This window comes from Tautonia sociabilis, assembly GCF_003977685.1.
GTDB classification, from domain to species: Bacteria; Planctomycetota; Planctomycetia; order Isosphaerales; family Isosphaeraceae; genus Tautonia; species Tautonia sociabilis.
The window spans coordinates 113,956-160,209 of sequence record NZ_RYZH01000008.1; the positions used below are offsets into that span (position 1 = coordinate 113,956).

Genomic DNA, 46,254 nt, shown 5'->3' on the forward strand with positions numbered 1-46,254 from the left:
CTCGGCGCTCGCCTCCCCGGGATGCCGGGCTCCGGATCACCCCGCGAGATCCCTCCTGGATGCGGGAGGGTCCTCGCTACCGAGATCTTAGCGATGATCGCACGATTATTGGCCAGGAAACACGAAAATTTGGCGACATGACTCCGGGTCCGTCCGATCGGGCCCGGGAACGGCCTCCTCCCCGGAACGCACTCGGGGGTTTGGAGGACGGATGAGGGGCCCAGCCTCGGCGTCCCGGGACGGGGGCGCCGAGGGACGCATCGGCCGAGGGGGGGGAGGCGGCTCAGCGGCCGGCGGGAGGCTCGGGCAGGATGGCGACGATCCGGGTCGGGCCGCCGCTGCCGCCGCCGATCTTCATGGGGAAGGCGAGGACGACGGCGCCGGCCTCGGGGAGCCGGTCGAGGTTGGCGACGTTCTCCAGACCGAACAGGCCGGCGCCGTTGAGGATCCGGTGCGTGGCGAAGTCCTTCGAGGGGCCGTGGTCGAGGCTCGCCGTGTCCAGCCCGACTCCCGAAACGGCCCGCTCGGTCGCCAGCCAGCGGGCGGCGTCGGGGCCGATGCCGGGGAAGTGGAGGTTGGCGACGTCGCCGGGGGCATCGGTTCCCAGATAGCGCTTCTTGTCGGGCCAAAAGGTTCCGAATCCGGTGCGGACAAGGACGATTGCCCCGTCGGGGATGCGGCCGTGCTCGGCCTCCCAGGCGGTCAGATCCTCGACGCGGAGCTGATAATCGGGGTCGGCGGCGCAGGCCTCGGTCACGTCGACCACGGCGGCGGGGCCGATCAAGCGTCGGATCGGGATCTGATCGGCCGTCTCCTGCCCTTCGGCGAAGTGGATCGGGGCGTCGAGGTGGGTCCCGCCGTGCTCGCTGCCGGCGTAGGTGGCGGAGGCGTACCAGCCTCCCTCGAGCACTCCCCAGCGGGTCCGCTCGTGGTGGAAGGGCTCGTCGAGCGGCCAGGAGATGGTCTGTTCGTCGAAGGTGTGGGTCAGGTCGATCGCCCGGCCCTGGAGCAGGGCCGCGAGCGCCTCGGCTTGCTCCAGATCACCCCCCTCCCCCCTCATCCCCAACGAGGCGATCAGGCCGGCCGCGAGGATCGTGGCGGCCAGCGTCGAGACGGTGCCGATCCGGTGTCGCATGGGACGGTCTCCCGGGGTTCGAGGCCCCGAGCCACCGGGAGCCGCCGCGACTCCCGGCACGGACTCGGCCGGTCGGCGTCCCCGATTCCAGGGGCCTCGCGGTTCGTCAGCCGGTCGAGCGCGGCAGCCGCGAACGGCTTCATCTTACTCGCCGTCGCGTTGTCCGCCAGGTCCCGGAGCCGCCCGATCGCGTCCGGGGTGCCTGGAATTCCTGATCCGGTGGGGAGGACCTGTCCTCTCCGAAACCTCGGCGTCGGCGACGAGTTCGGCGACGATGCCCCTCAGACCGGACCCCGCCGGGATCAACCCGGATGAGACCGGGCCCCTTCGGGGAAACCTCGGGGATCGGGCGGTCCGGGGCCTGGCCGCGGGATCGCCGGGGGCGGACGGCGGCTCCCGGCGATGGCGAGCGGAGCGGTCAATTGCCGTCGTCGGAGTCGTCGTCCCGCTGGCCGGGCTCCTCCGACTCGGCCTCCTGCTTCTTCTCCTCCTCGGCCTTCTGGGCCCGGCGCATGGGGTTGTCGCCGCCTCGGCGAGCGGACTTGAACAGCTCGAAGCGGGTGGGGACGGCGCGGGGGGGCCAGTGGTTGTTGTCGAGGTCGACGTCGGCGGTCTCCAGGTGCGGGTCGAGGGTGATCGAGGCGATCTCCTTCTCGGTCAGCAGCAGCTTGGAGACCTTCTCGGAGTTCCGGCGCCAGATCTCGGCGGGGATGCGGACCTCCTCGGTGGTGCCGTCCTCGAACTGGAGCTCGAGGATCACGGGCATGACCAAGCCGCCGAGGTTGGCCAGGTCAACGACGTAGAAGTTGGCCTCGGTCCGCAGGAGCTCCTTCTCCTCGTCGGAGAGGCCGGCGAGGAACTTCTCGAAGGCTTGCGTCTCGTCCTCGGTGACGGCGAGCTCGTCGTACTCGTTGTAGAAGTCCCTCAGGCCGGGCTTCTCGTCGACGAGCTTGGGCAGGTCCTTGTTGCGCTGCTGGGAGAGGGTGGTGGGCTCCTCGTCGCGCTTCTTGCGTTCGAGGGCCTTCCTCACCTCGGGGTCGCCGGTGTCGATGGCAAAGAGCTTCACGTCATCGATGGCGATATCCACATGATCGGTGGTGTAGAACCAGCCGCGCCAGAACCAGTCGAGGTCGGTGCCGGAGGCGTCTTCCAGGGAGCGGAAGAGGTCGGCCGGCTGGGGGCGCTTGAACTTCCAGCGGCGGGCGTATTCGCGGAAGGCGTAGTCGAACAGCTCCCGGCCGAGGATGCTCTCGCGGAGGATGTTCAGCGCCGTGGCGGGCTTGGCATAGGCGTTGTTGCCGAACTGGAGGATCGTCTCGCTGTTGGTCATGATCGGCACCTGGTCGGTGCTGCGCATGTAGGAGACGATATCCTTGGGCTCGCCGCGCCAGGAGGGGTAATTCTCCTCCCACTCCTGCTCGGCGAGGTACTGGAGGAAGGTGTTGATTCCCTCATCCATCCAGGTCCACTGGCGCTCGTCGCTGTTGACGATCATCGGGAAGTAGTTGTGGCCGACCTCGTGGATGATGACGGAGATCAGCCCGTACTTCGTCCGCTCGGAGTAGGTGCCGTCTTCCTCCGGCCGGGGGCCGTTGAAGCAGATCATCGGGTACTCCATCCCGCCGACCGGCCCGTTGACCGACTGGGCCACCGGATACGGGTACTCGAACGTATAGCGCGAGTAGACGTTCAGGGTGTGGATGATCGCGGCGGTCGAGTACTTGCTCCAGAGCGGCTCCCCCTCGTTCGGGTAGAAGGACATGGCCATCACCTGGTTGCCGCCGACGTCGTGTCCCTGGGCGTCCCAGATGAACTTGCGGGACGAGGCGAAGGCGAAGTCGCGGACGTTCTCGGCGCGGAAGATCCAGGTCTTCTTGCCGGAGGGCTTGGACTTCTCGTTCTCCTTCGCCTCCTCGGGGGTGACGATGAAGACGGGAGCGTCGGCGGTCCTTGCCTGCTCCAGGCGCTCGATCCATTCGGGCTTGAGCACATCTTCCGGATTGACCAAGACGCCGGTGGCCGAGACGACGTGGTCGTCGGGGACGGTGATGCGGACGAGGTAGTCGCCGAATTCCAGGGTGAACTCGCCGGAGCCGAGGAACTGCTTGTGCTGCCAGCCGTTGACGTCGGTGTAGGCGGCCATGCGGGGGAACCACTGGGCGATCTCGTAGATGCAGTTGCCGTCCTGCTCGAAGTACTCGAAGCCGGTCCGGCCGCCGATGACGTCGGAGTCGTTGATCGCGTAGTCCCAGGAGACGGAGAAGACGAACTGCTCGCCGGTCTGCAACGGGGCGGGCAGGTCGATGCGCATCATGGTCTTGTTGATGGTGTACGCCAGCGGGTCGCCGGAGGAGGCCTCGACGCTGCGGATGTTCACGCCGCCGTCGAAGCCGCGGCGGGCGAGCAGGCGACGGAGGGCATCGAACGGGACTCGGCCGTCCAGATTGGGGGCGGTGGCGGTGGTGACGGCGTCGGCGTCGGGGCGGAAGTGGTTCGGGTCGAGCTGGAGCCAGAGGTAGCCGAGGGGGTCGGGAGAGCTGTTGGTGTAGGTGATCGTCTCTCGGCCGATGATGCGGCGGGCCTCGTCGTCGAGTTCCACGTCGATGACGTGGTCGGCCCGCTGCTGCCAGTAGCCTCGGCCGGGGGCGCCGGAGGCGGTGCGGGCCTCGTTGGGGGTGGGGAGGATCTCCTCCAGTTGGCGGAACTTGTCTTCCTGCCGGTACTTCTCGTTCTTGATCTGGCCCGAGGCCGCCGGGGACAGCAGCAGGAGGGCGAGCATCGGGGCCATCGCCGCCGGGACTCGGCGGGTCCGGGTCGTGGTGCGCATCGTCGTTCGACTCGAAGGTGCGGGTTCGTTGCGGCGGCTGGGCGCCGGGGCGCCCGCGATCGGATGAGCCCGGTCGGGAGAGGGCTTTCGATCTTGGGGGCCGCGACCCCCGGTGTCAAGCAAGCCGGGGAGGATCCGGGCGGAGGGTCAGCGGAAGCGGTAGCGGGGGTTGGTCGGGTCGAAGTCGAGGTCGACGGGGGAGGCGTCGGGGTCGAACGACTCGACGATGTAGCAGCCTCCCAGGGGGGGAGGGGTGCCGGGGGAGTCGGGCCAGTCGTGGTAGCGGTAAGAGCGGGGCAGGAGGGTCTCGGGGTCGAAGCGGACCTCGACGCGGGCGAAGGGGCGGCCGTCGGCGGGGGCGTCGTAGCGCTGGACGGAGCGGAGCTCGGTCCGGCCGTCCTCCCCCTCGACCCGGTCGAGCACGACCGAGGCGCCGGGGTCCTCCCGGTCGCGGTCGGCGGCGTCGAGGAGGCGGCGGGCGACCGGCAGCAGGCCGGCCTCGGTGATCGGGAAGCGACTCTGCGACATCGCCAGCGGAGACTCCGGGTGCAGCTCGATCGGCGGCACGAGCAGGCCGAGCAGCCCTCCGCCGGGATGCGAGAGCAGCTTACCGCCCCGGAGGCCCTCCACGTAGATGATCTCGCAGCCCTCGTCCACGCCGATGTCCTTCAGGTAGACCGACGCGGGCCGATGCCGCACCTTCATCTGCAGCCTCTGCTCCCGGAGCCAGGAGCCGCCGACCCGCTCTCGGCGGCGGATGATCGCCTCGTAGCCGTCGAGCCGCTCCAGGCGGCCGACCAGGGCGAGCATCGCTCGGTGGAGCCTCCGCTTCGCCTCGGGACCGGTCAGGGGGCCGTCGGGCCAGCCGACGGGAGAGAGGGGGTCGGGGGCCGGCCCGGCCTCCGAGACGGGAAGCTCGGGGGCCGGGGCCCAGGACGACGAGGGTGCCCCCGCCGCGTCAATCGGCGCCGAGACCATCCAGCGCACGCCGGCCGCCAGCACGACCGGGGAGATCGCCAGCAGGACGATCCCTCGCCATCTCCTCGCCGAAGCCCTGAGCCGATCGCTGCCCTGCCCCATCTCGCCTCGGTCCTCGGTGCGGCCGACGATCGGGGCCGACCACCCGCCGCCCGGCTCCTGCCCGCGTCGTCCTGCCGGGACGCCCCCGCGCCGATCGCTCCGGTCGCGGAGCCCGGCCCCGATCCCGAGGGAATCCGGCCCGGGAGGTCGGCCCTCGCCGCCGGGGTCGGGGGTGTGCATGGAATCCCATTCTAGAGCAACGGGCAGGCCGAGACGACCATCGAACGCCCACCCCTGCCGATTTCCCCCCGGCTCTCCCGCTTGCCCCGGCACTCGCCTCGCATGCCGGCCTCCTCGCCCGGCACGGCCCGGATCCGGGAGCGGCGCGCGCCGGAACGATTCCTCAACCATTAACCCCCAAAGAAGTTACGCAAGCACAATGGCTTCGTTCCGTCTCGGTTCGACCGGGGTGTCCCCGCCGCTCCGGGGGCCGATCGGCGGGGAGGAGAGGACCGAGCGGTGCGCCGCCAATCCCCGGCGGGTGCGCGCGGGCCCCATTCCGGATCTTGTTTTTCAACATGAAGTTGCGGCAACACAATGGCTTCGTTCCGTCGCGAGGTGCGCCGGATGATGCCTCGAGTCGTCGTCAGGCTGGGGAGGGAGGCGGGGCGCCCCGGCGGTCGGGGGGGATCCAGGTGCACGGTCGTCGAGCTTGCCAAAGAGCGGGGCGGACGGAGGGCGCCCCGGGGAAGGCGACTCCCCTGTCCAGATGATCGGAAGCCGGGCGGTTGGCGGTGACCCGGCCTCCGATCGGGCCGTCCCGGGGTCGACCCGGCCCGGGCTTCCCCGGGCCGGAGGAGCAACCGCCGAGGACTCCGGGATCAGCGTTCCAGGAACGGGCCCTCGGATCGGGCGCGCTGGTAGCGGGAGCGCCAGAGGTCGGAGCCGTCGTCGGGCACCAGGCGGGAGTCGACTCCCCGCTCGAAGTAGGGGATGACGCCGGCGTTGGCGGCGGTGAGCATGAAGTTGACTCGGCCGGTGTTGGCGGTGTACATGCGTCGGCCATCGGGCCAGGAGGTTTCGATCAGGCGGGGGGGATCGGGGCGCTCGGCGGGCTTCTCGACGCGGTAGCGGTCCAGCGCGTCTCGGTCGAGCTCGAAGCCGAGGCCGGGGCCGGTGGGGATGGCGGAGCGGCCTTCCTTGACGACGATGGGTTCCTTCAGCAGCCGGCTGGCGAAGAGCTGGTGGCAGTTGACGGCCGGCCAGGTGGCGTGGCTGAGCACGGCGCCGCAGTGCAGCGACCAGGCGGCGGTGATGTCGGAGCCGACCAACTGGAGCCAGAACGGCAGATCCGCCGTGGCGGCCACGGCGCCGGTGTCGATCAGTCGGCTGGCTCCTCCGCCGACGACGAAGCCGTCGCAGACGTCCCGCTTGATGACGACGGCCGGCCGGGGAGTGCCGTAGTGCAGCGCCAGCGGGGTTTCGACCTCCTGGCGGATGCGGACGTTCCCCTCGACGTCCGACTGGGGAATGGGAGTCTCGAAGATGGCGACCTGGGGGGTCTGCTCCAGCTCCTTGAGGATGGGGAGGCCGCGATCGGCGGTGAGCAGGGTGTCGTTGAAGTCGACGCCGATCTTGAAGTCCTTGGGGAGGGTGTCCCGGACGGCGTCGGCGCAGGCCCAGATGTCGAACCAGGGGCGGCCCTTGGTCTTCATGGCGAGGTAGCCCTGCGCGAGGGCCTCCTTGCACTCGGAGACCCAGTCGGCCGGCGGGATGTCGATGTTCCACCACGACAGGGGAGTGGTGTCGTGGACCTGCTCGCCGAGCAGGCGGTGCAGCGGCACGTCGAGGGCGCGGGCAACGGCGTCGAAGAGGGCCTGCTGGAGCCCCGAGCCGAGGGAGTCGTCCCACATCAGGGCGGCGGCGTTCTGGCCCTGGGCTCGGGCGACGTCCTCGTCGCTGGTGACGCCCCAGGTGTAGTAGAGCATCGTCTCGCCGAAGCCGACGTGGCCGGAGCCGAGGGTGACCTCGCAGATTTCGAACAGATCCCAGTGCGGGATCTCCCGGGCCATCGCCCGGCCGGGCGTCTCTCGGAAGGGGAGGCGGACGGTGGTGCGCTCGATCTTCTCGACGCGGAAGTCGGCCCCCCGGGCCTTTCGGGCGGCCCAGGCGCGGGGGCCGGAGCCAGCGAGGGTGGCCGCCAGCGCAAGGCCCGAGGCGCCGAGGAAGCGGCGACGGTCGATCAGGGCGGCGGAACGTCGGCGGTCGGTCGGCATGGGAGGCCCTCGCTCGGCTCGGGTTCCGGTCGGTCGGGGGACGGGTCGGGTCGGCCCGGGATCTCCAACCTTTGTGCAACAGGCGTAGTCTACGGCCGTCGCCGCGACGGCTCAACGAGGGACCGCGGGGGGAAGGAAGCGCGCGCGACCGGGCCGGATCGCGGGGGAGGGGCGTGCCCCCGGATCCGGCCCGGTCGCCTCGGACGACGGCCCCAGAGGGGCGGTCGGTCAGCGGATGGTGAAGTTGACCGCGACCGGCTCGGTGAGGTGAATGCCGTACCGGCTTCGGATCGCGGTGCCGATGGACACCGAGTAGTCCCCCGAGGCCGACTGGCTGGGCAGCCGGATGTCGAACTGGGTGTCGTTGGTCCCGTCCACCGGCCGGACCCGCTCGACGGTGATCAAGCCGCTGGGGCCGGTCGCCGTGATGAACTGGGGCAGGAACCAGTAGGGGGCCATCGGGCGGTCGAACGTCACTCGGACGATGCGGACCGGGCCGTTGATTGTCCCTCCCGGCAGGGCGGAGGCGAGCTGGGGGGCCGCCGAGGTGTCGAGGATGGTGAAGGAGGCCTCATGCGGGGCCTCCATCATCGCGCCGGCCAGGTCGGCGATGTTCGGGCCGATCTGGAGGGTGTAGGTCCCCTCCTGGGACTGCGACGGGATGATGATGGAGAACTCCGACGGGCCGGCCTGGTGGATGCGGCTCGGGGTGATCGACCCGCCGGGCCCGGAGAGGCTCACGTCGTCGACGGTGAAGCTGCTGGCGTCGATGGCCTCGGAGAAGGTCACCCGGAGGACCCGCACCGGGCCGGAGACCGTCGAGCCGGGGCTCACCGAGGAAACCGAGGGCGCCGAGACGGCGCCGAGGGTGAAGTGGAAGGAGGCGGCCGAGGCCAGCGCGTTGCCGGCCAGGTCGGTGATCTGCCGGCCGATCCTCACGAGGTAGTCGCCGTCGGCCGACTGCTCGTCGATCGCGAGGTCGAAGAGCGTGCCGCCGCCGGCCGGGTCGATCGACGAGACGTTCACCGCGCCGTTCGGGCCGAGGATCTGGAAGTCCTGGGCGGACATGCTGGTGATGTCCATCGGCTCGGAGAAGGACAGCTGGAGGACCGAGACCGGGCCGGTCGTGGCTCCCGAGGGGGTGGCCGAGACGAACGTCGGCGGTGAGGAGTCTCGGATGGTGACGCTGCCGACGTAGGCCGAGGTCATCGTCTGGCTGGTCAACGGGTTGAGGATGTCGGGGCCGATCGTCACGCCGTAGGAGCCGACGGCCGACTGGGCCGAGGCGAGGACGATGTCGAACAGTTGGTCGTTGCTGTCGGGCACGGCCCGGACCTGCTGGACCGAAACCGAGTTGCTGGACGGGTCGGTGACGGCGACATCGGAGGCGTCGAAGCTCGTCGGGTCGATCGGGAAGGTGAAGGAGGTGCGGATGACCCGGATCGGCCCGCTGACGGCGACGCCCGGCAGCAGACCGGAAACCCGGGGGCCGAGCTCGGTCAGGGCCCGGCCGACGTCGATCCGGCCGCCGGTGGCGACGTATTCCTCGAACCCCTCGATCGGATCGACCGTCGCGAGCAACTGGGCCTTGATCTGCGCCCCCGTCCAGCTCGGGAACTCCGCCTTCAGCAGGGCGGCGGCCCCGGAAACCTGCGCCGCGGCCTGGGAGGTGCCGCTGAGGAAGCTGTAGGTGTTGCCTGGCGTGAGACTCAGGATGCTGACGCCCGGGGCGACGACGTCGACGCTGGTCGCACCGGAGTTGGAGGTGCTCGACAGGTTGTCGTTGCGGTCGGTCGCGGCCACCGAGATGATGCCGTTGGAGGCGTAGGAGGCCGGGTACCGCGGCGTCGTGTCGTTGTCCTGGGCGTCGTTGCCGGCCGAGGCGACGATGAGCACGCCGGCCGAGACGGCGGCGTCGATGGCGTCGGAGACGGCCTGGCTGAAGTTGGGGGACTCGAAGCTCATGTTGATGATGTCGGCACCGTTGGCCACGGCGTACTCGATGGCCGAGACGATGTCGCTGCTGCTGGTGCCGCTCGGGCCGATCACCCGCAGCGGCATGATGCTGACCGACCAGTTGATGCCGGCCACGCCGATCGCGTTGTTGGAGAGGGCGCCGATGATGCCGGCCATGTGGGTGCCGTGGCTGTCGTCATCCTGGGGGATGTTGTCGCCATCGACGAAGTCCCAGCCATTGACGTCGTCAACGTAGCCGTTGTTGTCGTCGTCGATGCTGTTGTTGGGGATCTCTCCGATGTTGGTCCAGATGTTGCCGGCGAGCTCGACGTGGCTGGTATCAACGCCGGTGTCGATGATGGCGACCGTCACATCGCTTGATCCGGTCGTCACATTCCAGGCCGTCTCGATGCCGATGTCGGCGCCGATGGAGCCGCCGCTCTGGCCGGTGTTCCGCAGGAAGTACTCGAGGGAGAAGTAGGGGTCGTTGGGGAGGGAGGCGGTGCGGTACGAGGTGGAGTCCGGCTCGGCGAACCGGACGCCCGGGGCGGTGCGGAACGAGGCGACGGCCTCGTCAACCCCGACGCCCTCGGGCAGGGTGATGACCTCGACACCAGCCGGGCGCCCGGACGCCTGCGGATCCTGCCAGCCGACCAGGATGCGACCCGGGGCGTAAGAGCCGGGGGAGATCGTCGGCCCCCGGCCCTCGCCGAGGCCTCCGCTGAGCAGAGTACGCTCTTCCAGCCGCTCGAGTCGGAACGGCCGGGATCCGGGTCGTCGAACGCGCATCGTCGCGCCTCCTCAGAGAAACCGACCGCCGCACGAGAGAGGTCGGGCGTCAAATCGATGGCGACGGAAATCGCCGGGGCAACCTCATCAGCAATCCGACCTCCCCTCGTGCGGTGGCCGGTCGGTTTCGCCCCGGGGCCTCTCCCGGAGGCTACATGGATGAACTAGGTTGCAGGGAGGAGAAGTCAAGTGAACCGCGCCTTCGAAATATGCGAAGCCGTTGCACTCTCGCCGCCGCCGCCCGAGAGCCCCGGGGCGGGGGTCCCCCGTTGCCGGGCCGTCGGGGCGTTGCGAAGATCAATGGCCGGCCCGTCCCGGCCCGTCCCGGGACGGGACGGGGCCGGCCGACGTCGATCGATTCTCGCGAAAGGATCGGAACATGATCGGGCGATTCGTACTCGGTGCGGTGCTGGCGACCGTCGGCGCGGGGGGGATCGGGCCGGGCGGCCCCGAGGCGGCGAGGGGGCAGGACGTGGTCCCCGGACGCGGGCCGCTGGGGGGAGCCTCACCCAGGGTGGCGGCGGCCCGGCAGATCGCGACGATCCTCAGGGAGGGGGTGGAGGTCGACGCCGATCAGCTCATCGCCGGGCTGCCGGCCGCCTCGGAACTGGCGAGCCGCCGCTCGGAGATCGCCGAACAGATGATGGAATTCGCGCTGGTGAAGTTCGTCGAGCCCCCCTCGCCGACCGCCGAGCGCGGCACCTTCCACGCCGCGATCATGGACTACCTGGAATGGTCCTCCCGGCGGCTCGACGCGACGCTGGAGCGAGCCGGCTCGGACGACGACCGGCGCAAGGCGATGGCCGGAGAGGTCGCCAAGCTGCGCCGGCTGGAGGAGGTCTACCGGGAGCTGGCCAACGCCGAGGGGGTGGCCATCTCCCCCCAGAACCTGCTGGAACTGGAGTTCGAGCGGGTGGAGCTGGAATCGAGGCTGGTGCGGCTCGTCGGCGGAGGGGAGCGCTGATCGGAACGAAACGACGGCCGGGCCCGCGAGGGACCCGGCCGTCGATCGATCGAATCGGGTAGGACCGGGGGGCGATCAGTTCGAGCCGCCGCCCTGGCCCTGATTGGTGTTCTCGTCATTCTTCTGGCTGTTGTCTCGATCCTGCCCCTGGTCGTTGCGAGCGGGGCGGGGGTCGACGCCCTCTCCGATCAGAACGGTGGGCTCGGCCTCGCGGGCGGGGACCCGGAGGAAGTCGCTGGCCAGCTCGGCGCTGGTGCTGACCTGGCCGGCGCGATTGGCCCGGGCGACGACCTCGAAGCGAGCCTCCTCGCCCGGAGCCAGGCGGTCGATCGGCTCGAAGCTCACCCGCTGGCCGTCGTGCTGGGCCTCGGTCATGCCGTCAGCGCGGACGAACTCGAGCGAGTCGGGCAGGGTGACGGTGAGCCGGACGTTGCTGTCGGCGCCGGAGCCCTGATTGATAATCGTCAGGACGTAATCGACATTCTCGCCGACGGGAACCTGGTCGTAGCGATCGACCAGCTCGAGCAGCAGCGCGGGCAGAGTCACCAGCTCGACCTCGCGATTGACGGAGGCGGCGGCGGACTTGCGAATCTCCTCATCAGCACACGCCTTGGCATCGGCGCAGCGCGAGGTGACTTCGGCGACGTGGCGGAAGGTGAAGGCTTGCTGGCCCTGGCTGTCCTGACCGCCCTGCCGGTCGGCCTCGCCCTCGGCGGGGACGCGGTTGAGATCGACGGTGAAGCTGACGGCGGTCTCCTCGCCGGGCTCCAGGGTGCCGATGTCCCACCTCAGAGTGCGGTCGTCGGTCTGGCGGGGTTCGACGGAATTCAGGCTGGTGCGGCTGGTACGGATCAGTCGGGTGCGGGGATCGACGTCAACCTCGAGCCGGGTGTCCAGCGCCGGGCCGTCTCCCTCGTTGCGGACGGTCACGCGGTAGGTGGCCGGCTGGTTGAGGTACTGGGCCTCGGGGCCCTCCATCCTGACCGAGAGCCGGGCGGCGACGATCTGGGTGGAGGGGTTGTTAGACCGGGCGTGCAGCTCGCCGGCCTCGGCCACGGCCCGGCTGGCGAATCGGCCCGTGCGGGTGGCGCAGAGGTCAACGGTGAACTCCTTCGACTGGCCAGCCGGCAGCTCGCCGATCTCGTGGCGAACGGCGGTCTTGCCGTCCTCGGTCTGAAGGCCGTCGGGCAAGTCGTCGCTGACGACGACGTTGCGGACGTCGGCGGTACCGGTGTTCTTCACCGTGTAACGAAAGCGCAGCGGTTGGCAGATATCGGCGACCTCGGGCACAGCCTTGGTCACCTGGATCTCGGGCTTGGTGATGCGGGTCACCAGGCAGACCGTCGGGTTGTAGGAGACTCGAAAGCAGACGCCCGCGGTCCCCTCCCGCTCGGCGACTGCCCGGATGCGGAGTGTCTTCGACTCTCCCGGCTTCAGCTCGCCGATCCGGATGCCCTCGCCTTGCGGATCCCGGTTCTGTCGTCGCTCACCGGCCCGGGCCTGTTGGCCATCCTGCCTCTGGCCGGCCCGGGCCTGTTGGCCATCCTGCCCCTGGGCTGGGTGCTCGCCGACCTGGCTGCCCTCGATCGAGAAATACTGGGAGCCGTCGTGGCGGATCCGAATATCCTCCAGCGTGACGGCCTTGGCGATGTTCCGGACCGTCATCGCGTACTGAAATTGCTGACCAACCCGGACTTCCTCCGGGGCTTCGGCGCGAATCATCAGCAGGCTGGTCGACTCCTCTCCGGTCGGGAAGTAGAGGTCAACCTTCGAGTCCTGCCCAACCGCCGGGGAGACGGCCGCCGGAACCAGCGCCGCCAGACCGGCGGAGGCAATCCAATTCAAAATACGCACGTTATGATTCTCCTTTGTGTTTGAACCTGCGAAAACGCGATCGATTGACGTCTAGAGCGCCAAGACCCCGTTCGGACGAGGCCCGATCAGGGGGTGAGGCCGGGGTTCTCAGGCTCTTCAGTCACGGGCACATCAACGGCGGCACCCCCCTCGCCCGACCCGGCCGGAGTCCCGACCTCGGGGATGGCGATCTGGCCCGGCTCAGCAACCGGTGGACCGCCGGTGCCGGACCCGTCCTCGTTCTGGCCGCCGCAACCGGCGACCGGACCAACGAGCACGAGCATCAGGGGAAGGCTCAGGGCCGGAAGGCTCCTGATTCGGTCGGGTCGAGACATGGGCGTGGGTGCTCCTTCGGGGAATCAGCCCCGGCCCGCTCGGGGCCGAGACGCGGCGACACGACCGTCACCGATCGCTCATGAATCGTTGCGAACCCGATGCCGATTCGGCCTGTTCGAGCCGCTCACCGGCCCAATTCCGCCCGTTCCGGTCGCCAGGAGTGGCCTCGGAACGGCCCAACTCGCTCTGGGCACGATGCCCCCTGGTCCGGGTTCGACCAGCCTGGCCAGTCCGCCGTCAGGCGCCGGAACGGCTCATACCAAACCCAGAGAAACAATCACCCGCTTACGACTCTTGGCCGCGTTCGAATTCACGAGTGCCGATGGTTTCAACGCACGCCCCTGGCCTCGGTCGTGCCGGTCCGATAGGATCGGGCTCGGGGCGGCCGGCCGAAACCGATGGACCAGACGGCCGCCCGGAATCGGCCGGAGCGACCTCGCCATGCCCGAGCAGACCGCCTGCCTGACGATTGCCGGGAGCGACCCCAGCGGGGGGGCCGGCATCCAGGCCGACCTGAAGACCTTCGCCGCGCTGGGGACCTACGGCGCGGCGGCGATCACCGCGCTGACGGCCCAGAACACCACCGGGGTGCAGGGCGTGGAGCTGGTCGACCCGGCCTTCGTGGCCCAGCAGGTGGAGTCGGTGTTCGACGACCTGCCGGTGGCGAGCGTGAAGACGGGGATGCTCGGCTCGGCGGCGATCATCGCCGCGGTGGCCGACGCGATCGAGGCGCAGCTCGACCGCACTCCGGAGCTCCGCGTGGTGGTCGACCCGGTGATGGTCGCCCGCAGCGGGGATCCGCTGCTGGACCCCAAGGCGGTGCTCGTACTGCGGGACCGCCTGCTGCCGCTGGCCAGCGTGGTGACCCCCAACCGGCACGAGGCGAGCCTGCTGACCGGCACCGGGCCGATCGAGTCTCCCGAGGACCTGAGGAGGACGGCCTTCGCCCTGTTCGAGCTGGTCGGGCACCGGCCGGTGCTGGTCAAGGGGGGCCAGGCGCTGGCCGGGGCGCTGGACCTGCTGATCGACGGCCACGGCGCCGAGTTCCCCCTGGCGATCCCGGGGGCGCCGATCGTCACCCGGTCGACCCACGGGGCCGGCTGCACGCTCTCGGCGGCGATCGCCGCGCTGCTGGCCAAGGGGCACTCGCTGCGCGAGTCGTGCGCCGGGGCCAAGCGGTTCGTCTTCGGGGCGATCGAGCACGCCCCCGGGCTCGGCCGAGGAAACGGCCCGCTCGACCACCTCTGGCTGCGGAGGATCGACGAGCAGACCCGGGTGCGGGAGCGGGAGGAGGACTGACGGGCCGGGCCGGACCGGGCCGATCGGTCGAGGGAACGGGCCTCTCGCCAGAGCCCCGGGGAGCGGACCGGAACGACGGTCGGATCGGGAGCGATGGACGAATCGGGAGCGATGGGGGGCGGAGGGCCCGGGCCTGCCTCCCTCGGGCTGCCGCCGCCCTTCCCGTCGATCTCCTCTCGATCACGGGGGCGAACCGGCCCTGGCGGCATCGCGAGGGGCGCGGCGCCCACTGGTCGACCCGGGATCGCGTGGGTAAACTCGGCGCGTCTCCGCGTGATTGGGCGGAACCATCGGAACGATTGTCCAGACGGAAGGAGTCAGACGTGCACCGTTTCCTGACGGTCCTGTTCTCCCTGGTCCTGTGGCTTGGCCTCGGCGCGATCCGCCCGGCGGCCGCCCAGGAGGAGGAGCCGGCGCCGGCTCCGGCGGAGGCCACGCAGGAGTCCCAGGACGAGCCGACGCCGTCCGAGGCCCCGGCCGCCGCCGAGGAGGCCCCGGCCGCCCCGGCGACGAGCACCGGCGAGCTGCCGCCCGAGGTCCAGCAGAAGCGAGAGGCGGCGCTGAAGGCCGTGGCCGAGCTGATCGTCGCGGCCGAGAAGGCCGGGCTGGTCCAGACGAACGTCGACCCGCCGCCGATCCTCGACATCCTGATCCTTGGCCGCGCCTCGGACAAGACCGACCTGGAGGCCGCCAAGGACAAGACCGACACGCAGGTCGGCTTGGTCAACCCCGAGGCCTTCGCCGCCTACTTCACCGGCTACGCCGAGCCTCCCGAGGGCCTGACCGCCCAGGCCAACGTCCGCATCCGCCAGCCCAGCGAGGGCCTGAAGGAGTTCTTCGACCAGCGCGCCGAGGCGCTCCGCCCCTACCTCGAGGCCGCCCGCTCCGCCTCCGCCGAGCCCGCCGCCGAGGAGCCCGCCCCCGCCCCGGCCGAGGAGCCCGCTCCGGCTGAGGAGCCCAAGACCGAGGAGCCCGCTCCGGCCGAGGAGCCCAAGACCGAGGAACCCGCTCCGGCCGAGGAGCCCAAGACCGAGGAGCCCGCTCCGGCCGAGGAGCCTGCCCCGGCCGAGGAGCCCAAGACCGAGGAACCCGCTCCGGCGGAGGAGCCGAAGGCCGAGGAGCCCGCTCCGGCCGAGGAGCCTGCCCCGGCCGAGGAGCCCAAGACCGAGGAACCCGCTCCGGCCGAGGAGCCTGCCCCGGCGGAGGAGCCGAAGGCCGAGGAACCCGCTCCGGCTGAGGAGCCGAACTGATCCCGGGTCGCTCGGGTGGCTGGCCATTCGAGGATCGTGGTGGCCCGGGTCGGATCGTCCTTGGATCCGGAAGGCCCCGTTCCGGGGTCGACAGGTCCCCGGGCCCCTGGCCAGTCATCCGCACACTCCGCCAGGAGCCGTCGGGAGACTCGACTCCGGTCGGGGGGATGACTGGCCACGCCCTCCTGGCCTGGCTCGGCGCCCTCGTTTTTGCCCGGTGATCCGATCGGGCCGGGGTTTCCCAACCCGACCCGCCCCGGATCGGCCCGGATCGGCCCGAGATTCCGATTCCGATGCGACTCCGCCCATCAGCCCGGTCGTTGGAGGGAGGGGCGGTGCCTGCTGATTCCTCGACTCCCTGGCGAAGCCGGCCATCGCCCGCCCTCCTGGAGACGCGCTCAGCCGGGGGGACCGTCTGGCGACTCGTCGCTTGGCCGATCTCGGGCCGGTGCCCGGCGCCCGGGTGGAACGACTCTCCTCCGGGAGCCGATCGGACCAGAGACGGCCCGGATCCGGATGCTGAGGACCGACCCGGCTGAGAGGGCTGGCCGGACCCGGCCGAGGTCTGCTGGGTCGCCTTTGGGGAATTCCCCATTTCCACAATTCCACCGTCTCCTTGGCAGATCCGCCTCGGGCTGGTAAGCTGCCGGGCTCTCGGGGGCGCGGGTTCGAGGGGTGTTCCGGCCGGGGCGATGGCCGACCGGGGAGCGTACCCATCGCGTTGCGATCGGGGTCCGTCCCCTGCATCTGCCGCTCGTCCTCTCGTCCGTCCTCTCGTCCGTCCGATCCCGGCCCGGGGGTCCCATCGCCGTGACGCCGTCCAGCGTGCTGAACAAGGCGACGACCGGTCTGCTGGAGATGGCCTGTGCGGCCGTCGACCAGCTCGGGGCCGCCGGCCTGCTGCTCCTGCCCGATGGCATCCTCGACTGGAAGGCGGTGCGCGAGGTCACCGGGAAGACCCGAGTGCTGGTGGCCGTCACCGAGCGTCAGCTCGCCGCCGTGGCCGAGGCGGGGCTGATCCCGGTCGAGGTGGAGCCGACGGAGGCGGGGATCGTCGAGCGGATCACGCTGGCGCTGATCGAGTCGGTGGCCAACGACCTGCTGCGCTCCGGGGCCCGGATCGTCGTCGCCTATGCCGCCTTCGACGCCGAGCTGGATTCGATCAGCACGATCCGACTGGGGGAGCGACTCGAGCGGCTCAGCTCCAGAGACCTTCGGGCGCTGGAGACGAGCGTTCCGTTCGAGACGCTCAAGGCCATCGTGGACGTCGCCGTGGCCGTCGGCCGGGAGGGGCGCGAGGGGAAGCCTGTGGGCACGATGATCGTGGTGGGAGACACTCGGGAGGTGCTGGCTCGCTCGCGGACCATCGGCTTCGACCCGGTCAAGGGCTACCGCCGCAAGGAGCGGAACATCCGGGATCCCCGGGTCCGCGAGGCGATCAAGGAGATCGCCCAGCTCGACGGCGCCATCATCGTCGCTCGGGATGGCACGGTGGAGGCCGCCTGCCAGCTCATCGACGCCCCCACCGCCGGGCTCGCCCTGCCCAAGGGCCTGGGCACCCGCCACTGGACCGCCGCGGCCATCACCAAGGCCACCACCGCCGTGGCGGTGGCCGTCAGCGAGTCGACCGGCACCGTCCGCCTCTTCCAGAACGGCGAGATCGTCCTCCGCATCGCTCCCATCGGCCGCGCCCGCGCCCTGAAGTGGACCGAGCCCGAAACCGAGCCGCCTCCCCCACGCTCGGAGAAGGGCGGCTGAGGAGGTCGATCGGTCAGGGCCGCTGGCAGGCCAGGGCCGGAGGCCCGCTGATGCGGGCGGTCGCTCCGAGCGGACGGCTCGAGCGGGAGGGCCTTGTGCCGACCCCGTCCTCTCCGCCCCGACACTCCGTCCTCGAAGGACTCCGGCGAGAGCCATCCCGGATCGGCCGCCCGTCCTCCTCTCCTTGCCGGCGGTGCGGCCCCTAGCCGGGTCGGGGCCCAGAGGGCGACTCGGCGCGGCGCGGCGGGCAGGACGCCGCCAGGGCGCTTCGGATGGCGGCCTCGAGGGTGGGATAGTCGATCGGCTTGACCAGGCGGGCGGCGAAGGGGGCGTCGCCGGGGGGGAAGGTGCGCGAGTCGAAGCCGGAGAGGGCGACGACGGGGACGTCGACGACGGTTCTCAGCAGGCGAAGCAGGTCGGCGCCGGTGCCGTCGGGCAGGTCGAGGTCGGTGATGACGCAGTCGATCCGGTCCAGCGGCGCGGCCATCGCGGCGGCGACGCTGTGGGCGACCGAGACGTCGAAGCCGTCGAAGCGGAGCAGCTCGGCCATCAGCTCGGTGGCCGCCTGGTCGTCGTCGACAACCAGCAGATGCCCGCGCCGGGGCGATGGGTCGGATCGGGCCGGCGAGCGGGGCGGGGCGGTTTGCCCCGGCTCGGGATTGGCCGCTTGGCCCCGGGGCGATTGCCGGTCGCAAGCCCCTGGGCCGGACGGGCCGGGGAGCCCGGCCTTCTCCCGGCCGCCGCCGTTGCCGGCCCTCAGCCCGCAGACCAGCAGGCCGACGCTCAGGAGGCTCGATCCCGCCCCGGCGGGGGACGAGAGCCGATCGCGCCCGATCCCCTGGAGGACCCGGGCGGAGGCCTCGAGCAACAGCGCTCCCGCTGGGAAGGCGCCGAAGGCCCACCCGCAAAGCAGGACCCCGGGCACGACGAGCAACGCCAGGGCCAGGACCCGGGTCCAGGTTGCCGCGTCCCGGCCGGGGGACGTTGGGATCGTGGTCCGGGCGACGACGGACGCCGCGCGGAAGCCGTCTCTCGCCCGGGACAGGCGGGCCGTCCGATCCATCGGCGATGCTCCATCCCTGGTGCCGAGGAGCCGCCAGGCGAAACCTCGCCCGCGCTCGGTTCGCGTTGCGCAACGACTCGCACCGGCGATTCCCCGACTCGGCTTGATCGCTCCGGAACCACGATCGCCGGTGTGACCATCGTATGTCGAGCCCGATCCCCCCGGCAAGGGGCGTTCGCTCGATTCGCCGATTCGCCCGCCGGGTGGCCGGGCAAGCGAGGCCGGGATAGACTGGGGCAACGTCCCGCTCCCCCGCCCTCGGAGGGGGCGATGGCCAACCGGCGGAGGGCGCAGCGCGGAGGGCGGTCGAAGGGTCGCCGTTGGCGGAACGATGGCTTGGGAGCCCGAGGGACCTGGACGGCCAGTCCCCTGGGGGCCCCGTTGGCGGGGAACCGAGTCCTGAGGCCTGGAGAGGCCGGGATCGACACGACGCCGGCCTCCCCGGCCCTCGAGCGTGATCAGCGATCCGAGACGTCCGGGACGATTCCCAACGATCGCTCATTCGTCATCTCCGACCGATCATCCGCGAGGCCGCCCGGCCCAAGGAGCCCACGATGACCATCGCTCCCCCGGAACCGAGCCGGGCACCGGCGCCGAGGCTGCCGGGGGAGGTGCGCAGGGCGTTGCGGGGAGTCGCCCGGCGGTTGCGGGCGGCGGCGGCGATGCGAGGGCTCGGGACGCTGCTGGCGGTTTCGGCGGCGATCGCGGCGGGGGCGATGGCGGTCGACTTCGTCCGGCCGATGCCGGGGCCGGCGCGGTGGGCGGCGTGGCTGGCGTGGGCGGGGGGAACGGCGGCGGTCCTGGTCGCGTCGGCGATCCGGCCCGTGGCTCGAAGGCACCGCAAGGACGTGCTCGCGGCCGTCGCCGCCCGGGGGTGCCCGGACGAGGCCGGGGGGCGCGTGCTGACCTCGGCCGTCTCCCTGGCCGAGGGGGGGCCCTCCGCGCACGGCTCTCCCGAGCTGATCGCGGCGCTGGTGGACCGATCGGCGGCCGAGGCCCGGCGGATCGACCCGAGGAGGGCCGTCCCCCTGGCCCAGGCCCGGCGGAGGCTGGCCGTCGGCCTGGCGGCGGCCGGGCTGGCGGCCCTCCCGGCGGTGGCGGTGCCGGACCCGATCGGCCGGCTCGCCCTCCGGTTTCTCCGCCCCTGGAGCGATGAGGATTCGGTCGGGTTGCTGGCGATCCAGGTCGAGCCGGGAGACGTGGTGCTCGCCCGAGGGGAGGAACTGGCGGTGGCCGCCGACCTTCGGCCCCGGTTCGGGACCTCGGCGCCCGACGCCGCCCGGATCGAGTGGACCGACCCCGACGGCACCGCGCACTCCTTGCCGATGGAGCCCTTCCCGCAGGAGGGGGACGGGACCAGGGACAAGCCGGCCGGGAGGAGCTTCGGGATCGCGCTGCCGTCGGTCTCGGGACCGATCTCGTACCGGGTCTTGGCCGGATCGGCCCGGACTCGGGCGTTCCGGGTCGAGGTGGTCGATCCTCCCCGGGTGGCGTCGGCCCGGTGGACGGTCGAGCCTCCCGGATATACCGGGGAAGCGGGGGAAACGCTGGTCGACCCGACGGCGGCCGTCGTCCGGCAGGACAGCCGGGTGACAATCGTCGTCCAGACCGACCGCCCGGCCCACCGCGTTTGGCTGACCTGGCCCGTCGCGGAGGACGGGGGAGCGGATCGGGCGGTCGAGGTCGAGCTGGAGCCCTCAGAGGACGGGATCTCCTGGACGGCGGAAGTGGCGGCCTCGGTGTCGGGGGCGTTCGCAATCATCTCGGAAGACGAGCATGGGCTGATCGGTCGCCCCGGAACGTCGGGGAGCCTGGAGGTGCTGCCCGACGCCCCTCCGGTGGTCGCGCTGGCCGACCAGGACGGCGCCGCCGGCCCGGGGGATCTCCTGCTGCTGCCCGTGGCGGCGCGGGATGACCTGGCGGTCTGCTCGGCCGAGCTGCACGTCGCCATCTCCCGGGCCGGCGATGGGCGAACGGGCGAAGGTGAAGGTGAGGCCGGGGCGGGCCCCTCCCTGGACGAGGTCGAGGTCCGGTCGATCGCGCTGGAGGGGCTGGGCTCCTCGGAGGCGAAGGGGGTGGCCGAGCTGGACCTGGCGCCGCTGGGGCTGGGGGACGGCGACTCGGTGTCGGTGCGGGTTCGGGTGCTCGACAACCGCCCGGCCCCGAGGGGCCCGAACGAGGGGTGGTCGGCGCCGATGCCGGTGGCGATCGTGGCCGACGTGGAGAAACGCGACGCCGAACAGCTCGAGGCCCGCCTCCGCCCCGTCCGAGAGGCGCTGGAGGCCCTCGCCCGGCAAGCGGCCGAGAACCACCGCCGCGTCGTCCCGCTCCGCAACGCGGCCGACCGCTCCCGGCGAGACGACGAGGCGTGGACCGAGGACGAGGCCGACGACCTCGACCGCCTCGCCGAGGCCGCCCGAGCGCTGGTCGACCGCCTGCACCTGCTCTCCCGAGACCTGGAGGCCGACCCGACGCTCGGCGCGCTGGCCGATCCCGTCCGAGAGGCCGCCGAGACCGAGGCCGACGCGGCGAGGGAGGCGCTCGACGACGCCCGGCTGCCCGACGAGCCGGGTCGCCCCGAGGCCGACGAACGGCTCGACGACCTCCGCCGGGCCGAGGCCGAACTAGGAGCGGCCTCGAAGCGGCTCGACGACCTGAACCGGCAGCTCAACGCCCTGGCCCGGGCCGCCGCCGCCCGGCCCGAGCTGGCCGAGCTGGCCGACCGCGAGGCCCGGCTCGCCGACCAGGCCGACGCCCTCGCCGACGCTGCCGAGGACGCCCCCCCTGCCCCCGAGCCGGACCCGGACGCCCCTCCCCCGCCGCCGATCGACCCCGAGGACCTCCGCCAGCTCCAGGCCTCCCAGCAAGAGCTGGCCCGCGCCCTCGCCGAGCTGCTGCGCAAGGCCCCCGCCCTGGAAGACGACGCCGCCGAGGCCCGGGCCGACGCCGAGGCCGCCCGCCGCCAGCTCGACCGCGCCCACGAACGCGACCCCTCCCAGTCGGTCGACGCCACCCGGGCCGCCGCCGAGGCCATGCGCCGAGCCTCCCAACGCCTCCGCCTCGCCTCCGGACCCGCCGACCCCTCCTCCCGCGCCGACCGCCTCGCCCGGCAACTCGCCCAGTCCTCCCCCGACCCCGCCGCCCCCCCCTCCGAGGGCGACCCCGGCTCCTCCCCCTCCGGCTCCGCCGCCGCCGGCGCCTCCGACCCCGACGCCGACCTCTCCCTCCGCTCCTCCCACTCCTGGGGCGACCTCCCCGGCCACCTCCGCACCGAACTGCTCCGCTCCTCCCCCGACCGCTACCGCCCCGACTTCGCCGACACCATCCGCCTCTACTTCCGCGAAATCGCCCGCGGCGCCTCCGGCTCAACCGCCCCGTGACCGAATCCAAACCAGGCCCGATCCGCCCCCCCGATCCCCCGTCTCTCGGTCCGAGAGCGTCGGCATCCTCCCCCCAGGGCAGGCAGTCTCGTCCCCTCCTGGCGAAGGACAACACGGAACGCCGGTCATGAAGACATCCGCACCGGGAACGATCTCCGACCAAGGCGGGCGGCGGGATCGGGCGGCGTTCGTGGAGAAGCAAGAGGGGGAGCATTCCGCACAAAGTCATCGACCCCGGCCCGATGGCCCGCTCTCGAACCATCGCGGCTTCCCCAGCCCCACCTGACGCCTCCAACGGCACCGATCCGATCCGATCCGAATCCTCAGCGATCCGAGCCTTCCGAGATGATCCGGGGAGGAGTCCGGGTCGGGTCGTGGGACAGGGCGGAGCGGGCAGGGGGGCGGGAAGCACTCGGCGGCCGGCGGGGGCCGGTGTCCCGGAGCTTCACGGTGCCGTCGTCGCTCGCCGAGGCGAGGAGGCGGCCATCGGGGCTGAAGGCGACGCGGCGGACCCAGCCGGAGTGGTCCTTCAGGGTGAGCAGCTCCAGGCCGCTGGTCGGGTCCCAGATGCGGATCGTGCGGTCGGAGCCGGCCGAGGCGAGACGGCGGCCGTCGGGGCTGAACGCCAGGGCGTTGACGGCGGCCGAGTGGCCGGCCATCGTTCGGAGGATCTGGCCCGTCTCGGCATCCTGGATCAGGACCATGCCGTCCAGCCCTCCGGAGGCCACCCAGCGGCCGTCGGGGCTGAAGCAAACGCAGGAGGCGCCGCTGGCATGCAGGGGAAACCGATGCCGTTCCGAGCCGTCGGCCGCGTCCCGGATCCGGACGAGGCCGTCTCGGGAGGCCGAGGCCACCCAGCGGCCGTCGGGGCTGAAGGCGACGTCGAGCATCCCCGGGGTCGGTTCCGCGGATCGGAACCGTTCGATCCCGGAAGCGACATCCCAGAGCCGGATCGTGCCGTCATTGGAGGCCGAGGCGAGGGTCTGGCCGTCGGGGCTGAATTCCAGATCCTTGATCGTCCTGTCGTGGCCGACAAGCCGACGCAGCGGCTGGCCGGTCTCCGCGTCCCGGAGCGTGATCCGGTTGTCGGGATCGCCGACGGCCAGGATCTGGCCGTCGGGAGAGAAGGCGACACTGTAGACGCTGAGGCCGAGGTCGGTGGGCCGGTCATCGACCGCGGAAACCGTCAGACGGCAGACGCCGCTGGGCATCTCCCAGAGGCAGACGATCCCGGCCTCGAACCCTGAGGCGAGCCAGGCGCCGTCGGGGCTGAAGGCCAGGCCGAACGGGCGGTGTCGGAACGGAATCGCGTCGTCGGAGACGAGCACCCGAGGCTGAGGGGCCTCCTCCACACTCCAGACCCGGACGGTTCGATCGGCGCCGGCCGAGGCGAGGAGGCGGCCGTCGGGGCTAAAGGCCAGGGCGTAGATGGTATCGGCGTGCCCCTTCAACGCGCGGGGCTCCCGGCCGGAGTCGAGGTCCCAGAGGGTCACCACCTGGTCGGTGCCGGCCGAGGCGAGGGTGCGGCCGTCGGGGGAGTAGGCCAGGGCGATGACGTCCGCGCCGCCCCACCGGAGGATGGCCCCGTCCCCGGGCTGGGGACCGGGCCCGCCGAGGTCCCAGAGCCGGACGGTTCCGTCGGCGCCGGCCGAGGCGAGGGAGCGGCCGTCGGGGGGGAAGGCCAGGGCCCGGACGGGGCCCTCGTGCCCCTGGAGCACGACCGGCTCGCCGTCCAGGAGGGGGTCCCAGAGCCGGATCTCGCCGTCGTTGGAGGCCGAGGCGAGGGTGCGGCCGTCGGGGCTGAACTCCACGTCGGCGACCGACCCGGCATGGGCCCGGGGCCGGTGGGCCAGCAGCTTCCCGTCCTCGACGCGCCAGAGCAGCAGGGCGTGCATGGCCGTCGCGGCGGCCAAGGTCCGGCCGTCGGGGCTGAAGGCCAGATCGGTCACGGCGCCGTGGTCCCCCTCGAACTCCAGGAGCAGGCGGCCCGAGTCGGCGTCGAGCAGGGCGACGCGGAGGTCGGGACCCTGCGCGGCCAGGGATCGGCCGTCGGGGCGGAAGGCCAGGCCGAAGACGCCCCGGCTCAGCGGCCCGGTGATGCCGGGGTCCGGCGAGCCGTCGAGGTCGAGGCGGACGGCTCCCGAGGAGGGATCCCAGAGGATCAGCCGCCCTCCCCACTGCGCCGAGGCGATCTCCCGGCCGCCGGGGCGGAAGGCGAGACGGCAGACCTCCCGGTCGTGCCCCCGGAAGGTGAGCGACGGCTGGCCGGCGAGGCGTCGCAGGTAGTCCCACTCCCAGCCTCGGAGGTCGTCGTCGGCACGCTGCTCCCCGACGAGCTCGAACAGGGAGAGGAACCGGCCGACGTCGTTGGCATCCCAGGCGGCGAGGGCGGCGTTGACCCGGGAGGCGTAGAGGTTGCGTCTCAGCGCGTCTCGGGCGCGCTCGAGTCCGAGGTTGGCCGCGTCGGTCCGGCGGAGGGCCTCAGCCTCCTGGGCCGCGGCTCGTTGGGCCGCCAGGGCCGAGGCCCGGGCTTCTCGGGCCCGGCGGTCGAGCCGAATCGCCAAGGTCGTCGACACGACGGCGATGACCGCCAGCAGGCCGAGGACCGCCGCCCCCAGGGCCGCCTGGGAGGGGTTGCGCCGGCACCAGCGTGCCAGCCGCTCGGCCTGTCCGATCGGCCGGGCCCGGATCGGCCGGTCGTCGAGGAACCTCCCCAGGTCGTCGGCCAGGTCCGAGGCGGTCGGGTAGCGCGCCTCGGGGTCCTTCTCGAGCGCCTTGAGGACGATCGTCTCCAGGTCCCGGGGGATGGTCGGGTCGATCGCCCGGAGCCGGGGAGGCTCCTGGGACTTGATCCGGTCGATCAGTTCGAGGCGATCGGCGGCCTCGAACGCCGGGCGGAGCGTGAGCAGCTCGTAGAGGGTCATCCCCAAGGCATAGACATCCCCCCGGCCGTCTCCGACGCCTCGAAAGCGCTCGGGGGCCATGTAGCGGAGCGTGCCGACCAGATCTCCGGTGCGGGTGAGGGGATGATCCTCCTGGATCCGAGCGAGCCCGAAGTCGGCGACCCAGGCCACCCCTTCGTCATCGAGGAGCACGTTGCTGGGTTTGATATCGCGGTGGATGATCCCCCGGCTGTGGGCGTAGGCGAGGGCCTCGGCGACCTGCCGACCGATCCGGGCGGCCTCGAGCCAGTCGCTTGGCGGTCGGCTCGAGGGAAGGGGAACGGCCCCCCACCCGAGGGGCTCCGGCGACGGAACCAGGTCCGACCAGGTTTGAACCGCCGACGACCGAATCTCCTCCAGCGGGTCGCCGTGATCGTCCGGAGAGAAGTCGGGCTCCAGCCGGAGGGTGGCCGACGAGCCGAACCGCCGTGGGGCCCCCTCCACCGGATCGCCGGCCCCTCCCCACCCGGGGGGGGCCGGCCTGGCGCGCCGGCCCCGGAGCTCCTCGATGAGCCGGTCCAGCCCCCGGCCGGAGATGAACTGCATGGCGTAGTAGGCGACGTCGCCGACCCGGCCGACCTCGAAGACCGGCACGATGTTCGAGTGATGCAGCCGGGCGGCGGCCCGAGCCTCGCGCCGGAACCGCTCCAGCACCCGGGAGTCGGCGGCGACCAGGCGGGGAAGGATCTTCAGAGCGACCCGACGGCCGAGCGACACCTGCTCGGCCTCGTACACCACCCCCATCCCCCCCCGGCCGACTTCCCGGAGCAGCCGGTAGTCCCCCAGCCGGACCAGCCCTGTGCCCTCCGGGGATCCTCCCGGCGTGGCGGCCTCCCCGTCCCGTCCCCCGGACCAGGTCCGGGGCCCGGCCCCCCCCCGGGAAACCCACTCGACCAGCAGCGCCGGCATGGCCCGGGAGAGCCGCAGCAGCGCCGCGAGTTCCTCGGCCAGCTCGGGGGCCTCGCTGGCGAGCCGGACGAAGGTCGGCAGCCGGTCGGCGAGTCGGGGATAGTCCCGGGCCAGCTCCGGGGCCGTGGGGCGCTCTCCCCGCCGGAGTCGCTCGAGGATCGCCTCGGCCAGCGTCCCGATCTCGTCAGGGTCTCGGGTCGGGTCGGCCATCGGCGGCACCGGCACTCGGACTCGATCGGCTTCGGGTCGACTTCCCCTCCGACCGAGGATACGCCATCGAAGGCCGGCGGCACCAGGGGCGGGCGGGAACCTCGCTCCGGAGGCCGGGGCGGGCTGGCCATCGCGAGGAGGTCGGCTACACTGGCAGGCCGCCCTCCCGTCTGCCGACCCCGACCCCCGGCCGGGGAGGGGAGGGCCGAATCGTCGAGAGGAGACGCCGCCCCATGATCCGGTCCCCAGCCGCCGCGACGCTGCTGGGCCTGGCCCTGCTGATCGGCCCGGCCCCGGCCGCGACCGGCCAGGACCTGCCCGGGCCTCCGCCACGGCGCGTCTCGAACGCCGAGACCGACGCCGCCGCCCGACGGGCGCTGGACTTCCTGGCCCGGAGCCAGCACGCCGACGGCTCGTGGGAGTCGGGAGGCTTCGGCAAGGCGACCTCCGTCACCTCGCTGGCCGTGATGAGCTTTCTGGCCTGCGGGCACGTCCCCGGCGAGCCGGGCCCGTACCGCGAGGTGATCGAACGGGGGATCTCCTATGTGCTCAACCACCAGCGGCCCGATGGCATGCTCGTCTCCAACACCAGCCACGGGCCGATGTACTGCCACGGCATCAGCACGCTCATGCTGGCCGAGGTGGTCGGCATGTGCCCCGATCCGGCGCTGGCCTCCCGCTGCCGGTCGGCGCTGGCGGCGGCCGTCGCGCTGATCGTCCGAGCCCAGCGCGTGCCCAAGTCCGACGACCACGCCGGCGGCTGGCGATACCAGCCGGGCAGCTACGACAGCGACCTGAGCGTCAGCGGCTGGCAGGTCGTCGCGCTGCGGGCGGCTCGGGATGCGGGCTGCTCGGTCCCCTCCGAGGCGATCGACGACGCCGTGGATTACGTCCGGCGCTGTGTCGAGCCCCGCTCCGGCGGCTTCAGCTACCAGGCCGGCCGGGGGGGACCGAACAGCCCGAGGACCGGGACCGGCATCCTCTCGCTGGAGCTTTGCGGCGAGCACGGCACCCCCGAGGCGATCGCCGGCGCCGAGTACCTGAGGGAGCACCCGCCGAACTGGGGCTCCGACTACTTCTTCTACGAGGCGTACTACTGCCCCCAGGCCCTCTTCCAGCTCGGCGACGCGTACTTCGTCCCGTACTACACCCGGCTCGTCCCCATCCTGCTGGACCGCCAGGAGGCCGACGGCTCCTGGTACTCCCCCTCGGGGAACGACCGCACCGGGGGCCGGAACTACTGCACGGCGATGGGGGTGCTGGCACTGGCGGTCGAGTATCGCTATCTGCCGATCTACCAGCGCTGATCGATCGAACCGGCCAATCGACCAGCGCGGATCGATCGGGGCGTCTCCCCGGACCTCAGCGGACGACCCGGAGGCCCGGGAGCCCGACCTGGAGGCGCCCGACCGCCTCGTCGGAGAGGCCGGTGTCCCGGACCTCCCGGCGTTCCCGGCGGGGAAGCCGGAGCAGGTCGTCGACGCAGGCCTCGGTGACTCGGGTGCGGTTGAGCTGGAGCTCCGCCAGGCGCTTCAGGCCCCGGAGGCGGCTGATGCCGGCGGCGGTGACTTGGGTCTCCGACAGGTTCAGCAAGGCGAGCCGGAGGAGCCGGCCGAGACGCCGTCGCCCCCCGGAGCCATCCGGTCGAGCAGGCGGTCCAGGCCGTCCGGCGGCGGGATCACGTCGTCCTCCAGGCACTAGATCCAATCCGTCCGGGCAAGCTGGCCGATCCGGTTCCCCAGGGTGCCGACCCGGTCGTTCAACGCCCGGCCATGCTGCCGCCCCCCCTGCCCCTTCCGATCCGGCTCCGCGTCGGCCACGGCCCGGGCCGACAGCCCCGGCACCGCCGGCCGGGGATCGGCGACGGAGGAAACCCCCGCGTACCCCTGCTGCTCCCTCAACCAGCGCCGGAAGCGACGGCCGACGGCCAGGAAGCGCCCGTGACGTTCGGCTCCCGTTCGATCGTCGCCAGGGAGCCCGCCCCCTGCTCCGGGAGGCCAGGAGGCCCGGAACCGACCGACGGAGCAGTCGGCCGCCGATCGGGCCGACTGCTCCGTCGCCTGCGATCCGGGCTGGTCGCCGCCCGGCTCAGCCCTTTCGGCGGCGCAGCGGGGCCGGGTTGTAGACGGCCGAGGCGCCCAGTTCCTCCTCGATGCGGAGCAACTGGTTGTACTTGGCGATGCGGTCGGACCGGCTGGCGCTGCCGGTCTTGATCTGGCCGCAGTTGGTGGCGACGGCGATGTCGGCGATGGTGCTGTCCTCGGTTTCGCCGGAGCGGTGGGACATGACCGAGGTGTAGCCGGCCCGGGTGGCCATGTCGACGGCCTCGAGCGTCTCGGTCAGGGTGCCGATCTGGTTGACCTTGATCAGGATGCTGTTGCAGCAGCCCTGGGCGATGCCGTCGGCCAGGCGCCGGGTGTTGGTGACGAAGAAGTCGTCGCCGACGATCTGGACCTTCGAGCCGAGGCTCTGGGTGAACTTGGCGTAGCCGTCCCAGTCGTTCTGGTCGAGGGGGTCCTCGATGGAGACGATCGGGTAGGAGTCGACCCACTGGGAGAACAGACCGATCATGTCGTCGGCGGAGAAGAGCTTGCCGGGGTTGGACTTCCAGAACTTGTAGCCCTGCTTGCCCCCCTCGTCGAACAGCTCGGAGCTGGCGCAGTCCAGCGCGATGGCGAAGTCGGCGTCTCGGCCGGCGGAGTAGCCGGCCTTGTCGACGGCCTCCATGATGAACTTGAGGGCCTCCTCGTTGTCGATGTCGGGGGCGAAGCCGCCCTCGTCGCCGACGGCGGTGGTGTGCCCGGCTTTCTTCAGCAGCGACTTGAGGGTGTGGAAGACCTCGGCCACCATGCGGATCCCCTCGGCGAACGAGTTCGCGCCGACGGGCATGACCATGAATTCCTGGAAGTCGATCTTGTTATCCGCGTGCTTGCCGCCGTTGATGATGTTGGCCATCGGCACGGGGAGCACCCGGGCGTTGGCCCCGCCGATGTAGCGGTACAGCGGCAGGCCCCGGCTGGCGGCGGCGGCTCGGGCGGCGGCCAGCGAGACGCCGAGGATCGCATTGGCGCCGAAGGCCCCCTTGTTCTCGGTGCCGTCGGCCTCGATCATCGCTCGGTCCAGGCCGACCTGGTCGGCGGCGTCCCTCCCGACGACCACCCGGGAGAGCCGAACGTTGATGTTGTCGACCGCCTTGCGGACCCCCTTGCCCAGGTAGCGGCCCTTGTCGCCGTCGCGCAGCTCGACCGCCTCGTACTCGCCGGTGCTCGCCCCCGAGGGGACGGCGGCTCGGCCGAGGGTGCCGTCGGCGAGGACGACGTCGACCTCGACGGTCGGGTTGCCGCGCGAGTCGAGAATCTCGCGTCCCTTGACGGCGACGATCGTGGCCGGGCCGGTGCCTCCGGGGGCGTTCTGGCCCCGGACGGAGTAGTGGCCGACGGTGTCGATGTTCGGCTGGATGCTGCTCATGGTGAGGCTCGGGTTCGGGAGGAGAGAACGACGGCCAGGGGCCGTCTCGGAAGATCATCGCCGGCCCTCCGCTCCGTCCGGGCGGGGCCGGGCCGGGTTCCCGATCCGGGGGGATCGGCCCGCCGAGTCGCCCGCGGCGCGGGGCGTCGGGAGAGCGTCGGCCGGGAGCTCGGCGGCCGGGTCGCCAGGGGCGTCGGCGGGTGCGAGCGGCCCGGAGACCGGGACCACCGGGGAGTCACGGGGGAGGGGAGCCGGATCGATGGGCGAGATCGGACCCGGCCGCCGCACCTTCCCCCGTGATCCCGACGGTGTGCCAGAGAACTCGACGCGCGGGACGGCCCCCAACCCCCGCATGATGCCGATTCGGGCGGGGTATTGGGCATTGTCCCCCAGACCGGAGGTCGGGGGCCGCCGCGCGGTGGTGCGTCCCGGGTGCCAGTTCTTGGGGGCGCCCGCGTCGGCGAACGCACGCGGGCCGGGGTCCGACCGACCGATCAGGTCGGGACGGCGGGGCCGCAGCCGGCATGCGCTCGATCGCCTCGGGCTGGCTATTGTGGCACGAGCCGGCCGGATTCGCCAGCCGATCGCGCCCCTTCCCCTCGCTTCCCGGCGAGCCGGCCCGTCGCCGCCTCGTCGCGACGTCGTCCATCGCCGCCGGGCCCTATGGTTATCGGCCCGGCGCCCCCGCGGCTTGACCCCGGCGCAAATTCAAATCCGAGACGGGCCTACGACCCTCACCCCCCGAGCAACCCCCTCCCGACGGGCACCAGGACGCCGATCCGGGCCGGCCTCGGCGCCGGTCCCCCCGGGGAGCCGCCGGCCGTCCGGTCGGGAGGGGGCCCGGCGGGTTCGGGACGCCCCCCGGCGCTGGGACGGTCCCCTCACCGGCTCCCGGCCGGATCGGTGTCGGCGACGGCGGGTAGATCTCGACGTATGATTCTCCGCCCCGCCCCATCAACCAACGGGCCGGGGCGGCGGGCGGGAGGATCGCGCGGGCGGAGCGCGGCCGGGCCTCGGTATGATGATTGCGTCCGATCCGACGGTCGCCCGACCCGATCCCCGCGGGAGAGCGGGGAACTCTTGATTCCTTGAGGAGGCCGATCATGGGACGTCACACCGGGATCACCGCCGCGGCCGGCCTGGCCGCGTTGCTGTCGCTGGCCGCCTCCCCCGAGGCGAAGGCGCAGGGGGGGGCGATCGGCCTCCAGCCGAACGTCGGCGCGTTCAACGACGGCGTCTTCCTGAACGCCACCCCCGTCGTGACTGCCGACCGCCGCCACGTCCGGCTCGGCGGCATCAACGCGAACGTCTCCGCGATCCGGGACGTCCAGCCGTTCACCTTCACCGCCGGGGCCGTCTCGGGAGGGGGGATCGGCGGCTTCGGCGGCGCGGGCGGAGTCGGCGGCCTGGGAGCGGTCGGTGGGGCTGGCCTGGGAGGCGGCGCCGCGGTCATCCCGGGGCTCGGGGCGGTCGGGCCGGTCGGAGGCTTCTACGGGTATGGGTATCCCTATCCCTATCCCTACGGCGGCTATTACGGCGGCTACTACGGCGCCTATCCGGGAGGGGTGTACGCCGGCATCCCCGCTGGCCCGCTCCGGACCGGACCGGTCTACCTCCCCCAGCAGACGGTCAATGGCCTGGGGGGCCTGGGCGGCTCGATCATGAACTCCGTCTCCCCGAGGAGCTGGCGTCGCGTCCCCTGAGACGCCTCAGTCGCCTCGTCCCGCCGGCCCGCTCCCCGCTCGAGGGGAGCGGCCGGCCGATCGAAGTCGGGAGGAGAGGCGGTCGGAGGGCGATCCGCTCAGGGCAGCCCCGCCCGCTTGCGGATGATCCACTCGGCCGAGAGCAGGGCGAAGAAGAGGATCAGGCCGGTCGGGGTGTCCCAGAGCGGGGTTTCGGCGGTGCGCTGCCGTTCGACGGAGCGAGGGCCGATCAGCTCGGGGAGCCGGCCGGCCTCGAAGTCCCGGACGACCCGGCCGCCGGTGATCGAGGCGAGGCGGTCGAGCGGGCCGGGGTCGGCGGCCAGGGCGATCAGCTCGTCGGTCGGCTCGGGGAAGACCTCGAAGATCGCCTCGGCCGCGGGCAGGCCCTCCGCGGCGAACGCCTCGGCCAGCACCGGGGCGTCGAGCACCGCCCGGTACCGGCCCGTCGGCAGCGGGGGAGCGGTCGCCTCGAAGGTGCGAGGGCGGTCGGGATCGGCCCGGAGGGGAATCAGGGCGACCGGCTCCCTGGAGTCGGCGCCGGAGGGCCCCTCCCCGTCCTCCCCCTCGGCCGGGGCCGCGACGATCCGAACGGCGGCGAGCAGGCCGGGGGAGACGCCCGGCAGGTCGGCCGAGAACCGGGCCCGGATCGGCACGGGGGAGCCCTCGGCGACCCGGGGGCGATCCGGGCCGAAGCGGACCAAGCGGTTGCCTCCCGAGGGGGGCTCCTCGGCCGCCCAGCGGACCACCTGGCCCCAGAAGCGGTGGTGGTAGGCATCTCCCACCCGGAGCCGCCATCGCCAGGTGCCGTCGGTGCCGACCCAGAGCACCTTGCCCAGCCCGAACGGCTGCGCCGCGACCACAACGCCGGCATCCGGGTCGATCCCCGGCCGGTCGGCGACCAGCAGCGCCGACGCCCCCGGCTTCGCCCGCCCGGCCATCGCCCAGGAGAGGGGAGGCATCGCCTGCCACGCCTGCCGGCTGGCGGCCGGATCGGAGGCGAACTGGAGCATTGGCCAGTCGACCGGCGACTCCCCGGCCGACCGCTCCGGCACGACCGCCACCCCCGGCGGCACGGCGGGTCGCCTCGGGTCGATCTCGGTCCGGTCGACCGCCACGACCGCCGGGTCGAGCACCGGCAGCATCGCCCGGGCGGCCTCGTCCCCCGACCAGGGGGACGGCCACCCCCTCGGCCCCGCCGCGATCACCAGCGACCCTCCCCGATCGGCGACGTAGGCCTCGAGCCGTCCCCAGAGGCCCTCGGGGGCCAGCCCGGGGGGGACGTCCCCGAGGATGATCACGTCGTAGGCGTTCAACGGGTCCGGCTCGTCCGACCTGCTCGCGGGAGCCGGCGGCAGCGCGCTCGGATAGGTCGGCTCCGAACCGGCCGAGGGGGGAGGAGGCGCCAGCAGCACGGTGTCCAGCGCCACCCGGCGATCGCGGTTCAGGGCGTTGTGCAAGTAGCGAAACTCCCAGCGGGCCTCGGCGTCGACCAGGAGGACCCGGGCCGGCTCGTCGGTGACCCGGATCGCCGCCGATCGCCAGTCGTTGTCCCCACGCTCGTCGGGAGGGCCGGGCGGCTCGACCCGGGCGACCAGCTCCATCAGGCCGGCCTCCCCCATCGGCACCCGGAACGGGGCGAGCAGCCGTTCGCCGTCCTGGCCGGCGCGAACGACCGCGAGCAGAGGGTCCGAGCCGGCGACCTCCAGGGCGACGGGGATCTCCTCGCCCGGCTCGAAGCCGTCGGCCTTCACCTCGACGACCACCGCCGCCGAGTCCCCCGAGAAGCCGGAGGCCGGCCCCCGGATCGCCGAGACCGCCGCGTCCCGGGGAGGCACCGTCGCGCCGACCAGCACGGGGAAGACCGGGATGCCCGCCTCGGCCAGCAGATCGGCCGGGTCCCGCCGGCCGTCTCCGCCGGAGGGGGCGTTGCGGTGCCCGTCGGTCAGCAGCACGACGCCGAGCACCGGGGCCTCCCCGTCCCCCGAGACGGCCCGGTCCAGCACCGGCCCCCAGTCGGTCGCCAGCCGATCACCCGATCCCTCCCCCCCGCCGAGGACCGGCTCCCCCCGGTCAATCGCCCCGGCCAGGTCCGAGACGCTCCCCCCGGCCGAGGTCCGGGCGAACGCGACCGCCTCGACCGCGAACGAGCGGGACAGCTCGGCCATCGCCTCTCCCCGGAGGATCCGGGAGACCACCTCCAGGCGAGACGCCCCGCCCCCCTCGGCCTCGGGGGCCAGCCCGGGGGCGTCCCGGAGGGCGAGGCGCTCGTCCTCGGGGCGGCGGGCGTCGCTCGTCTCCATGCTCGCCGACAGGTCGACACCGACGATCAGACGGCCCTCGACGCGGTCGGTCCACGACCGCCGCGTCATCGGCTCCATCAGGGCGACCACCAGCGCCGCCGCCGCCAAGAGCCGCAGCGCCAGCAGCACCCGGCCCGTCGCCCGGGAGACCAGCCGCCGCTCGGCCCGGTACAGCACCAGCACCAGCACCGCCGCCGCCGCCCCGGCCGCCAGCCACAGCCACCCCTCGTCTCCGACGGCCAGGACCAGCCGCCTCCCCCCCCCGAGGTCCAGCGCCACACCGCCCTCCCCCCTACCCTGCCCTCCGACGATCGACCGCATCGTCCGCCATCATACCGCGATCGGAGCGGCGGGAGGGCGGTCGGGCGGATCTCAAGCCGGGCCGCCCGACCCCGGCTCAGCCGTCTCCTCCTCCCTCGCCTCCCCCGTCTCCCCCGCCGTCGCCGTCGCCATCGCCGTCCTCGTCGTCGGCGGGGTGGTCATCGGACTCGGGCGTCTCCGAGTCGTCCGGGTCGGGCAGCTCGGCGGCGGAGGGGCCGAGCCGGGACCGGAGGGCCTCGGCCAGGTCGATGAATTCCTGGACGTTGAGCGCCTCGGCTCGAACGTCCCCGGTCAGGTCGAGCGCTTCGAGCAGGGCGTCCACCTGGGCCTTGTCCCGCCAGTAGGGCTTCCAGAGGCGGTAGAGCACGACTCTCAGGTTCTTGCGCCGGAGCGTGAAGACGCGGCGGACGACCTCGTGGAACCAGGGCAGATCCGGGATCGCCGCACGCTTCTCGGCGCTGGGGACGATCTTGATGATGGCCGATTCGACCTTCGGCCTCGGCCAGAAGACCTTGGGCGAGAGGATGCGGACGATCTCCGCGTCGGCCAGCGCCTGGACCAGCACCGACAGCGCGCCGTACATCTCGCCGTGCGGCTCGGCCATCATCCGATCGGCCAGCTCGCGCTGGATGGTGACGACCATCAGGCTCGGGCAAAGCTCGGGATGGACGAGCAGGTTGCTGATGATCGGCGTGGCCACGTGGTACGGCAGGTTCGCCACCAGCTTCAGCGTCCGGTCCGGGGCGACGGCCAGGCCGGCTCGGAGGCTGTCGAGCACCTCCGGGGCGATCTCGCTCTTGCGCGCCAGCGCGTCTTGCTGGAGCACCCGCACGTTTTGCAGGCCCGAGACGGCCTCTCGGGTGAGCTGGGCCATCGCCGGGTCGATCTCGACGGTAACCACCGCCGACACCTTCTCCGCCATCATCGCCGTCAGCGCCCCGGCCCCGGGGCCGACCTCCAGGACCACGTCCCGGGGGCCAAGCTCCGCCGACCGGGCGATCAGGTCGTGCGTGTTCAAATCGATGAGAAAGTTCTGGCCGTAGCGGCGGTTGGGAGCGATGCCGCGGTGCTCGAAGAGGTGGCGGAGGTAGGAGAGGGTCTGGCGGGGGGTGGTCATGGGAGGGAAGACCTCGCGCAGAGGCGCAGAGACGCAGAGAAGATGAGGCAGAGGAGGAGAGGGAGTCAGTGAAGGCCGTTGACGAGGCGAGCGATGCCGTCCTTGATCAGGACGACGTTGAAGTTGATCAGGAGGCCGACGCGGAGGCCGGTGAGCCGCAGGGAGGTGATGAGCTGCTTCCGGTGGACAGGGGCCACCTCCTCGATCGACTTCAGCTCCACCAGCACCAGGCGATCGACGATCAGATCCGCCCGGAACCCCAGCTCCCGCTTCACCCCCTGGTACACCACCGGGATCGCCCGCTGCGTCTCGACCTCCAGTCCCCTGCTCCTCAGTTCATGCACCATCGTCGCCTCAGACACCGACTCCAGCAACCCCGGCCCCAACGCCGAGTGGATCGTGAACGCCGCATCCACCACCATCCCCGACACCACGTTCTCCCTCATTGTCCTCCCCTCCCTCCCCCTCCAATCTCCTCCCCTCCGATCTCCTCTTCTCTGCGTCTCTGCGTCTCTTCGTCTCTGCGTCTCTTCGTCTCTTCGTCTCTGCGTCTCTGCGTCTCTGCGTCTCTGCGTCTCTGCGTCTCTGCGTCTCTTCGTCTCTTCGTCTCTGCGTCTCTGCGTCTCTGCGTCTCTGCGTCTCTGCGTCTCTGCGACTCTGCGCGAGGTCTTCCCATCCCTCAGGCCCGCCGAACGGCGTTCACTCCTTGCCCAGCAGCTTCCTCACGTGTTTGGCCAGCATGTCTGTCTCAATGTTCACCCGATCCCCCGGCCGGATCGTCCCCAGCGTGGTCACGGCCATCGTGTGCGGGATGAGCATGATCGAGAACCAGTCCTCCCCCACGTCGACGAGCGTCAGGCTCACGCCATCGACGGCGATCGACCCCTTCTCGACCATCAGCGGCGTCCACTTCGGGTCGATCCGGAAGCGGAGGAAGTCCCACTCCCCCTCGCGTCGCCGTTCGACCAGCTCGGCCGTCGTATCGACGTGCCCCTGGACGAAGTGCCCGCCGAGGCGGTCGCCGACCCGGAGGGAGCGCTCCAGGTTCACCGGGCCGCCGGGCCCCTTCGCCCCGAGGTTGGTGCGGAGCAGCGTCTCGGGGCCGGCCTGGACCTCGAAGACCTCGCCGTCGAGGGCCACCACCGTCAGGCAGCAGCCGTTGACGGCCACGCTCTCCCCCATCGCCATCGGCCCGGAGGGGTCCAGCCCCGGCCACCGGATGGCGAACCGGCGGCCGTTCTCCTCCTCGAGGGCGCGCTCGACGCGGCCGAGGGCCTCGACCAGTCCTGTGAACATCGCGATCCTTTCGATTCGATTCGATTCGAGAGGGCAAGCGCACGAACGGGGATGCTCCGCCCGGCGGGAGATCCAGGGACGGCGGTCACTGGGGCATCATCGGAAGGGATGGGCGCCTCGGAGCGCGGCGGCCGGGAGGCTCGGAGGGGAGGCCCCCTCCCCGGTGAGTCCAGTGGTCGGGATCGCCACCGACCACCGGCTGGTCCGAACCGAGGAGCGTCAGCGGTTCGGACAGGATCTCGTCGGGCTCGACCAAGGTGAGCTGCTCCGGCCAGGCCCGCTGATCGAGCTGGTTGACGGCCTGTGCGACCCGGTCGCGGACCTCGCCGTCCGGGTCGTCGCGCGCCCGCTCAGGGTCGCGGTTGGCCAGCCGGAACCGCCCGAGGCCCATCGCCAGACCGATCCCCGCGACCAGCGGCAGCAGGCCCCGGATGCTCAGCCGGAATCGCCGTCGCGAGGCCGACGGGGCCGGGGAGGCCTCAGGGTTGGGCATGGTGGGGGTCCTCGATCGGGGGCGGTCGGCGATCGGGAGATGCCGGGATGTCCATTCTATCTGGAATGTGCTCGAAGCGACTACGGCCGATCGCCGCGGCGCCGGATCGATCGGAGCGTCCGCACCGGGAGGCCCGCCGGACGGGATCCGGGGGCCGCTGGCGGGCACGCCGCCAGGATACCCGAACCGAGCCCAGCGATCGGCCCGAGGAGACGGCCGTCTCCTCTGGCCCGGGGGCGGATCCGGCCGATAGAATGGGGCCCGGGTCGGCCCGAGCGAGGGCGGCCCTCCCCTGCGACGCGACAGGAACCGGGCCGGGGTCGTGCCGGACCCGATGTCGGATCGATCCGACCGAACCGCATTCGCACGCCACGCCAATCCGGAGGCCATCGCCATGCTGCCGCCGATCCACCGTCGCGACTTCCTCGCCGGGACCGCCGCCGCCGGGGCCGCCGTCGCCCTCTCCCCGGCCTCCCACGCCGCCCCGACCGCCGCCCGGCCGCTGAACCCGGTCCCCAAGAGCCCGACCGACCGGGTGAGGCTGGGAGACACCGGGATCGAGGTGTCGCTCATCGGCATCGGCACCGGCAGCAACGGCGTGAACCAGGCCAGCAACCAGACGAAGCTCGGCCTGAAGGAATTCACCCGGGTCATCCGCCACGCCTTCGATTCCGGCATCCGCTTCTTCGACGTGGCCGACCAGTACGGCTCCCACACCTACCTCCGCGAGGCCCTCAAGGGGATCCCCCGAGACCAGTACGCCATCCAGACCAAGACCCACGCCAGGGACTACAAGGAGGCCAAAAGCCACCTGGAGCGCTACCGCATGGAGCTGGGCGTCGACTACGTGGACACCCTGCTGCTGCACTGCATGACCACCGCCGACTGGCCCGAGCAGAACGCCGGGGCGATGGAGTACATCAGCGAGGCCAAGGATCAGGGCCTCGTCCGCGCCCACGGCACGAGCTGCCACGGCATGGACCCGCTGCGCACCTCCGCCCGGCACCCCTGGGTCGAGGTCGACCTCGCCCGGGTCAACCCCGAGGGGGCCGTGATGGACAGCGCCGACCCGGCCGACGTCACCGAGCAGCTCCGGGCGATGCACGACGCCGGCAAGGGCGTCATTGGCATGAAGATCTGCGGCAACGGCCAGTTCAAGGAGCCCGAGCGCCGAGACGCCTCGCTCCGGTTCGTCTTCTCGCTGGGCTTCGTCGACGCCATCGTCGTCGGGCTGGAGTCCCCGGCCCAGATCGACGACCTCCTCGCCCGTGCCGAGACGGCCCTCGACTTCGCCCGCACCCAGCGGGCCTGACCCGATCGTCGCGCGATGGCGGATGACCGATGGCGAATTCCTGATGAGGGAAGGCGAATTGCCAAGGGGCAAGACCCGATGACGGAGGGGAGCGGACGGGCCTCGGGGTCTGGTCTGGTCCGGTCCAGTCGCGATCCCCGGCTCCCCAAACCCCGATCCGCCATCGTGCCTCCGCCATCGCGCATTCGCCATCATCGCGCCTTCGCCATTCGCCATCCCACTCCCGGACCCCGCCATGCCCGACAACCGCCTCACCCGCTGGTTCCGCAAGGCCGAGGCCGAGGCCGGCGTCCCCCCTCCGTCCGAGCCCATTCGCGCCGAGGACTTCGTCGGCTCCGACCAGGACCGGAATGAGCGCTACGTTCGAGAGGGCTTCGCCGCCAAGGCGAAGGGCTTCCTCACCAAGCTGCCCATGGCGGAAGAGGTCGCCTCCGCCTATTTCTGCATGCTCGACCCCGCCACGCCGAAGTGGGTGAAGGGAATTGCCGCCGCGGCCCTGGCCTACTTCGTCCTGCCGGTCGACGCCATCGTCGACGCCATCCCCTTCGCCGGCCTGATGGACGACGTCACCGTCCTCACCGGCGCCCTGACGGCCATCTCCGCCTTCATCACCGACGAGCATCGCGCCCGGGCCCGGAGCTGGATGGCCTCCGAGCAGATCACGCCCTCGGCCGATCCCGACGGCGTCGGTTCGGAAGGCTGAGCGGCCCCCGCGGGGAGGGCCTTCGCCCGCCTCGCCGGTTCACCGACGCCGAGGCTCATCCGACCCCGCCTCGATCAGAGCGGCCGGCCCGCTTGACCGGTCCCCTGGCCCGTCGGCGGCGGCTCCCGTCGAGCCGGGCCCGGCCCTCAGCGGGGAGGCGAGCTTCGGGAGGAGGCGGGAGGCGAGGGGGAAGACCGCCCCAGCTCCTCCGCCAGGTCGACCTCCCAGGCGTCCAGGGCCAGGTCGACCCAGTCGACCGGATCGCCAGGAGGGGCGACGGCCGGCGAGCCGGCCGAGTGGGCCCGATCGCTCGCCGAGCGGAAGGAAGGCGCGGCCGCTCTCGGCCCGGCTGGCGGGCGAGCCGGGCCGGTCCCCGCCTCCAGCGAGGAGAGCCGGGCGATCAGCCGCTCCCGCTCCTGGCCGGCCTCGGTGAGCGCCCGGCGGAGCTGGTCCCGTTCGGCGAGGACCGAATCCCGCTCCGTGACGACCCGGGCCAGTTCTCCCCGGAGCCGATCCACCAGCGCCCGGGCCTCGGCCCGGAGCCCCTCGAAGTGCCGCCGCCAGGCAACCCGAGCCCGGGAGAACTCGGCCGACAGGGCCGCGGCCGATTCCCGAGCCTGGCGGCGATCCGCTCCCCACCGGCCGTGCGTCGCGCGCAGCTCCCGGGCCATCGCCTCGAACCGGCTCGCGTCCCCGGCCCCGACCCCCGATCGGGCGTCGAGGTCGCCCAGCCGGCCCCGGAGGGCCTCGACCTCGGCTTCAAGATCCCGGACGCGGCTCTCCCTCCCGGACCGCTCGGACTCAACCTCCGCCAGCAGAGATCGCACCTGCTCGCCCTCGGCTCTCAGACGCTCGACCTCGGCGAGCGCGCTGTCTCGATCGGCCCGCAGATGCTCGGCCTCGGCGATCGCATCGTCGCGCTCCGCTGCGAGGCGGGCCGCCAGGGCCTCGGCCTCGACGCCTCCCGGCTCCTCGGGCCGACCCGGTTCGCCGGGGGCTGGGGCCGCCGAGACCTCGGGGGCCGAGGGATCGTCGACGGCCCGGATGCGGAATGTCCCGGACGCCGGGGCGACGAACCGGCCTCGGCATTTCCGGCACGAAACCGTCTTACCCAGGTATTCCGGCCGGATCCGGATCTCGGCCCGGCAGTGCTCGCAGGCGATCCGATCGTGCCCGGGGACGTAGAACGCCTGGCCGCAACGCTTGCACCGGAAGGTGTTCCCCCGGTGGCGAGGCTCGATCGTCAGCAAGGACCGGCAACCGGGGCAGCAGGGCGATTCGGTCATGGTCGGCCGTCCGATCGGGGGAGATGGCGATGGGGACGGGCAGACGCCGGGTGCCGACACCCCTCGGCCGATCGACCTGGGACAGCCCGGGCATCGAGTACGAGCACATGAGGGCCATTACAACGCAAGACCTGGCTCGATTCCACAACCGATCCGGAAACAGACGAACCGACGAGGCGCCCGGTCGCCCCTCGGGCGTGCTCCCGACGGTCGAGCCGCCCCTCCCCCCCGGCCCCGACGCGGCCGACCGCCCCCCTGCCGCGCCGTAGAATCGACCGACGCGGGCGGCCGGGGCGATCGGCCTCCCTCCTCGATCGGGACCACTCCCAGGCCGATCCCCGAGGGGACGCGAGTCGATGTCGGCAGCCAGCGCGACGCTCACCAGTCCTGGTCAGGTCGAGGGCCGGCGTTCCGGATCGGCCCCCCGATTGCCGACCCCCTGGTGCCCGATCGAGCCGGCCGAGGCTGTCCCAGGACCCGACTCCCCGTCCCTCCCGATCCTCCCCGACGGGGGCAACAGAGAGGTCGCGATCGGCAAGAGCCGGCGGGAGGGGCCGGGACCGGCGGGATCGGCCGGCCCGATCGAACAGGGAAGGCGCCGCCGTCGTATCTGGCTCAGGGCCGAGGGCCCGATCGCCCGAGGGGAGTCGCCGCCATGAGCGCCGCCGCCGCCGAGCCGCAGACGATGCAATGCCTGGAGATCCGCGGCGGGACGGCCGCCGTCGAGCAGGCCCTCGACCTGCCCGGCCTGCAGGCGTTCGTCTACAGCCGGCCGCATGGTGACTCCGCCACCGGGGGGGACGTGCATTACATCTCCGTCTGCGGCGGCGGGGCGACGGTGCGCGTCGTCGTGGCCGACGTTTCCGGCCACGGCGCCTCGGTGGCCGAGTTCTCCGCCGCTCTGCGGCGGCTGGTCCGCAAGCACATCGCGCGATCGGACCAAACCCGGCTGGTCGAGGCGCTGAATCGCGAGTTCGGCGCCGAGGCCGGCCTCCGCCGCTTCGCCACGGCGGTCGTGGCCACCTTCCTGCCCGGGAGCAACCGCCTGACGGTCAGCAACGCCGCCCACCCGAGGCCGCTCTTCTACCGGGCCGAGTCGGGGTCGTGGGAGGTCCTGGCGCCGTCTTCGGCGGCGGCCGCCGGGGCGAACCTGCCGCTGGGGGTCGACGACGAGGCCCCCTACGAGCAGTTCTCCACCGTCCTGGCCCCCGGCGACGTCGTCCTGCTCTACACCGACGCCCTCACCGAGGCCGCCGACCCCGCCGGGAGGATGCTCGGCGAGACCGGACTGCTGGAGCTCTGCCGAGGGCTCGACCCGTCCGACCCCCGCCGCTTCGGCCTCGCGCTGATCGACGCCGTCGCCCGGCACCGGGGAGGCCGCCCCGCCGCCGACGACGAGACGCTCATCGTCCTCCGCCACGACGGCTCCGGGGCCCGCTTCCCCGGCCCGCTGGCCTTCCCCCTCGTCGTGGCCAAGATGTTCGGCCTGGTCCGCGTCTGAGGCCGGATGGCGCGGGGCGATCCCGCCTCGATCCGCCGGCCTCGGGCATCGGCCTGCCCTCCCTGCGCCTCCCCGGCGTCCCTCCTGCGGAAGACGAGGAACTTGGCGTCATAGGTCAGGTAGCCGATGCCGGGCAGGTTGGCGTCGGGGACGAGCGGCCGGAGCAGGGCGGGAACGCGGAGGGAATAGACCTCGGGATTCACGTCGAAGATCCGGACGAGCTGGTAGTCGGCCCGGAAGGCCGGCACCCGCCGGGCCAGTTCCTCGGCCTCCCAGGGGCGAAGGACCGCCCACTCGGGGCGGAGGACGGCGACCGTGGTGGCGAAGTCGGTGCGGTACTGCCGGGCGGTCTTCACGACCTCGGGGGAGACCAGCCCCGGCCAGTCGGCCATCCGGGCGCCGCTGAAGTAGCCGATGTAGCCGACGCACTCCAGGTACACCCGATCCCCCGGCCGCACCCGGCCGGCCAGCCAGCGGCCGATCTCCGCCCGGTTGCCCATCTCGACCACGGAGGCCTGCACCCGCATCTGGATCGCCGTCAGCGCATAGATCAGCGTCAGGCCCGCCCCCACCGCCACCAGCGGGACCGCCGCCAGGGCCCAGGCCGGCCGGAACCTCCGGGCCAGCGGAGCCGCCAGCGCCGGCACTCCCCGGGCGATCGCCGCCAGGCCGAGCACCGAGGCCGGGGGCAGGTACCACGGGAACGAGAAGTTCAGCCGGGACAGGTACAGCACCAGGATCGTGAACATCAGTGAGCACGACCGGCCCCAGCGGTCGCGCACCGGCACCAGCCAGTACGACGCCGAGAACACCCCCAGCGCCGTCGCCCAAGGAACGAGCGCCGGGTGCCAGCCCTGGCCGTCGCCCACGTTGTGGTAGATCGGCAGGAACGCCCGGCTCGCCGTCGCCAGGAATCGTCCCAGGGGGCCGACGCCGGCGTCGAGCTTCTGGTCGAGGTTCATCTTGGCGAGGATCGTGTGGGGCACCGGAGAGCCGTAGTAGACCCACGCTCCCGCGAACCACGGCAGGTACGCCGCCGAGCAGACCGCCCCCGCCTTGAGCAGGTCGACGGCCCGAGACCGGGGCCTCCCCGGCCCGAACCGCAGGTCGGCGGCGATCGCCGCCGCGATCGAGACGCAGCCGTCGGGCCTCGACCACATCAGCCCCGCCCAGCAGAGGCCCATCGGCAGCCATCGCCGGGGCAGGTCGTCCCGGGCGATCAGGGCGAGGGTCCCGGCCAGGAACAGCAGCAGGAAGGCCGTCTCCATGCCGTTGACCGAGAAGGCGACCGACTTGACCTCCAGCACGAGGAAGGCCGCCATCGCCCACCACGAGAGCCCCCGGCCCCCCGACTCCCTCGCCACCCGTCGCAGCAGCACCAGCCCGGCGGCCGCGAAGGCGACCACGCTCATCAGCCGGAACGCCTCGATCGCCTCCCGGTACGACCGGCTCCCCGTCAGCTCGTGGCAGAGGGCCGGCAGCAGCACCCCCAGCGGCGAGGTGAAGCCGTGCACCCGCTCCCCCGGCTGGTAGACCAGCCCCCGGCCCTCGGCGAGGTTCTCGCTGTGGCGGAAGGTGATGAAGAAGTCCTCCCAGATGTGGTCGGTAAACGCCGAGTAGCCGACCAAGCTGGCCGAGGCCGCGACGACGAAGACCGCCGCCGGCCACGCCGGCCGCCCCGTCCGGCCCCGGGTCCGGGGCGAGGAGCCGGCGGGCTCGGGCGTCGGCCGGTCGGCCTCGGGGGAGATCGGAGACTCCATCGGTCGGCGCGCTCCTCGGTCCGGCTCAGGGGACGAGCCGACTCGACCCGGGCCGTCCCCCGGCGGCCGTCCCCCCGATACCGTTGTGGCCGATCCCCGCCCCCCGGTTCAAGGGGCCCTCGCCCCCTCCCGGGCCCGAGGCGAAGGGACAAGGCCCCGACCCGTCGGGCCCCAGACCCCTCCCGGCGTCCCGGAAGGGGAGGCCGCCCGAGGCCGCGCCTCCTGACTGCCAGTCGGCGACAGGCCGGGCCGAACCGACCGCCACGCTGCCCGAGGGCAACCCCCTCCCGCCGCTCATGTTGTCCCCGGGCAACACCGTCGCGGGCCGGCCCGGTTTCCTAAAGCCTGCGGCCTGGTCCGGGCGGCGTTCTTATGCATGCGCTCAGCAACAACTGGTTCCATGCTCCATCGGAGGGTTGATCAGTTCACCCTCGTCGTCAAGGATGGTATCGAGTCCCGGGCAGAGGCGCCCGGGACCGGATCCCCCCAGGGATGGAGCCTTCTGACCGTCGCCTGGCCCTCTCGGCCGATCATCCGGCGACCCCATTGGCCAATCGGATTGAACCGACCCCAGCACCAGGTCGGCCGATCGTGTGTGCGCGGCGGGTGGGCGAGCCGGCCGGCCGAAGTTCACTGATCCGACTCGGGGGATCTTGCTCACACCTCTCATCTGATCAACTGAGCAACGGTAGATAGAGAAAGGTCCGTCACTCATGAAACGACCCCCGAGCGGCACCCGGGCCGCCTGGCCCGATCGCCGGAAATCCCCCCGGCTCGTCCTCGCGGCCGCCCTGGCGCTGGTCTGCGTCGCCCTTGTCCCCGGGTCCGCCCGGGCGGGCATGCAGCTCCAGGCCAGCACGACGTTCAACGGCGGCATCGGCGTTACCGCCCATTACAACAACGGCCTGCCCAGCCCGAATCAGATCGCGTTCTCCGTCTCGACCCAGGCCGGCAGCTTCTCGTCCTCCTGGACGACCGCCAACCCGTTCGGCAGCGCGAACTCCCCGTTCCTGACCTACTGCGTCGACATCTCGACCTTCCTGGCCTCGGGGCAGGTGGTCACGGCCCTGGTTTCGACCACGAACGGGACCGCGGCCGACCAGCGCCAGGTCACGCGGAACATCGGCGCCGCGGGCTGGGTGTTCAACAACTTCGCGAATCAAGCGCTGGCCGCTCTCGAATCGTTCAGCGGCCTCTCCTCGGGCTCGCTCTCCCAACAGGAGGCCCAGGCCGCGATGCAGCTGGCGATCTGGGAGGCCGCCTATGATACCAACGGCGCTTCGAGCGGCGCCCTCGGCTACCTCGGCGGCGGCGCGCTGACCTTCTCGGGCACCGCGACCGGCAACAGCGACGTCGTCACGCTCGCCAACGCGATCCTCAACGCCCGAAACACCGACTCCTCCGGGATCAGCACGATCGGGTTCATCGACTACCCGCCGAACTCGATCGCCGCGACCCCGACCAACCAGGATCAGATTTTCGGCATCCCCGAGGGTGTTCAGATCAACGCCGTGCCCGAGCCCTCGACCCTGGCCATGGCCGCCGCCGGCGCCCTGGTCGGCCTGGGGGCGATGCTCCGGAGACGGTCGAAGCGACCGGCCCCCCTCGGCTGATCGCCCCCGGGACCCGCTCCCAAGGAGGAGGGCCCCGGCCATCCCATCTCAAGCCGGATCGCCCGCCTCCTCCGGGGGGCGATCCGGCCGCTGTCGGCCGCCCTGGCCCTCCCCGCCGAGGCCGATGGTTCCGTCGCCCTCCGTCGCGTATGCTCGACGGCGGGAGAGGAGCATCGACCCCACCCTCGGAACTCCGGACGGAGGCCCCCCGTGACGACCAACCCGATCCTCCTGCGCGATCGAGTCGCCGGCGGCCTGGTCGGGCTGCTGGTGGGAGACGCGCTGGGGGTGCCCTTCGAGTTCCACCCGCCAGAGGCCCTGCCGCCGGCCGACCGGATCGAGATGACGCCTCCCGAGGGGTTCCGCCGGGCCCACGCCTCGGTCCCCCCCGGCACCTGGTCCGACGACGGCGCGCAGGCCCTCTGCCTGCTCGCCTCGCTGCTCGACCGCGGCCAGCTCGACCTGGAAGACTTCGGCCGCCGGCTGGTCGACTGGTACGACTCGGGGTACATGGCCGTCGGCGGCGTGGTCTTCGACATCGGCATCACCACCTCCCGGGCCCTGCGCGCCCTGCGCGACGGCGTCCCCGCCGAGCTGGCCGGCCCCAGCGGCGATCGGGACAACGGCAACGGCTCGCTGATGCGAGTGCTCCCCCTGGCCCTCTGGCACCGCGGCACCGACGCCGAGCTGATCGACCTGGCCTGCTCGCAGTCGAAGGTCTCGCACGGCCACCCTCGGTCGCAGGCCTGCTGCGCCCTGTACTGCCTGTGGGCCCGCCGCATCCTCCAGGGGGAGCCCAATCCGTGGCGGGACGCCGTCTCCACCCTCCGCGGCCTCTGCGACGACGATTCCCCCCTGATGCGGGAGCTGGAGGGGGCCATCCGCCCCGATGAGCCCCCCTCGGGCCGGGGAACCGGCTACGTCGTCGACTGCCTCCGCTCCGCCCGACTGGCGCTGGAGGCCGGCCCGTTCGAGGAGGCCGTCCGGGCCGCCGTCGCCCTCGGGCACGACACCGACACCACGGCGTGCGTCGCCGGCGGCCTGGCCGGGCTCCGGGACGGCCTCTCGGCCATCCCCCCGCGCTGGCTCGACGCCCTGCGCGGCAAGGAGCTGTACGAACCCCTGCTGGCCCGACTGCTCGACCGCCTCGGCGCCCCGGCCTGAACCGATCCGCCCGGGACGCGGACGGTGCGCTCCGGCTCGCCGGGAGGCCCACCAGGGCCAGCGACGCGCAACGTGCTCCCTTCAAAGGAGTTCCGGCCGAGCGCCCTCGTCCCAACGGCGTCCCGATTGAAACTATGAGAGGGGAGGTCGAGCCGACGGGGCCCGGGGCCCCGAGCCGGTGGAAGACTGGAGGTGTAGAACCGAACTCCTGCCCCACCGAACCGGAGGACTCCCGTGCACCACGTCGGC

The 46,254-nt window shown here is 72.3% G+C and carries 29 protein-coding genes; 12 read left to right on the forward strand and 17 right to left on the reverse strand.

Annotated features, from left to right (window positions below; all coding sequences use genetic code 11):
• Positions 1-283: 283 nt before the first annotated feature.
• From TsocGM_RS06105 to TsocGM_RS06125, 5 genes are all read right to left on the reverse strand, one after another.
• The gene (locus TsocGM_RS06105; protein ID WP_126724412.1) at positions 284-1,135 is read right to left on the reverse strand and encodes a cyclase family protein; all 852 of its coding nucleotides are present in this window, start codon (positions 1,133-1,135) and stop codon (positions 284-286) included.
• Between the two features lie 418 nt (positions 1,136-1,553).
• Positions 1,554-3,962: a M1 family metallopeptidase gene (locus TsocGM_RS06110; protein WP_126724413.1), complete on the reverse strand. Its 2,409-nt coding sequence runs from the start codon at positions 3,960-3,962 to the stop codon at positions 1,554-1,556.
• 147 nt (positions 3,963-4,109) lie between these two features.
• Positions 4,110-5,042: a DUF1571 domain-containing protein gene (locus TsocGM_RS06115; protein WP_126724414.1), complete on the reverse strand. Its 933-nt coding sequence runs from the start codon at positions 5,040-5,042 to the stop codon at positions 4,110-4,112.
• Positions 5,043-5,863: 821 nt separating this feature from the next.
• On the reverse strand, positions 5,864-7,258 hold the full coding sequence (locus TsocGM_RS06120) for a mandelate racemase/muconate lactonizing enzyme family protein (RefSeq protein WP_126724415.1): 1,395 nt from the start codon (positions 7,256-7,258) through the stop codon (positions 5,864-5,866).
• A gap of 228 nt (positions 7,259-7,486) precedes the next feature.
• Entirely contained in the window at positions 7,487-10,003 is a 2,517-nt protein-coding gene (locus tag TsocGM_RS06125; protein ID WP_126724416.1) for a S8 family serine peptidase, read from the reverse strand.
• A gap of 379 nt (positions 10,004-10,382) precedes the next feature.
• Between TsocGM_RS06125 and TsocGM_RS06130 the strand changes: the two genes are divergently transcribed.
• A complete protein-coding gene (locus tag TsocGM_RS06130; protein WP_126724417.1) occupies positions 10,383-10,967 on the forward strand; it encodes a hypothetical protein in 585 nt (194 codons plus the stop codon).
• Between the two features lie 75 nt (positions 10,968-11,042).
• On the opposite strand, the gene TsocGM_RS06135 is transcribed toward TsocGM_RS06130, so the two are convergent.
• Positions 11,043-12,821 carry a COG1361 family protein gene (locus tag TsocGM_RS06135; protein ID WP_126724418.1) on the reverse strand — a complete coding sequence of 593 codons (1,779 nt, stop codon included), beginning with the start codon at positions 12,819-12,821 and terminating at the stop codon, positions 11,043-11,045.
• An 86-nt stretch (positions 12,822-12,907) separates the two neighbouring features.
• Positions 12,908-13,156 carry a hypothetical protein gene (locus tag TsocGM_RS06140; protein WP_126724419.1) on the reverse strand — a complete coding sequence of 83 codons (249 nt, stop codon included), beginning with the start codon at positions 13,154-13,156 and terminating at the stop codon, positions 12,908-12,910.
• 442 nt (positions 13,157-13,598) lie between these two features.
• Between TsocGM_RS06140 and thiD the strand changes: the two genes are divergently transcribed.
• The 3 genes from thiD (at position 13,599) to TsocGM_RS06155 (ending at position 17,464) form a co-directional block, all read left to right on the forward strand.
• Positions 13,599-14,456, forward strand: a complete 858-nt coding sequence (thiD, locus tag TsocGM_RS06145; protein WP_126724420.1) for a bifunctional hydroxymethylpyrimidine kinase/phosphomethylpyrimidine kinase — start codon at positions 13,599-13,601, stop codon at positions 14,454-14,456.
• A gap of 323 nt (positions 14,457-14,779) precedes the next feature.
• A complete protein-coding gene (locus TsocGM_RS26440) occupies positions 14,780-15,706 on the forward strand; it encodes a hypothetical protein (protein ID WP_199756707.1) in 927 nt (308 codons plus the stop codon).
• Between the two features lie 810 nt (positions 15,707-16,516).
• Positions 16,517-17,464 carry a DNA integrity scanning protein DisA nucleotide-binding domain protein gene (locus TsocGM_RS06155; RefSeq protein WP_126724421.1) on the forward strand — a complete coding sequence of 316 codons (948 nt, stop codon included), beginning with the start codon at positions 16,517-16,519 and terminating at the stop codon, positions 17,462-17,464.
• A gap of 202 nt (positions 17,465-17,666) precedes the next feature.
• Here the strand turns inward: TsocGM_RS06155 and TsocGM_RS06160 are convergent, their stop codons facing one another.
• Positions 17,667-18,527: a response regulator gene (locus TsocGM_RS06160; protein ID WP_126724422.1), complete on the reverse strand. Its 861-nt coding sequence runs from the start codon at positions 18,525-18,527 to the stop codon at positions 17,667-17,669.
• Positions 18,528-19,081: 554 nt separating this feature from the next.
• Here TsocGM_RS06160 and TsocGM_RS27540 point away from each other — a divergent pair.
• A complete protein-coding gene (locus tag TsocGM_RS27540) occupies positions 19,082-21,907 on the forward strand; it encodes a hypothetical protein (RefSeq protein ID WP_126724423.1) in 2,826 nt (941 codons plus the stop codon).
• 323 nt (positions 21,908-22,230) lie between these two features.
• On the opposite strand, the gene TsocGM_RS27545 is transcribed toward TsocGM_RS27540, so the two are convergent.
• A complete protein-coding gene (locus TsocGM_RS27545) occupies positions 22,231-25,968 on the reverse strand; it encodes a WD40 repeat domain-containing serine/threonine protein kinase (protein WP_126724424.1) in 3,738 nt (1,245 codons plus the stop codon).
• A gap of 233 nt (positions 25,969-26,201) precedes the next feature.
• Here TsocGM_RS27545 and TsocGM_RS06175 point away from each other — a divergent pair, with 233 nt between their 5' ends.
• A complete protein-coding gene (locus tag TsocGM_RS06175; RefSeq protein ID WP_126724425.1) occupies positions 26,202-27,275 on the forward strand; it encodes a prenyltransferase/squalene oxidase repeat-containing protein in 1,074 nt (357 codons plus the stop codon).
• A gap of 55 nt (positions 27,276-27,330) precedes the next feature.
• Here the strand turns inward: TsocGM_RS06175 and TsocGM_RS06180 are convergent, their stop codons facing one another.
• The gene (locus TsocGM_RS06180; RefSeq protein WP_126724426.1) at positions 27,331-27,561 is read right to left on the reverse strand and encodes a hypothetical protein; all 231 of its coding nucleotides are present in this window, start codon (positions 27,559-27,561) and stop codon (positions 27,331-27,333) included.
• A 495-nt stretch (positions 27,562-28,056) separates the two neighbouring features.
• Positions 28,057-29,436, reverse strand: coding sequence for a phosphopyruvate hydratase (gene eno, locus TsocGM_RS06185; protein ID WP_126724427.1), 1,380 nt, complete (start codon positions 29,434-29,436; stop codon positions 28,057-28,059).
• A gap of 1,103 nt (positions 29,437-30,539) precedes the next feature.
• Between eno and TsocGM_RS06190 the strand changes: the two genes are divergently transcribed.
• Complete coding sequence (locus tag TsocGM_RS06190; protein ID WP_126724428.1) at positions 30,540-31,139, forward strand: hypothetical protein; 600 nt, start codon at positions 30,540-30,542, stop codon at positions 31,137-31,139.
• 98 nt (positions 31,140-31,237) lie between these two features.
• Here TsocGM_RS06190 and TsocGM_RS06195 read toward each other — a convergent pair whose 3' ends face one another.
• The 5 genes from TsocGM_RS06195 to TsocGM_RS06215 all read right to left on the reverse strand — a co-directional run bounded on the left by TsocGM_RS06195 (position 31,238) and on the right by TsocGM_RS06215 (position 36,666).
• Positions 31,238-33,718, reverse strand: coding sequence for a hypothetical protein (locus tag TsocGM_RS06195; RefSeq protein ID WP_126724429.1), 2,481 nt, complete (start codon positions 33,716-33,718; stop codon positions 31,238-31,240).
• Positions 33,719-33,836: 118 nt separating this feature from the next.
• Positions 33,837-34,877 (reverse strand): 16S rRNA (adenine(1518)-N(6)/adenine(1519)-N(6))-dimethyltransferase RsmA, encoded by a 1,041-nt coding sequence (gene rsmA, locus TsocGM_RS06200; RefSeq protein WP_126724430.1) that lies wholly within the window; start codon positions 34,875-34,877, stop codon positions 33,837-33,839.
• Positions 34,878-34,942: 65 nt separating this feature from the next.
• Positions 34,943-35,323, reverse strand: a complete 381-nt coding sequence (locus TsocGM_RS06205) for a GxxExxY protein (protein WP_126724431.1) — start codon at positions 35,321-35,323, stop codon at positions 34,943-34,945.
• Positions 35,324-35,576: 253 nt separating this feature from the next.
• Positions 35,577-36,173 carry a riboflavin synthase gene (locus tag TsocGM_RS06210; RefSeq protein ID WP_126724432.1) on the reverse strand — a complete coding sequence of 199 codons (597 nt, stop codon included), beginning with the start codon at positions 36,171-36,173 and terminating at the stop codon, positions 35,577-35,579.
• Positions 36,174-36,258: 85 nt separating this feature from the next.
• On the reverse strand, positions 36,259-36,666 hold the full coding sequence (locus TsocGM_RS06215) for a hypothetical protein (protein ID WP_126724433.1): 408 nt from the start codon (positions 36,664-36,666) through the stop codon (positions 36,259-36,261).
• A gap of 394 nt (positions 36,667-37,060) precedes the next feature.
• Here TsocGM_RS06215 and TsocGM_RS06220 point away from each other — a divergent pair, with 394 nt between their 5' ends.
• Positions 37,061-37,978: an aldo/keto reductase gene (locus TsocGM_RS06220; RefSeq protein ID WP_233578425.1), complete on the forward strand. Its 918-nt coding sequence runs from the start codon at positions 37,061-37,063 to the stop codon at positions 37,976-37,978.
• A 235-nt stretch (positions 37,979-38,213) separates the two neighbouring features.
• Positions 38,214-38,681, forward strand: coding sequence for a YkvA family protein (locus TsocGM_RS06225; protein ID WP_126724434.1), 468 nt, complete (start codon positions 38,214-38,216; stop codon positions 38,679-38,681).
• Positions 38,682-38,827: 146 nt separating this feature from the next.
• Here TsocGM_RS06225 and TsocGM_RS06230 read toward each other — a convergent pair whose 3' ends face one another.
• On the reverse strand, positions 38,828-39,967 hold the full coding sequence (locus TsocGM_RS06230; RefSeq protein ID WP_126724435.1) for a zinc ribbon domain-containing protein: 1,140 nt from the start codon (positions 39,965-39,967) through the stop codon (positions 38,828-38,830).
• A gap of 655 nt (positions 39,968-40,622) precedes the next feature.
• Between TsocGM_RS06230 and TsocGM_RS06235 the strand changes: the two genes are divergently transcribed.
• From TsocGM_RS06235 to TsocGM_RS06245, 3 genes are all read left to right on the forward strand, one after another.
• Positions 40,623-41,468, forward strand: coding sequence for a PP2C family protein-serine/threonine phosphatase (locus TsocGM_RS06235; protein ID WP_126724436.1), 846 nt, complete (start codon positions 40,623-40,625; stop codon positions 41,466-41,468).
• A gap of 2,473 nt (positions 41,469-43,941) precedes the next feature.
• Positions 43,942-44,841: a Cys-Gln thioester bond-forming surface protein gene (locus tag TsocGM_RS06240; protein ID WP_126724437.1), complete on the forward strand. Its 900-nt coding sequence runs from the start codon at positions 43,942-43,944 to the stop codon at positions 44,839-44,841.
• A 210-nt stretch (positions 44,842-45,051) separates the two neighbouring features.
• Entirely contained in the window at positions 45,052-46,005 is a 954-nt protein-coding gene (locus tag TsocGM_RS06245) for an ADP-ribosylglycohydrolase family protein (protein ID WP_233578428.1), read from the forward strand.
• The last annotated feature ends 249 nt before the right edge of the window (positions 46,006-46,254 follow it).

Excerpts from the sequence above, each read along its gene's own strand:
- TsocGM_RS06105 (WP_126724412.1), bottom strand. The coding sequence starts at position 1,135 with ATGCGACACCGGATCGGCACCGTCTCGACGCTGGCCGCCACGATCCTC.
- TsocGM_RS06110 (WP_126724413.1), bottom strand. The coding sequence starts at position 3,962 with ATGCGCACCACGACCCGGACCCGCCGAGTCCCGGCGGCGATGGCCCCG.
- TsocGM_RS06115 (WP_126724414.1), bottom strand. The coding sequence starts at position 5,042 with ATGGGGCAGGGCAGCGATCGGCTCAGGGCTTCGGCGAGGAGATGGCGA.
- TsocGM_RS06120 (WP_126724415.1), bottom strand. The coding sequence starts at position 7,258 with ATGCCGACCGACCGCCGACGTTCCGCCGCCCTGATCGACCGTCGCCGC.
- TsocGM_RS06125 (WP_126724416.1), bottom strand. The coding sequence starts at position 10,003 with ATGCGCGTTCGACGACCCGGATCCCGGCCGTTCCGACTCGAGCGGCTG.
- TsocGM_RS06130 (WP_126724417.1), top strand. The coding sequence starts at position 10,383 with ATGATCGGGCGATTCGTACTCGGTGCGGTGCTGGCGACCGTCGGCGCG.
- TsocGM_RS06140 (WP_126724419.1), bottom strand. The coding sequence starts at position 13,156 with ATGTCTCGACCCGACCGAATCAGGAGCCTTCCGGCCCTGAGCCTTCCC.
- thiD (WP_126724420.1), top strand. The coding sequence starts at position 13,599 with ATGCCCGAGCAGACCGCCTGCCTGACGATTGCCGGGAGCGACCCCAGC.
- TsocGM_RS06160 (WP_126724422.1), bottom strand. The coding sequence starts at position 18,527 with ATGGATCGGACGGCCCGCCTGTCCCGGGCGAGAGACGGCTTCCGCGCG.
- TsocGM_RS27540 (WP_126724423.1), top strand. The coding sequence starts at position 19,082 with ATGACCATCGCTCCCCCGGAACCGAGCCGGGCACCGGCGCCGAGGCTG.
- TsocGM_RS27545 (WP_126724424.1), bottom strand. The coding sequence starts at position 25,968 with ATGGCCGACCCGACCCGAGACCCTGACGAGATCGGGACGCTGGCCGAG.
- TsocGM_RS06175 (WP_126724425.1), top strand. The coding sequence starts at position 26,202 with ATGATCCGGTCCCCAGCCGCCGCGACGCTGCTGGGCCTGGCCCTGCTG.
- eno (WP_126724427.1), bottom strand. The coding sequence starts at position 29,436 with ATGAGCAGCATCCAGCCGAACATCGACACCGTCGGCCACTACTCCGTC.
- TsocGM_RS06190 (WP_126724428.1), top strand. The coding sequence starts at position 30,540 with ATGGGACGTCACACCGGGATCACCGCCGCGGCCGGCCTGGCCGCGTTG.
- rsmA (WP_126724430.1), bottom strand. The coding sequence starts at position 34,877 with ATGACCACCCCCCGCCAGACCCTCTCCTACCTCCGCCACCTCTTCGAG.
- TsocGM_RS06205 (WP_126724431.1), bottom strand. The coding sequence starts at position 35,323 with ATGAGGGAGAACGTGGTGTCGGGGATGGTGGTGGATGCGGCGTTCACG.
- TsocGM_RS06210 (WP_126724432.1), bottom strand. The coding sequence starts at position 36,173 with ATGTTCACAGGACTGGTCGAGGCCCTCGGCCGCGTCGAGCGCGCCCTC.
- TsocGM_RS06215 (WP_126724433.1), bottom strand. The coding sequence starts at position 36,666 with ATGCCCAACCCTGAGGCCTCCCCGGCCCCGTCGGCCTCGCGACGGCGA.
- TsocGM_RS06220 (WP_233578425.1), top strand. The coding sequence starts at position 37,061 with ATGCTGCCGCCGATCCACCGTCGCGACTTCCTCGCCGGGACCGCCGCC.
- TsocGM_RS06225 (WP_126724434.1), top strand. The coding sequence starts at position 38,214 with ATGCCCGACAACCGCCTCACCCGCTGGTTCCGCAAGGCCGAGGCCGAG.
- TsocGM_RS06230 (WP_126724435.1), bottom strand. The coding sequence starts at position 39,967 with ATGACCGAATCGCCCTGCTGCCCCGGTTGCCGGTCCTTGCTGACGATC.
- TsocGM_RS06235 (WP_126724436.1), top strand. The coding sequence starts at position 40,623 with ATGAGCGCCGCCGCCGCCGAGCCGCAGACGATGCAATGCCTGGAGATC.
- TsocGM_RS06240 (WP_126724437.1), top strand. The coding sequence starts at position 43,942 with ATGAAACGACCCCCGAGCGGCACCCGGGCCGCCTGGCCCGATCGCCGG.